Raw genomic sequence first — 54,233 nt, 5'->3', positions numbered from 1 at the left:
CTCATCCGCAAATAAAGTTCCTTGCCCCTGAAAAAGGGGCACCACTTTATTTGCTCCTTGCGGTGCTTGGGGGTGTTTGATTGCCGATTTCCAATTCACGCTCCCAAAAAAAGGAAAACAAGAACATCCGTTTCCAAAAAAAAAATAAATAAAAAGAAAGTAAAGGTCTGCTACGGTTTCAAATAGTAAAGTTCAAGCCCTACGGGTTTTTGAAAAAATCTCCACCTTCACTTCTCCGATTCACCATCCGACTTCAAAGTACGTTTCGACTCTACAAAACCACTTAGGTAGTATTTTTTCAAAAAAACTTGACTTCATTTGAAACCTTCACAGAAAGGATGACTTTCTTTTTTTTCTTTTTTCTTTTAAAATAGATTTATGGAATGAAGTAGAAAATAAAATTGTAAAAAATAGAATCCATTTAATTAAATTAGTAATCTATAAACCTAAAAAAAATAAAATGGGAAAATTTGTAATTAATAAAAGAACTAATGGTGAATTTCAGTTTAATTTAAAAGCTAATAATGGTCAAACAATTCTTAGCAGTGAAGGTTATTCAACAAAAAGTAATTGCGAAAATGGCATCGAATCTGTAAAACGCAATTCTCAAGACGATACTAAGTTTGAACGAAAAACTTCTACAAATGGAAAACAGTATTTCAATCTTAAAGCTACAAATGGACAAATTATAGGAACTAGTGAAATGTATGAAAGTATAGTAGCACGTGATAATGGAATTGCATCGGTAAAAAGTAATGCTCCAGATGCTACCATTGAAGATACGACTAATTAAAGTATTATTTAAAAAAACAAAAAAGCCTGATCTCACGATCAGGCTTTAGTATTGCTTCGGAAAAGGTTACCAATCAAAACCGAAACTATTTTTTGGATTTTATCATCCTTTTTAAAAGGAGCGACACGATAAAACTGACGGTGGCTCCTATGACTGCTAAGATAATGGTTTTTAAAATATCTTCAGATAAAATATTGGGCATAATACTCAAAAAAGTCCCTGAAACAGTCCCAATCGGAAGGCTGTTATTCGTTTCCATCACGGGCTAAGTTTTCGTTGTCTTTTTGCAATTGCTTTAAAATCGCATCGTCCGTTTCAGCCTCTTGATCAACTGTAATTTGGCTAATCGCCGAAATCACTCCACCTGCAACCACCAAATAACCCGCTGCACTTACGACAACTGCAGGCAATGCCACTGGCGCGGCTACAATCGTACCACTGATGGCCAATAAAGCCAATCCAATACTTCGTAAGACTTTAAAAAACTTCGGTGTAGGCGCTTTTGCTCTTTCTACTAAATTCATAATATTGCTTATTTATTCAATCCTTTACATCCTCATTAGAATGCTAAAGATTAAGATTCAACAATTAGTTCAACACGCTCACTACTGTCAAGAGCTTTGTAAACCCTGTCTTTTAATTTCGTAAACGCGATTCTAGACATCAATCCCAATCCTGGACCAGATAGTTTTGTGACCGGAGCGATACAACCATTTAATTCTCTCATAGCATTATTGGCGGGATGGAACAAAATATAGCTTCTATTTTGTACATCCATAATTTCCAAATGCCATTTGAATTTTTGACTGTAACGCTTTCTAATAAAATACTTCCCTTCCGGAATACAGGAAACTCGCTTTTCATTATTCTTCCAAGGCAATTCAATAGTATTACAAATTAATTTACCCTCACATTCGAGTTTCCCATTAGTTCCTTCAGGGAAATAAGTTCTAGTTAAAAACAAAACCATTTTTTAACCTTCTTTGTTAGATTAAGCTTGCGGAAGTCCATTAGACACCACCATCAACTTTAATAAGTGACAGCGGGTTATAAGAACCATTTTTCAACGAATACATGCTACCGTTTACTTCTTGATAGAACTCAAGACCTAAAGCCAAAAATAAAGGTTTAGTACTGTTAGGAGTAACGGTGTTTACTTGGTTAATCACAGCAGTAGCCGTAGCGTCCCAAGGTAAAATTGCAGTTTCGGAATGTTCCTCAACAAAAGTTTCGTTTTCAAAATCTACTTCAACACCTGCCGAAATGATTTTAAAGTGAGTAGTTCCTCTAGGAGCAGCAATCATATTCGATGGAATAAATGAAGGAATATCTACAGACACTTCACCTGTTACTCTGTCGATAGCTCCAGTATAAGGAGCATACAAACTAGTTCCTAATTTTCCACGAATATTGAATTCGAATCCAGCCAGTAATTCTGCCTCACCATCAATGACATTTCTTAATCCACGTTCATTAGTAGCATCAGCCTGAATCACCTTAACCATGGATTGCGTCAAACGACTCACCATACGACTATCAGCCGAATTCAAAAGCAACACACGTAAAGCCGTTCTTAAAACCTTACCCGCCTTCCCAGCTCTTCCAAACTCAGAACCATTTTCACGCGTTCTTTGAAAAGCTGGATCGTTTTTGATTCTATCAGCATCGATGCCCCCTTTCTCACGAGCTAAATGCCCATCTTTCGTTTTGTAAAAGGTAATATCCCCGATAGTACCTTTCAATTTAATTATGCCTTTTTGTCTTGCCATAAATCCTAAAATTTAGATTATTACTTACTCTAAATCATCATCCTGTTGCAACATTTCTGAATTGATTTCAAAGCAAATTTTAGGAGAATTAAGCACAAAAAAAAGGTTGCTCTGTCCCATGTGTCACTTTGTGACACAAATGGCAGAATACAACTTAGATGACTTCCTTTGTACGAAAAGAATTATTCGCTAAATTTATCTATATAAACCCAAAAGGGTATTTCAAGTATAGTATAGCCCAATCAAAGCCATAGATAGAGTATGAGAACTGAGACAAAAAGATTGTGTATTTATCCAAAGGATATACAGCGTATTACAGGTAAAAGTTATCGCCAAAGTATTAGATTGCTTCAAAAGATTAGAAAAGACCTTAATAAGCAAGAAAATGAATTTGTAAGTATTGTTGAGTTTTGCACATACACAAGCTTAATTCATGAACAGGTTATGCCTTTAATAATTGACTAAAAATAGCCTTAACTTATCCGTTTTTTGAACTAGTATTTAATGAGAATTTTGTATTTTAGTACTGTAAAATTTGTCACAATAAAGCATGCTTTTTTGAGGTTCAAAATCGAGACCCTAGAATTTTATTAGATAAAATCCCTTGTAAACAAAGGGATTTCTAACAGAGTACAAATCCCATCCTCTCTGCTGATTTAAATTCCAAAAGGTATCAAAACCTCGAAAACTATAGTGTTTTCGAGGTTTTTTGTTTTCGATAACTTAATTTTTGAAAAATATAGTCAAAAACTTCAGAAATGATTATGATTGTTTTGGAGAATTTTGATTAGTCGATACGAATAACTACTACTAAACAATATTGCGGTTAACTATTTTGCTTCCGAAATCGAAAAAGCCTACGGCAATCGAGTACGCTCTAGGTTAAGACAAATGTTTAACCTTATTGCCTTCGATTCAAATGCAAAGGACAAACGATGAAGTTGAACATTCATGAACTCGAAAAAAAGCGAATATAAAACAATGAATAAATGTTCAACCTTTTTGTCTTTTATTCTAAATATTTCCTGTTTAATTCTGTTAAGGTACTTATAATTGAATTTTGTAGAGGTATTATTTAAATTTATTTGTAATTAAATACTTTAAAATGACAAAGTATAACAATTATATGAGGGTTCAATTATCATTTATTGTTGCTGTGTAATAAAATTAAAGTTTTTGGTAACAAATACGAAGATGTTAGTAACGATATTATATGCAATTGCTCTAAAATTGAAAGTTAAGAAAATCTTAAATTAATAAGTTTGGGTTATTAATTAAACCAATAAAATTTAAGAAATTATGAAAAAAAAATTACTAATGCTTATGTTGGTTAGTGTTCCAACATTATTTTTTGCGCAAAGAACAAAGGTTGCATTTTTAAGTAATGCAGTTACTATTAATGCTATTACTGAACCTGATACAAAAGCGGCAGGTTTGTATGTCGAGTCGTTTTATGGTACTGACTTTAAATATCTCAATGCGGCAACAATGGTAAGTTCTGATTTAAATGATGTTGCTGTAGTGTTTTTTTATTATGACAATACAGGTAGCTATGATTTGCCTGGAGGAAATTTGAGCCCCACTGTAATTTCAAATTTAACAACATTTGTTCAATCAGGTGGGAGTATGCTTTTGGCTGGGTTTGGGACAAGAATTATAGATGACCTTGGAAGAATTCCTTATGAACCAGGTATTGCTGGGAATGGCGCAGGAGGGAGTAATCCTGATTATTGGGGAATTAATAATGTAGAAGGAATGCCTAATGGAAACATGTCAACTCATGCAGTGTATGCAGGAGTTACCACTACCAATCAATCTAATAATGCGGGTGGAACTTATGGATATAATTTTGTACCTCTAATTAATAATGGATACAAAGAAGACCATAATTCGATGTGGGATTTAGGTGCAATTCCTGGATTGACACAACCACACGCAAGTGTTGCAAGGGGTGCAGAATTCCAAACATTAACAAACTCAGTTATTTTAGGGTCATGGCAACATGTAACAGATATGTGCTGTGTTTCTGCTATCGAATTTTTGCCTACAGGAACTTATACTGGTCGAATAATAGCATATGGGCCTGCAGCATACGAATGGGAAATGAATGATTCTCGAACAAACACATTTAATAACAATGTGAAGCTAATTACAACTAATGCATTAACGTATTTAAAAAATTATTCTGTAACTCTTGATACTGAGAGTTTCGAAAACCTAAATCAGGTCTCTCTTTCTCCTAATCCAACTGCTGATTTTGTAATGGTAAATTCAACTAATGGAATTCAGAAAATTTCGATATATAATGCAAATGGTCAAAATGTAAAAGCAGTTTTAGACGAAAATAGGCTAGATGTTAGAAATTTATCAAGTGGAATCTATATTGTTACACTTACTGATAACAATAATGTTGTATATCAATTGAAATTTATAAAGCAATAATTGAAAATTAAGAGAACTACTCCATTTTAAATACTAAATAAAGAGGGGGGAGCCTTAAATAAGGCTCTCCTTTTATTTAATTGTTTTTGAGGTCTTAGTTGGGATTTTTTAGTTGTTTATTTTATGCCAAATACCACATTAACTAAAAACGACTCGAAGGGTGTAGTTCTTAAAAATGTATTACACTCTAAGGGTTGATTACAACTATAAAACATCTTCGCTAGTTTTTAAATTTCAATGTTTACAATTTAGTTTTAAAATATAAATCCTCAAATATTAATAATAAATCAGAGCTTATGCCCTAGCTTTTATTTATTATGATTAACCTACAAAATAAAAAAATAAAATATGAAAAAATATATATTTAAAAATAGAATACAAATGTGTATAATGCTTTTGCCATTATATGTGTTGGCCATTCATCAAGAAAAAATAAATCCTAATGATACTCTGAACACTTTAAAAAGTTCTTCTGTCTTGAAATTAAATGGTAAAACAAGTAAAACTACAACAACAACTTTAATTAATACAGGAGAAGTACTTTATATTAAGTATGATGAAACGACAGGAACAAATACAACCACAAACCAAGTAAATTCTCAAGTTTTATCTATTTCAAATACTTTTAATAAACCAGATAGAATAAAAGGAGTTGATGGAAATGCATTAAGAACTGATGGTTTTTCTACTTGGATTGATACACCATTTTCTGCATCATTTAGTAGTGAGATGACAGTGCAAACATGGATAGCCATTGAAAGTTGGCCTCAAGATAATGAAACTATATCTTTGACACCTTCTTCAATTATACATCAAGCTAATGGTTTTAATATTGGTATTGATAGCTATGGAAGATGGTGGTTCGAATTAGGAGGACAAAAAGCAACCGCTTCGGGATTATTTCCAATGTATAAATGGGTTTTAGTCACTGGAGTGATAAGTTCGAATACGATGAAACTTTATCTCAATGGTATAGAAGTTGGTTCAACTGCATTTTCAGGCAGTATTAACAGTACAGGGAATTTACGAATTGGGAAGGCTAAATCGGTTGTGACGCAAGGGATTTTTCAGTTAAATCATATGAATGCTTCGTACGATGAAACGAAAATTTATACGAGTGCGTTAACACCTACGGATATTTTAAACGAATACAATTCTAAAGTGGGTGTTTTGCCTGTAGGTTTGGAAACAGTTGTGGTTCCTGAAACACGATTTGCAACGGATAAACATAGACCTATTTTTCATGGAATGCCACCAGCAAACTGGACAAATGAACCACATGGAATGGTTAAATTTAATAACAAATATCATATTTTCTATCAACGTACTCCAAATGGACCTTTTAAAACACAAATGCATTGGGGACATATGATAAGTGATGATATGGTGTTTTGGAAACACGATCAAGATGCACTTTGGCCTACTTTTGATGATAATTATGACAGAAAAGGAATTTGGTCTGGTGATGTAGTGGTTGAGGGTTCAACAGCTCATGCTTTTTATACTTCTGTCAATTATTCAGGTGATTATGATCCAGGAATTGGTCATGCGTCTAGTTCGGATGCAAATTTGACTAATTGGACAAAGCTTGGAGGGCTAATAAAGAAATCAACGGTAGGAGTTGATGATTTTAGAGACCCCTATTTATGGAAAGAAGGTAACGATTGGCATATGATAATTGGAGCAAGTATTGGTGGAAGAGGTGGATTAGCTCATTTTACATCTAGCGACTTAAACAATTGGGGTAAAATTGGAAATATTCAAAGTGGTTTAAACGCTTCAGGACAAATATGGGAAATGCCAGTTATGGAATCAATTGGTAATGGGAAACATGTATTAATTGTAAATGGTATAGGTGGTGTTAACCCTGTGAGAGCTCAATATTGGATTGGTACATGGAACGGAACTAATTTTACACCAACACAAGCTCAGGCTAAAAATTTAGATATTATTCATGGGCATTTATCCCCTGCGGTTGCAAGAAATTCAAACGGAAATCCAGTAGGAATTGGTATTGTTGACGAAAGAATTTCATCTGAAGGACAATTAGAAAAAGGATGGTGTCATACCTATAGTTTGCCACGTGAGTGGTATTTGATGGCAGATGGTAAAACCTTAGGGCAAAGACCAGAACCTGCAGCACTTGGATTACGTGAAATAGGAACTCAAACTGTATTTAATAGAACGGTTAATGGTACAGCGTTGTTTAAAGCTACTACATCAAACTCGTATGAATTAACAACAACAATTAGTGGTAATGCCACTAAAGTAGGAGTTAATGTATGTGTTGGTGGTGGTCAATCTGCCAAAATATATTATCAAAATGGAAAAATATTCATTGAGAAAAATGGAGTAGGAGGTTTTGAGAACAACACCTATTCAGGAGATTATGATGTAGCAGCATTTGGAGTGCCAAATAAAATTCAAGTATTTGTTGATCATTCTGTAATTGATGTTTTCATAAATGACGCTTGTACCTTTTCAAATCGATTATATCCTAATGATTCGGCTATTGGTATTGAGTTTGTTTCTGAAGGTGGAACATCAACATTTGATGGAGAATATTGGGAATTGAAAAAATCAGTGGGTTATGAGGCTTTTGCGCCTGCAATTCCAGTTACAAGTTTAACAATGAATGATGATGGAAAAATTGATGAAGGAAAAGAATCTGGGGAGGAAATTACAGTAAAAGTGAATAATAATACTTTCGCAGCTACCCTTACACCAAGTAATTGGACGGTTACAAATTTACCTAGTGGCGTTACGTATTCGCTGTTAAGAGTAAATGATACTACTGTAAAACTTGTTTTAGGAGGAGCAGGGAGTTATGATAACGATATTACTAATTTGAAAGTTTCAATTTCAAAAGATGAATTTACAAATAGCGAAACAGTGTTAACTGATTCAGTTTCTGTAAATTCAGGCGTAACATTCATTGCTTATAAATCGCCTGTGTTGAATCTTAATTTTGAGACTGGAGATTTAACAGGTTGGAATGTGATTTCAGGAGTTAATAATGTTGATTTTAAAATTGTAGAAGGGACTACATTCTGGGGAGGTAATTATTATAATGAAGGAACATTTCATTTTAATTCTTTTCTAGGAACTGAATTTGGAGGTCATGGTGATGCAGCTATTTCTAAAATAAGAAGTAATCCGTTCATTCTTGGAGGAGATGGAAAAATCAAATTATTAGTTTCAGGCGGAGGTTCCAATGGGGACTTGAATAATAATTATGTAGCCTTAATTCGAAAATCAGATAATCAATTAATAACGAAAGTAACTGGTCCAGGTGGAGAAACTAGCTGGCCAAATAGACCTGATTGGATTTTTCCTTCGGATCCTAATAAAAAATATTTGTCTTCTTATATAGAAAGAGAAATGATAGGTACTCCAGGTGTGGAATATTATATTGAAGTCGTAGATAGCAATACAGGTCCTTGGGGATTTACAGGAGTAGATGATATAAGAATTCCATTGCCAGATAATAATCTGTCTGTTATAGATAAATCTAAAGAAAATGATTTAGGTATAAAATTGTTTCCTATACCTACACATGATTACCTATATATTGAAACCGAAACCCCTTATTTATTGCAATTATTTTCGATTTCGGGTCTAAAAATATTTGAGAAACAAATGAAAAACAGATATGAAAAGATTGATGTGAGTAATTTTTTCTCTGGGATTTATTTTCTAAAATTCTCAAATAAAATCAATTCAGAGGTTAGAAAAGTTGTTATTAAATAATTACTTTTTTAAATTACAAATTGGCTATTTCTATTTTATAGAGATAGCCATTTTTGGGTTATTTACAAATAGTAAAACTTGAATTATTCGTTTAGCAAGTTTTAGGTTATTAAGTTGCAACAATTTTATTTTAAACTGCTTTTCAATATATTTACATTAGATTCATTTTTTAAGTTATTCAGCAATTTAATAAAGCTAATCGTTATTTTTTATATTCACTTGTTTTTTTAATAGAAATCACTATGCTAAGAAAACTTAGTTATATCATTCTAATTAGTTGTCTGCTTTTATTTTCTTCATGTAATTCTAATGATAAAGAATTACGTACTATTTCAATTGGATTTTCACAAAGTATAGGTGAAGATGATAGTTGGAGAAAATCTATGGATAATACAATGAAGGTTGAGGCGTCACTTCATCCAGAAGTAGATTTAACTATTTACAATGCCAATTCTAACACAAAAAAACAAATTGCGGATATTGAAAAAATGATTAAAAACCAAATGGATGTTATTATTGTAGCTCCGTATGGTTCTGATTCTATAGTGCCAGTAATCGAAAAGGCAAGTAGAAACGGGATTCCTGTAATTATAGTTGACAGAAAGGTTAATACGTCTAATTATAGTACCTATTTGGGGGCGGATAATATTGAAGTAGGTCGAATTGCAGGAAAATATATTGTATCTAGATCTAATGCAAAAGCAAACATCGTTGAGATTAAAGCCACAACAGAGATTTCTCCAAGTATAGAAAGAAGTTTAGGATTTAAGCAAATTGTGAGCCAATTTCCAAATATTAAAACCAAAAGTATCACAGCATTGGATTTAGAATCAATTAATAATGATTTTATTAAGGTTCTGGATAGTATGCCAAAAATAGACTATGTTTTTGCTTTTAATGATATTATTGCTTTACAAGCATGGGAGGTAGCAAAACGAAAAGGAAGGGAGAAAAACATCAAATTCATTGGGATAGACGGACTGAATGATTCCAATGGAGGAATACAAGCTGTTAAAGATGGGAAATTAACTGCAACCATTTTATACCCTACAGGGGGTAGTGAGGCTATTAGACTTGCAATTAAGCTTGCGAATAATGAAATAATACCTAAGAATAATATTCTCAATACTATTTTGATTGATTCATTAAATGCTGATATAATGAGTAATCAGTTTGATAAAGTAACGCAACAACAAGCAAGTATTGAATCACAGCAAAATGTTATTAAGGAACAAGAAGAAAAGTACATTACTTTATATAATTTAATAAAACTTCTAAGTCTTTTTTTAGTAATTATTTTTTGTTTGGCAGTTTTTAGTGTTTATTCTATTATAACTATTAGAAATAAAAAAAGACTTTTAGAAATTACTAATTATAAAATCACAAGTCAAAAAAATGAGATTGAAAAATTTGTTGAAAAACTCAAAGAAAGCAACGAATCTAAAATTAACTTTTTTACGGGTATATCTCATGAATTTAAAACTCCTTTGACATTGATTTTAAGTTCAGTAGAATCTTTGCATGATGAATTTAAGGATAAAAGTAATAATGTTAAGAAAGATTTGGACATTATGTATAATAATTCGATGAGATTACTTCGATTAATTAATCAACTATTGGATTTTAGAAAAGTAGAGGACAAAAAATTCACCCTTAAATTATCTAAAAATAATTTGTGGAAATTCTCCTTAAACATGTTTAAAGAGTTTAAAAGAGAAGCTAAAAAGAGAAATATTAGTTATACTATTGAAACAGAAAATGAAGAAATTGAAGTATATTTTGATATTAATTTAATGGATAAAGTGTACTACAATTTATTGTCAAATTGTTTTAAGTTCACACCTGACGGTGGAAAAATAGAAATTAAAATTATTCAAAATAGTAAAAAAGGGTATGTCCAAATTAGTTTTAAAGATTCTGGAATTGGTATTCCTGAAAATGAAATTGTAAAAATTTTTACTCCTTTTTTTCAAGGGTCTAATAATTATAGAAACGGTTCGGGAATTGGTTTGAATTTATCTAAAAATTTTATTGATTTACATCAAGGCATAATAGAAGTAAAATCTGTTAATGGTACAGAATTTTCGGTTTATTTAAAATTGGGAGAAGATCATCTGGATAAAGCAGAGATAATCAATGACAATTATTCTTTTTTAACTGATGGGAATGAATATGAATATTTAGAAAATGAATTTTCACCAAATAATGAGTCATTAATTGTAGAGAACAAACAATCAATTTTAGTTGTTGAAGATAATATTGATTTGTTAGACTTTATGTATTCCAAATTAAATACTGAATATATTGTTATAAGATGTAATGGAGAGAAAGCTATTGAAAAAGCCCTTGAGGTAATGCCTGACATTGTAGTTTGTGACTTAAACCTCCCCGAGAAAAACGGTTTTGAAATTTGTGATGTTTTAAAAAAGAATATGATAACATCTCATATTCCTGTGATTATTTTAACAGCTATGGATGATAATAATACTTATTTAAAATCCTTAGAAGTGGGAGCCGATTTGTTTTTGACTAAACCATTTAACTTAAAGGTGTTAAAGCAATCTATAAAAGGTTTATTGTTCAATAGAGAAAAATTACGATATTATTACACTAAGAATATTGACAAAATAGAAAGCGATAGTCTTAGTTTGATTGAGAAAGAATTTTTGAATAAAATTAATGCAATTTTAGAGGATAATATTGATAACTCATCATTTTCTGTTGAAGAGCTAGCAAACAATTTAAATATTTCAAGAGTACAGTTATATAGAAAAGTAAAGGGAGTTTTAGGTATTGGTGTTGGTGATTATGTCAATAATTTTAGATTAGATAAAGCTCAAATTTTACTAACAACAACATCTCTAAATATTTCTGAAATTGCCTATTCATGTGGGTTTGCATCTCCTAATTATTTCTCCACTAGTTTTAAAGCTAAATTTGGAATTTCTCCTAAAGACTATAGAAATAATTAATTTTCTTTTTTGATAATGTAACATTTTTATAGGTATTGCACTTTTATAGTATGTTTTTCTTGGCTTGATAAGACTGATAATGAGCTAGTTTACTTGTTTTATGGGTGTTGGTCTTTTTTTGAAACTAATTTTAAATCCTGTAACAATACTGAATTAGTTTTTTGTAATACTCGAGTAATTTTATATCAAATTAATGTGAAAATGAAAAAGTATACTTCAATTATGATGATAGTACTATTCATTTTTGGATGTAAATCTAAAAATGACCCGAGTACTGATCCGAATCCGAATCCGAACCCGAATCAAAATCAAACAACAGAGCTATTGTTGTTCAATTTTAACGAGTCTTCAGGACAAACAAGTGCTGAATCTAAAACGAGTGCAAGTTTTAATATAAATGGCCCATCTGGAAGTGCTGAAAGAATTAGTGGTGTAGAAGGAAATGCATTGCGGGTAAATGGTTTTTATGGTTGGGCATCGGGTAGTGCTAGTATAACATATCCTTCTTCAAGTGTTTGCGTTTCAGGTTGGGTTGCTCCTTCCTCTTTTCCTGTTCAACGTAAAGATTTAGATCCAATTACTGAAAACACTAATGCTTCTATATTTACTAATGTGAATACTTCTACAAACGCTGGTGTTGCACTTGGTATTGACCAGTACGGAAGAGTTATTGGACAATTTAAAGTAGGAACTGAAGTGGTTAAAATAGTTTCAGAAGAGCAGGTTAAGTTAAAAAAATGGAGTTTTATTGCTTTGAATATTAATGCTATTCAAGGAACAGCTGCTTTGTTTTTAGATGGAGTCCAGATTACAAACGTTTCATTTGCAGTAGGAACGCTTCTGTGGGATAATAATGCAACAATTTTTATAGGTAAAGAATCAAAAACCAAAACTATAGCTGGTTTTGATACTAATGGATTAAATGGAGCGATAGACAAAGTCTCTTTATGGAGTAAGAGTTTGACTAATACTGAAATTTTAGCAGAATTCAACAAAGTAAATCCGTCTATTCCAAATCTCAAAATACCGGTCGAACAACGATTCGCTAATGATATCCATAGACCTAAATACCATTTAATGCCATCTGCATCTTGGACAAATGAGCCACATGGATTATTATATATTGATAATAAATATCATTTGTTTAGTCAAAGAAATTTTAATGGGCCTTATTTAGAACATATCAATTGGGGACATTATGTTAGTAACAACTTAGTAAGTTGGGATGAAAAAACACAAGTTTTATGGCCACAACCAGGCTTTGATGAAGTGGGTATATGGTCGGGTCATGTGGTTATAAAGGAAGGACAACCTTATATTTTTTACACAGGTGTAAATAAAGTCAGAGCAGCGATAGGTTTAGCAACTTCAACCGCTCCTTACGATACTTGGACAAAAAATGCAACTCCAATTATACCCAATGTACCCACCACAATTGCGAATGCTGATTTTAGGGATCCTTTTGTTTTTCAACATAATTTAGATTGGTATATGATGGTAGGAACGGGGCTTAGAACTGGTACAGCAAGAGGAGGATTGTTTTTATTTAAATCCACTTCATCAGACTTTAAACAATGGTCTGCGCAAGGAACGATGTTAGAGGGGAACCCAAATGTTGACGGAACAGGTGATTTTTGGGAAATGCCTGTATATTATAATTTTGGCTCTAAAGCTATTCTATTAATCAATAAATTACCTAATGCAAATGCTTTGTACTGGACAGGAAGTTTTAATGGAACACAGTTTGTTAGGGATAATGCAGTTCCTGAACGTTTGGATGTAATTAATCAATTGTTATCTCCTTCTATTCATCCAGATGCAAATGGTAACCTAACGGCAATTGGAATAATTCCTGACGGTGTAACTTCAGCTAAACATAAAGAGCAAGGTTGGGCACATGTTTTTAGTTTGCCCAGAGTTTGGACATTGGTAAATAACAAAATTAAGCAAGTTCCACATCCTAATTTATTGAGTTTAAGAGGTAGTCAGACAACTTTTACAAATGTTAGTTTTGGACAAAATAGTTCGAATGTATTAAATGGAGCTTCTGGTTCGCAATATGAAATTGTAGCTGATATTGATCCTGGAACGGCTACTAAAGTTGGTTTTTCACTTAATAAAAATGCAGGAACAGGTGAAAAAACACTGATTTATTATGATTTTTCATCAAGTAGTTTTGTTGTTGACCGTAGCTCATCCTCTATTCTTTCAGGTGTTCCACTTAGTAATCAATCTACTAATTATGTTTTACCTGCAGGAAATATCAAGTGGAGAATATTTGTAGATGCTTCGGTTATTGAAGTTTTTATAAATGACGAATTGGCTTTTGCAACTCGTTCTTTTCCTTCAACAACCAATAATTTAATCGATTTATATGCACAAGGGGGTATTGCTACCGCTACTGATTTGAAAATTTATAATATTCAAGGTGGTGGAGTAACTTCTACGGCTAAAGTTGAGCCCAACTCTTTAAAAGAAATTCTTCATCCTGTTGTTTTTCCCAATCCCTCCAAAAACGACTTTAATATCTTGTTTGATTCCATAACTGAATCAAGTTTTATTAATGCTTATGTTTTTGATATTAATGGTTTTCCCATAAAAAGAATTCAAACTCAATTAAGTTTAGATAATCCAATTATAAAATGGGACGGTATAATGGATAATGGTAATCAGGCAATGACTGGAGTTTATATTATAAAAGGATTTGTGAATAAAGAATTATTTGATGCAAAAATTATAGTAAACTAAAGCATACTAAAGATGACATAAGAAATATTAGTCTTTTTTTAAAATGGATTATAGATGCCAATTTGAGAGGTATCTATAATCCATTTTTTTATGATTCTTGTTATAGGATGAAATTTTAAAACCAACAATAATAAACCCAAAATCAGCATTAAGATTTTATTGATTTTTTCACGCGACATTTCTGCCGATTTTTTGTTACAAAACAATTAAAAAACCTGTGTAAATCTCTTTAATCTGTGTTATTAATCAGGCAAGAGTTTATAAATATTAGGGGGTGTTATAATCAAGACCTCTATCAAAAAAAAACTTGCAGGAATCATGAAGTCTATAAATTGATTGATTTTTAATGAGCCAATAATCATGTTTTGGTAACAAATAAGCAGTATAGTCGATAATTCAAATCTCATCTAGGTCAAAATTACTATTCTAGTTTATTTTAAGACAATTATTCAATAGAAATAAAGATAATAGGTTCTTTATATACCAATGTTTTGTTTAAAAAATAATAAAGTACATATTTAATTATTTCAATTTTTATGAATATTATTTTTTTTCTAAATAGGCTTGTTTCAATAATAGAGTTTTATGTTACATTTTTGAAATTTTAATTATATAACTTTAAAGGAAATACTTGTAATCGCTTGTAAACAAAGGGATTTTAAAGATGTAACCAATTTGGAGATAATAGATACATTACGAAAATGTTGTCCAAATGTTAAATGATAAATTTGGATATAATTAAAAACACACAATCTGATGAATAATAAAATAGTAAGATGGTCAGTCATTGCTTCTTTTGCAGGTTTCCTTTTTGGTTTTGATACCGTAGTAATTTCAGGAGCAGATAAAGCATTACAATTATTATGGAACTCGAGTGATATTTTTCATGGTTCAGTAGTTATGGCGATGGCACTTTGGGGAACCGTTATAGGTGCAATATTTGGTGGAATACCAACAAATAAAATAGGTAGAAAAAAGACTTTACTAATTATAGGTGTTTTATTTTCTTTATCAGCTGCGGGAACAGCACTTTCTAACGATCCTTATGTGTTTGCATTTTTTAGGTTTATAGGAGGGTTAGGAATTGGAGCTTCAACCATAGCTGCACCAGCGTATATTTCTGAAATTGCTCCTGCAAAGGATAGAGGTAGATTAGTTGGTTTGTATCAGTTTAATATTGTTTTAGGAATTCTTTCTGCCTTTTTGTCTAATTATCTTTTGAGTGATGTTGGGGAGAATGCTTGGAGATGGATGTTAGGAGTTCAGGTTTTTCCGTCTATAATTTATTCTTTAATGGCATTTAGTTTGCCTGAAAGTCCAAGATGGCTCTATTCTAAAAATAGAATAGATGAAGCAAAAAGTATTTTTGAAAAAATTGGTTCAAAAGAAGATGTCAAATCTATTTTAGATGATTTATTAAAAAATAGCACTAGTACTCCTCTAAATGAGAACATCTTTATGAAAAAATACCGTTTCCAACTTATTTTAGTATTCTTGATTGCAGCTTTTAACCAATTATCTGGAATTAACGCTTTTTTATATTATGCTCCAAGAATATTTGAAGAGGCTGGTTTAGGAGCAAAGACAGCTTTGTTAAGTAGTATTGGAATTGGTTTTATCAATTTAATTTTCACATTAATTGGAGTGTATTTAATAGACCGATTAGGAAGACGTAAATTGATGATTTTCGGTTCTATTGGTTATATTTTTTCTCTTTCATTAGTTGCAGCGTCGTTTTACTTAAGCTGGACTGGATTGGCGGTACCGATTTTTCTGTTTGTGTTTATTGCAGCACATGCAATTGGACAAGGGGCTGTAATTTGGGTATTTATTTCTGAAATTTTCCCAAATCATTTACGCGCTTCAGGGCAATCTTTTGGTAGTTCGGTTCATTGGGTTTTAGCGGCTATTATTCCATCGTTAGTACCAATATTCTTTACTCTTTATGGCGTAGGAAATGTATTTGCTTTTTTTGCTTTAATGATGGTTTTCCAGTTACTATTTGTCATGTTCATGATGCCAGAAACTAAAGGAATCTCTTTAGAAGAGGTTAGCATGGGATTAACTAACGAAGAGGAAACAAGTAGGATTATTAATCAATAAGTAGTATGGGCAATATATCAAAAATCGGTTTTTTAAAAGGGGTATTATTTATTGTGATAATAATTACAATGAATAGTTGTAGTTCATCAATGACAGGTATTGATAAAGGGATATCTAACGAAGAATTATATAGACCTAATTTTCATTTCACTCCTAAGTCTGGATGGATGAATGACCCCAATGGGATGTTTTTTTATAAAGGATTATATCATCTATATTTTCAATATTACCCTGATGATACGGTTTGGGGGCCAATGCACTGGGGACATGCAACAAGCAAGGATATGATTACTTGGAATGAAGAAAAAATTGCGTTATATCCTGATGAAATGGGATATATTTTTTCAGGTAGTGCAGTTGTTGATGTGAATAATACTTCTGGTTTTGGAAGTTTAAACAACCCTCCTATTGTAGCGATGTTTACCTACCATGATCCTGTCAAAGAAAAAACAGGGGCAATAGATTATCAATCGCAGGCAATCGCATATTCGTTAGATGAGGGAATGACATGGACTAAATACAAGAATAATCCAGTGATTAAAAACCCTAATATCAAAGATTTTAGAGATCCAAAAATGACTTGGGATGCTATCCATAATCAGTGGATAATGGTTTTAGCTGCGGATGTGGAAACAAAAATATATCGCTCTTCAAATTTAATTGATTGGGAATTGGCTTCTGCTTTTGGTAAGAATTTGGGTGTGCATGGAGCACCTTGGGAATGCCCTGATTTTTTCCCTATTAAAGTAGAAGGTTCAAACGAAACCAAATGGGTGCTTTTACAAAGTATTAATCCTGGAGGGCCAAATGGCGGATCGGCTACTCAATATTTTGTTGGTGATTTTGATGGTAAAACATTTTCAATAGAGGAAACATTTAATCAGGATTTAAATAAATATGGAGCTTTATGGGTGGATTACGGTAAGGATAATTATGCAGGAGTTACCTGGTCCAATATTCCTGATGCTGATGGTCGTAAATTGTTTATAGGTTGGATGTCTAATTGGGAATATGCTAATAAAGTACCTACAAAAAATTGGAGAAGTGCTACCACCATTGCTAGAGAAATAAAACTTATTAATACCAATGGTCATTATCGAATTGTTTCAGCACCAGTTAAGGAATTGGATAAATACGTTTCCAAAACCATTAAAAAAGACACTATCAAAATTGATAAAACAACCGTGATAATTGATGAAACTTCAGCAGATATGTCAAGATTAGATATTCGGTTTACCATGAATGGATTGAAGAAAGAAAATTATGATTTTATCCTTTCAAATAAAGAGAAAAATGCTATCCACTTTGGAATTAATAAAAAAGATAAGTTTTTCTATATAGATAGAAAAAATGCAGGTCAAACTTCATTTTCTAATGATTTTGCAAAGAAAATATCTGTAGCACCTATAACAGCAGATTTTGATTCAATAGATGTGAGAGTATTAATTGATAAAACATCAATAGAAGTATTTTACGATAACGGAAAAACCGTAATGACCGAAATATTTTTTTCAGATAAACCAATGGATTCTTTTTCGATAGTTAAAGCAAATTCTGATTTTGAACTTAAAAATGTGTCAATAAACCAATTAAAATCTAAATGATTTAATGACAACGAGAACTGATAAATTAAAAACAATTAATCTAACTAACAACCAAATATTAAATTTATGAAAATCAAGTATTTTAAAAATAAGAAAAACATTTTTTCAATCTGTTTGTTTTTCTTAGTGTTTTTTGCTTCAGGGCAACAAACACTGATTAATGGAACCGTATTGGACGATGGAGGGCAACCTTTACCAGGAGCTAGTATCCTTATTCAAGGAACAACGACTGGAACAACTACAGATTTTGATGGTAAATTTCAAATAAAATCGAGTCAAGGTGATGTTTTAGTGGTAACTTATATTGGTTATGAGGATTATAATCTCAAAATAACCTCTCAAAAAACATATAAAATTAAATTAAAATCAACTACGAACACTCTTGGTGAAGTAATTGTAGTAGGATATACTAAAGAGAAAAAATCAGATTTGGCTGGAGCTATTTCGGTGGTTAAAGTATCAGAAGTTGCTCAAGAGTCAAGTCCTAATATTTTGACTGCCTTACAAGGACGTGTGGCTGGTTTACAAGTAAATTCAGGAGGAACGCCAGGAGGAAATGATTCACAAATTACAATCAGAGGTTTAACGACCGTAAATAGTGGTTCAGCTCCACTTTGGGTAATTGATGGCGTACAAACGACAAATCCTTCTTCTTTAAATGCAGAAGAGATTGAATCTATTCAAGTGTTGAAAGATGGTGCTTCAACAGCCATTTACGGAACATCCGCTGCTAATGGAGTTATTGTAGTAACCACTAAAAAAGGTAAAAAAGGTGTTTCTGAATTTAGTTTTCAATCCGAAGTAACTGTAAATAGGCTTAGAGATAAAATAAATGTTCTCAATTCTCAACAATGGGCAGATGTAGAATACAAAGCTCAATTAGGTGCTGGAATTGCATCACCAACTCATCCTTTCTTAATTAATAATGGTAGTGGATTTACAATCCCGCAATATCTAGATCAAGGACAATTACAAACAGCAGCAAACACAAATTGGGTTGATGTGATAACGAATGACTCTTTTTCTACTAATACCGATTTTGGTTATAGAAAAGGAACTGAAAACTTCAGTTTATATACACAGTTAAGTTATTCTGAAGACAATGGTATTCAGCGTTATACAAATTATGATCGTTTTAATGCAAGATTGAATGCTTCTTATAAATTTTTAAAAGATAGAGTAACAATTGGAGAGAATTTCTTGTATTCTAAATATAATGAAGTAAAAGCTAACGAATTTGAAAATGCAATACTTCAAAATCCAATGCTTCCAGTTTATTCTAATTTGGGTGATTATGCGACTATTATTACGGGAGGATTACAAGATAAGCCTAATTCACTAGCAAATTTATGGAGTAATAGAAAGAACAAACAAATGAGTCAAAGGATTTTAGGGAATGTGTATGCGGATGTTAAAATCACTAATGACTTAATATTCAATACAACCTTAAATTTTGATTACGGTACTTTTAAATTTAAAACGGCTACTGAGGCCTTCAATACTAATGGGGTGATTCCATCAGTTTTTAATAACATTATAACTGATGATATAGATAATGATTATTTGGCTACCATTTTTACCAACTCTTTAAAATACGATAAGAGTTTCGGTAAGCATCGCTTTGCTGTTTTTGCAGGGATTGAAAATACAGCGAGAGAAGATAACTCTCTTAATAATCAAATTAATGGTGTGAATATTTCGAATCCTTCTGGATATGTTGTCAACGATAATGCACAATTTAAAACATTAGTTGGAAAAGTAGAAGCTTTCAAAATTTCTCAATTTGGTTCATTAAAGTATGTTTATGATGACCGTTATATTGTTTCAGGAAGCGTAAGAAGAGACGGCTCTTCTAGATTTGGTTCGAATAACAAGTATGCTATTTTCCCAGCAGCTTCTATAGCCTGGAATGCAAGTAATGAAAACTTTTTGAAAGACAATAAAGCTGTTTCTAATTTTAAGGTAAGAGCTTCATGGGGAGTTAATGGTAATGACCAAATTGGGGATTACTCTTTTTTATCCAGTTTTGTTGATAAATCAGTTGGAAATGTAGTGGAGTTTTCAGACTATAATATTGATGGGAGTGGTATTGGTGCAGCTGGAGGAGTCTTGCAATTAAGACAAGCTAATCCTAATCTAAAATGGGAATCAACAGAACAATACAATGTAGGTTTTGATTTAGGTTTTTTTAATAACCGTTTGTCTTTACAATCTGATTTCTTTATCAAAACAACAAATGATTTGATTTTAAGACCAATTGCTTTGTCAATCAATGGAGAAAGTCAGCCTCCATTAATTAATGCAGGTTCTGTAAGCAACAAAGGTATTGAGGCGGTATTGAGTTACAAAAGCAATTCTACTAGAGAATTTAAATACGGAGCCGATTTCAATTTTTCTACTTATAAAAATAATGTAGAAAGTTTAGATACAGATTCTAACTTCTTGTTAAATGGGGTCTCTATCACCCAAAAAGGATCACCAATTGCTTCCTTTTATGGATTAATTGCTGACGGTATTTTTAGAACTCCAGAAGAAGTTGCTGTACATGCTGATCAGCCGGGAAAAGACTTGGGTAGAATTCGTTACAGAGATGTTAATCTTGATGGTAAAATTGACCAAAATGATAGAACAATCATAGGTAACCCACATCCAGATTTTATTTACGGCATCAACTTATATTCTTCTTATAAAGGGTTTGATTTTAACTTGTATTTTGACGGAAAACAAGGAAATGACTTGTATAACGCTCAACGTGCAATAGGAGACTTTGATTATTTTAGTTTCAATCACGGAACGAATACTTTGGATGCATGGACTCCTAGTAATGCTAATTCAAATATTCCAGCTTTATCTACTTTAAATAGTAATAATGAATTGCAAGCCTCTAGTTATTTTGTTGAAGATGGTTCTTATGTAAGATTGAAAACGATAACAGTTGGGTACAATTTCAATACTGATTTTTCAAAAAAGATAGGAATGAATAAGTTACGATTCTATTTGGTAGGACAAAATTTATTTTCAATAACCTCATTTACGGGCTTTGATTATGAAGTTTCTGGATTAAGTGCTGGAGGAATAGGTGTGGCTGGTTATGGAATCCCTCATAAAAAATCAATAACCTTTGGAATTAATGCAAATTTTTAAAATAGTAAACATGAAAACGAAATTTAAAATAATATTTACTGTATTGATTAGCATGCAATTGCTTTCATGTGTAGATGATAGTGATTTAGATGTAAAAGAAAATAATGTTTTATCAGCTGAAAACATTAATCCTGAACAATTAGTAATTGCGGCTTATAGTGCCCTTGATTACAGATATAACACTGGAGAATTTAGAGACCTTTGGCCTTTCGACCATGCACCATCTAATTGGGCAACAAGTGATATACGTTGTGGAGATGCTTATAAAGGTGGTGGTGGTACTGGTGATAATCCAGGCGGCGGAATGCACCAGTTAGAAACACACGATTTATTCCCTTCTAGTGAAAATGCTTATAATGTATGGAGAGCTATTTATTTTGGAATTAAAAGGGTGGATTCAGCTTTAAGAACTATAACCGCTACTGATGAGGCTTCATTTCCTAATAAAAATATTAGAATTGGAGAATTAAAAGTACTAAGAGCTCATTTTTATTTTGAAGCGATTAAAAACTTTGGCTCTATTGTTTGGTACGATGAAAATACACCTATTGATCAAATTAATAAAATCCCGAATTCTTTTGATGCTAGTTTTATGTGGTCAAAAGTAGAGGGAGATTTAAATGCTGCTATAGCTCTTTTGCCAGATACTCAAGAGGATTTAGGGAGAGTAAATAAAGTGGTGGCTTATGCTTTTTTATGTAAAGCACAAGTTTTTCAGAAAAAATGGCCTGAAGCCGTTATTAGTGCTAATTATGTTATTGGCAAACAATATGGCTTAGTAACCGATATAGAAAAATTATACTCCATACCAGGTTATGCAAATCGTGAAAATATTTTTGCTGTACAATATTCAATTAATGATGGGTCTCAATATGGAAATTTAAATTTTGGAAACTTATTGAATGCTCCTGATAGTCCTGGAGATGATGTTAATAATCCGTATCTAAATGGGGATGACTTTGATAAGCCTTCTCAGAATTTAGTTAATGCTTATAAAGTAGGTCCTGATGGTTTACCATTATTTGATACTTTTAATAATTCAAATGTGACTTCAACAGATTTAGTTGACCCAAGACTAGATCATGCAATAGGTAGAACAGGTATTACTTGGAAGGATTGGACGGCAAGACCTCAACAATTAGATTGGAATAGAGATCCAGCTACCTATGGAAATTTTCTAGTAAAGAAAAATGTCATCTCTCCAAAATCAAGTGGGTTAGCTTCTAATCCAACAGGCTTTCCATGGGCTTTAGGTAATTTAGACTTTCCTATTATTAAATATAGTGATTTACTATTATGGAAGGCAGAAGCTTTAATAGAATCGGGTTCTGATATTTCAGGCGGAATAGCTCTTATAAACGAAATTAGAAATAGAGCAAAACTTTCACCTTATGTAAAGGATTTTAATAATCCTAATGTAAATGCAGCTAATTATTTAATCAATCTTTATCCGTTGAATTTGTCTCAAGATGTTGCCAGAAAAGCACTTAGGATGGAAAGAAGATTAGAGTTGGCTAATGAAGGTCATGGTTTTTATGATTTAGTGCGTTGGGGAATTGCTGAACAATATGTTAGTAATTATATCCAAGTTGAAAAAACACGTCGATCCTATTTACAATCAGCTTCTTTACAGGCACATGAACAATATTTACCAATACCACAAATCGAAATCGATGCAAGTTCTAATGTGTACAAACAAAGAATTGGATACTAACTATAAAACTAACTAAAAATTAAAAATATGAAAACAATTCAAAATCACCTGTCTATTTTTAAAATAGCAATAGCATTTATGATGCTTGTGTTCGCAGTTATTTCTTGTGAAAAAGATGATAATTTCTCAGATAGTGTTCCCGATTATACGGAATCTATAATACAATCTTTTAAGGTAGGTACTAAGTATGCTGAGATAAACCATACTATTGGTACCATTACAATGACCTTGCCTTCTGGAACAGATTTAAAAAATGTTCCTGTTGAAATAAGACTTCCAGAATCAGCTACGGTAACACCTGCTTCGGGAACAACTATTGATTTTAGTAATGGACCTGTAACCTTCGAAGTGGTTTCAACAAATGGAGCTCATAGAACTTATACCGCTAATATTGGAGCTTATGGTAATCCCAAAATGCTTTCATTCTCCATTGGTGATAAGATGGGAGTGATTGACGAAGTAAATAAAACTATTAAAGTTGAGATTGGTAGCCAAGATGGTGATTTGAGTAATTTAGCTCCTACATTCGAAATTGCTGAAGGAACAACTGTTGATTTTGCTTCTGGTGTAGCAAGAAATTTCACTTCAGCGAAGGTTTATACCATATTATCAAATAATGGTTATACCGCAAAACAATATACGGTTACAGTTACTCAAATTCAAGCACCTCGTATTGATGCATTCACAATTAATGGTGTAACTGGAATTATTGACAACAGTTCTAATTCGATTCTTGTAATATTACCTTCAGGAACTAATAAGTCAAGTTTATCTCCTGTGATTACTTTGCCAGCGGAGCAAACAGTCACTCCGTCTTCAGGAACAACTCAAAATTTCTTAAATGGAGCGGTAACTTTTACAGTGAAAAATAAAGAAAATTTAACAAAAGCATATAGTGTAACTGTAGAAACAATTACTCCTACAAAGTATGCTTTCCTAGGTCTTGAAAATGATATTAATTCATTGATCGATGATGATGCAAAAGCTGCTGCAACTTGGATGCAGGCAACTTATGGAGCAAATTTTAAATATATCAAAATTGCAGATGTTTCAGCTCAAAATATTGCAGATGTAAAAGTAGCAATGTTGTATTATTTAACTCCAAAAGAAAATCAAGGGTTCTCAGCTACAGCTACAAATGTTTCTACCATGTTGCCAGTAGGTTTAAGAGCAGGTGGTTCACAAGCACAGGTACTTAAGTCGTGGGCTAAAGCAGGAGGTGATATGCTTATTGCTGGTGACCCTAGTCCATTTATCTTTTCATTAGGAAGAGTTCCTGCTAATTTTGGTGCAGCACGAGCTCCAGGGAATTATGTGTTCTCTGAATTTGGCTGTGCTACCGAAACAGGATGTTACGATACAGGTAAACCATCAGATGATATTTGGGGATTAGGAATGAGAGATACTAACAATTCTGGAAACAGACGTACACATGCTATTTTTAATGGATTGACTTTTGAAGGAGGCCTAGGAAATGAGTATTTGCCATTGCAAAATAGTGCAAATAGAGAAGTACGTTTAATCTGGTGGCAACATTTTGATGGTATTTTGAATCCAAGTTGTTGTGGTTCTGATGCAGCAACGAAATTCGAAAAAACCTTGACGGCTGTCAAATTTGGAACTCTGAGACATATTGGTGATGCTTTTGGTTATGGAGCAGTAGAATTCAAAAGAACAGATTTAACGAATGATGCTTCTTTCGATACTCAAATCCCAACGGATTTCAAAGGACATATTTTTACAATTTCAAATACAATTGTAGGGTACGAATGGAATTCTAATGGAACTACTAATGATTATCAAAATAATATTAAAACGTTCACAAAGAACATCATTGATTATCTATATAGTATAAACAATGACTAGTTAATTAAAAGAAAATAATATGAAAAATATATTTATAAATAAATTATATCTAAAGTATGTATTGTTGCTAGTAATAGCAACAATAACATACTCATGCGAAGAGCGTCTAAATCATGATGATGACTTACCAAACACACTAAATATAATTGAGTCAATTAAAATTGGACAAACGAGTGCAACAATAGATAATTTATCAGGTGTTGTTGATTTTGTACTGCCATCTGATGTTAATTTGTCATCCGTTGTTTTAGAAATAAGAAGTCCTCAAGGGGTAGAAATTTCTCCAGCAAATGGGACTATGGTCGATTTAACAACACCTCTGGAAATCACTGCGAAATCAGGTGGAAAAACAAGGAAATATATCGTAAACGCACGTTTGTTGCCAAGTCAAATAGCATTTGTTAATGAAGCATTGACCATGGATGCAATTAGTGATGATGATGTAAAAGCAGCTGCACAATGGACAAAAGATACTTATGGTGATAAGTTTGTTTATATTCCATTTTCTAATTTGACAATAGAAGCATTGAAGTCTGTAAACGTAGTATTCTTTTTCTATGACAATACAGGAAGTTCAAATTTACCTCAAGCAAGTTTAGATAAAAAGAATGTATTAATTCAATATGTTGTTGAAGGCGGAAAAATGCTTTTGGGAGGTATGGCAACTAGTTATGCTGAAGTAGTTGGAAGAGATAAAAGTGGGTTATTGACGATTAAAAGTAGTAGCGCTGGAGGAATCAATAATGATGTATGGTCTATTGATGGCGGTGTTAATTTTCAAATTGATCAAAGAAGTAGTCCAATATACAATTTTACGACTATAATTTCATCCGATGTAAATGGATACTTCCCAGTTATCAATGGAGGATTCAAAGAAGATCACAATACCATGTGGGATTTAGGGCCTTTATTAGCTCCAGGACATCAATTAGGACAATTTGCAGAGTTTCAACGATTATATGGAGCTAAGGTTTTAGCAACTTGGAGTGGTGTTACAGATGAAGCAGTTGCTGGAATTGTTGAATTTACTCCAACTTCTGTTTATGCAGGGACTATCATCGGAATTGGATTTGGAGGAATGGAATGGGCAATGAATGATGGAAGAACAAATGTGTATGCTTTTAATATAAAAGGGATTTACAGAAATGCAATAGATTATTTAGGTACAAAATAGTTAATTTGGTTATTTGGTAATTGTGCCATTAAAAGGGAGGGATTCCTCCCTTTTTTTACTTTAAAGTTATGAAAAATAAGAAAGAATTAAAAGCAGTTTGCTTTGGGGAAGTATTATGGGATGTTTTTCCAACTCATAAAAAAATTGGCGGAGCTCCTTTGAATGTTGCACTTCGTATGAATTCATTTGGGATTCAAACAACGATGATAAGTCGCGTAGGATTAGATGAAAATGGTTCCGATATCAAAGAGTTTATCGAGAGTCATCAAAGTACTACACAATATATTCAAGAAGGAGCCGATTACAAGACAGGAGTGGTTAATGTTATGATTAACGAAAAAGGTAACGCTTCTTATGATATTTTATACCCTTCAGCTTGGGATAAAATTCAACTGACTGATGAAATGAAACAGTTAGTTTCAGCAGCTGATGCATTTGTTTTTGGCAGTTTAATTTGTAGAGACGAACTATCCAGAACAACTTTGTTGGCTTTGTTAGAAGTAGCAAAATATAAAGTGTTAGATGCTAATCTTCGCGCGCCTTATTATACTACTGAGGTACTAATTGAGCTAATGTCAAAAGCTGATTTTATTAAGCTGAATGATGAAGAACTAAGAGAAATAAGTCGTGAGTTGAATTCCCCATATAATTCTTTCGAACAAAACATTAAGTTTATTGCTAAGAAAACAAAGGCAAAACACATATGTGTAACCAAAGGAGAATTTGGAGCGGTGCTGTATTATGATGGGAAGTTCTTTTATAATAGCGGTTACTTTATAAAAGTAGTTGATACCGTAGGGGCTGGGGATTCTTTTTTAGCGTCATTAACAATGAAATTACTAAAAGGGAAATCACCTCAAAAAGCATTAAATTATGCATGTGCAGTAGGCGCTTTAGTTGCAGGTCAGGAAGGAGCTAATCCTAAGATAAGTGACACAGAGATTAGAAAGTTTATGATGATTGAAGAAAAGACTAAAAGTGACTAATAATATTTATTCTGCTAATCCTAAATTTGGATAGTTTGTTCGACTGTTTTACAAATATACAAGTGAGTAATCTGTAGAAATTGAATTCAATCTGAAAAAAAGTAAGACAAAACCCCTAAAAAACGTATGTTTTTAGGGGTTTTTTTATCTTCATTTCTTATTATAAATAATTTAAAAAATTGATTTTGAAAAAAAATAAATCAAAAGTTGGATCATGAATGGAAAAAACTATTCTAAATGTTGCTCGAAGGATGTATTTTATCAAAAAACAAACGATAAACAACGATGGGAATCAGGCAATAAACCTGATGAGAAATAGTTATATTTGTCTTTATTAATCTGATTTTTTAAAATGCGTCAACTTCTTTGTATTATAGCTGTAGTCTCCTTTTTTAATGTAGTAGCACAAGAAGAATTAAAAAGTCTGCCGGCTCCTATGGTAGCGGTAGATTCTTTGTATAGAGAAGATCAGTTTTATTTTGGGTTTACTTTTAACAACCTCAAGAACAAACCTGCTGATTTGACCCAAAACAAATTTTCAACTGGATTTTCAGCTGGATTTTTAAGAGACATGCCCGTAAATAAAAAAAGAAACGTTGCTCTTGCTACTGGAATAGGGTTTACCTATAATAATTTTATTCAAAATTTGGATATTGAACAAAACGGTCAGGAGATTAGTTATGCACTTTTTGCCTCCACCTCGGATTATAGTAAGAATCGATTTTCTCAATTATTGGTTGATGTTCCCTTAGAATTTCGTTGGCGAACTTCTACTTATGAATCCTATAAATTTTGGCGTATTTATGGCGGTGTCAAGTTCAGTTATCTGATATATGACCGTTACATCTCCGAAAGTGCTGATGGAAGAACCATTATTACTCGTAATAAAGATTTTGAAACCTTGCAGTACGGAATTTATGCCGCAACGGGTTACAATACCTTCAATGTGTATGTGTATTACGGGTTGAATGGGATTTTTAAATCAGCCAAAGTCAACAATCAAAACATTGATATGAATGCATTTAATGTAGGGGTTATTTTTTATATTTTATAGCCACAAATACATTAACATCATTTGAGGAATACTTCCTAAAAGAAAACCAATGGTTAATTCTTTTGGTGTATGAGCTCTCATTTCTAATCGGGACGAAGCTACTGCTGCATTCATAAAAAGTAAAAAGGTAATCCAAACAGTGTTTTGGGTTTGGAAATGCCTACTTAAACCAAAAACAAACATTGTCAAAGCGCTTATTCCCATCATGTGAAGACTGACTTTAGTTTTTGCGAATAACAATAATAATGCAATTAGCGTACTAAGTAAGGCGCCCAGAAAGAAAAAATGAAATTCAGGATACTGCTCAATGGTAATCCCTTTTTTTACTAAAAGAATAATTAAAAAACACTGAATGACTAAGGGCATTTTGCGTTCCCCTATTTTAGGCGCCATAGCTGAACTGATTTTTCCAATAGATCGTAATAAATAAAAAACCAATAAAGGAATCAAAATTGTTACCACTACAACTTGAAGGAAAATTATTGTTTTTTCTTTGGTTACAGCATACGAATGATTGGCAAAAACATAAAAAAAAGTAGCGTATAATGGGATGAATAAAGGGTGGAAAATATAAGAAAAGGAGATGAGGAATTTTTTCAAAATAATGGTATAGAGGTTAGTTAAACAAATATAATAAAATTGTCAGGCTTTATGTAACGCTCGAAAAGGTTTTAACCCTAGGCTAGAAAATAGTACGACTCATAGGTACAAATGACTAAGAAATGTTATTTTTGAGGAAGATTATAATATCCATGAGTATTCCATTAAAAAATTGTGTTTCCGTTTTGTCGGCAAAATGCCACGGTGATTGTTCATCGGGTCATATTGAACATGTTTCCATAGACAGTCGTTCCTCTCATAACGGAGCGACTACGTTGTTTTTTGCCTTGATTGGGCCCAATAATAATGGGCATCAATATATTGCAGAACTAATCGAAGAAGGGGTTGCTGCCTTTGTGGTGTCGTATATTCCCGAAGGATTAGAGGATAAAGCTACTTACTTGGTGGTAGATAATACGTTGGTGGCCTTACAGAAATTTGCTATTTATTACCGCAGTTTATTCGATTTTCCTGTTATCGGGATTACGGGTAGTAATGGCAAAACCATTGTCAAAGAATGGCTCAATTTTTTGTTGAGTCCTGATTTTAATATTATCCGAAGTCCAAAAAGTTTTAATTCGCAAGTAGGAGTTCCCTTGTCGGTTATAGCAATAAATGAAAAACACAACTTAGGGATTTTTGAAGCTGGTATTTCTACCGTTGCCGAGATGGAAAAGTTGGAACCTATCGTAAAGCCTACTATAGGAGTTTTAACCAATATTGGGACTTCACACGATGAAGGTTTTGCCAATACAACACAAAAAATTACCGAAAAATTAAAACTTTTTTCTCATGTGGAAGTTTTGGTTTATCAAAAAGACGAGCGAGTAACTCCTGTTATTCCAGTGGGGATAACTACCTTTAGTTGGAGTTTTACAGATAAAACTGCTGATGTCTTTGTCTCACACACCAAAAACGCAAATCATAAAACCACCATTTCCTACCAATACAAAAACCATTCACACTCAATTGAAATTCCCTTTGAGGATAGAGCCTCTATTGAAAATGCTATTTCATGTTTGTTGGTCTTGTTGTATTTAAATTATGACAACGAAACTATTGCTTCCCGGATGAGCATGTTGTATCCAGTGCAAATGCGATTGGAAGTGAAAAACGGAATCAATAATTGCAATCTGATTGATGACAGTTATAGTTCTGATTTTCAGTCTTTGAAAATTGCCTTGGATTTTTTAGAAAGCCAAAACAAGTTCCAGAAGAAAACCTTAATCCTTTCCGATATTTTTCAGAGTGGGCTTTCGGATGAAGAGTTATACGGTCGCGTAGCCAAATTAGTGGTGGCCAATAATATTCAGCGAGTAATAGGTATTGGAGAAACGATTGTCAAATTTAAAACCCTTTTTACCAATTGTATAGCTTATCCTCATACCGCTGATTTCTTAGCTGATTTTGAAAATTTAGAATTTTCCAATGAAACGATTCTGGTCAAAGGTGCACGTTCTTTTGAATTTGAAGAAATAGTGGCGGTCTTAGAGCAAAAAAAGCATGAAACGGTACTGGAAATCAACCTCAATGCACTAAGTTATAATCTGAATTTCTTTAAAGCCAAATTACAACCTCAGGTCAAAATCATGGTAATGGTCAAAGCATTTGGGTACGGTAATGGCGGATTAGAAATTGCTAGTTTATTGGAGCATCACCAGGTGGATTATTTAGGGGTGGCATTTGCTGACGAAGGAATTTCATTAAAAAATGATGGAATTCGTTTGCCTATAATGGTTCTAAATCCTGAAAGCACAAGTTTTTCATCGATTATTCAGTATCAATTAGAACCTGAAATTTATACGCTCAGAGGCTTGCATAATTTTTTAAAAATAGCAGAACATAAAAACTTACAACATTTTCCTTTTCATATCAAAATAGATACGGGTATGCATCGTTTGGGGTTTGAACGAAATCAGTTGCCTGAACTGATTCAAACCTTAAAAGGGAATACTCGTGTTCAGGTAAAAAGTATTTTGTCTCATATGGCTACCAGTGATGATGGGGCGCATTATGCATTTGCCAAACAACAGATTCAACTTTTTGATGAATTGTCTTCGCAAATTATGACCGAATTGCAAATTAACCCGATACGACATATTTTGAACACCTCGGGGATTAGTAATTTTCCTGAAGCCCAGTTCAATATGGTGCGTTTAGGGATTGGATTGTATGGCGTTTCCAATGATGCAGAAGAACAAAAATTTTTGGAGAATGTAGGAACACTCAAATCGGTTATTTCTCAAATACGTACTATTCCTGCTGGAGATAGTGTCGGCTACGGTAGGCGTTTTATGGCACAAAAAGAGACTAAGGTGGCCACCATACCCATTGGTTATGCTGATGGAATATCGAGAGCTTGGGGCAATGGAGTAGGTTATGTGACTATTAAAAATAAAAAAGCCACCATTTTAGGAAGTGTGTGTATGGATATGTTGATGGTAGATGTAACCGAAATTGATTGTGTAGAGGGTGACGATGTTATTATTTTTGGAGAAAGTCCTACGGTAGTCGAAATGGCGCTGGCCTTAAAAACGATTCCTTATGAGATATTGACAAGCATTTCACAACGAGTGAAGCGTGTTTTCTACAGGTAAGACGGATTTTTTGAGATGAAAATAGCATTGATGCAAAAAAATAATTATTTTAGTGTTTACGTTTAACAAAAAAAGGATAACTATGGGATTTTTTAGTGATTTTAAAGCCTCTCTAATGAAAGGTGATGTATTAAGTTTAGCAACTGCTGTGGTAATTGGTGGTGCTTTTGGTAAGATTGTCAGTTCAGCGGTTGATGATGTCATCATGCCTATCGTGGGGTTGCTAACAGGAGGTATTGATTTTACTACGAAATTTATTTCGTTGGATGGGAATAGTTATCCTGATTTAGCCGCAGCCAAAGCAGCTGGGGCAGCCGTAATTACGTATGGTAATTTAGTGCAAGCAACGATTAATTTTGTAATTATTTCGTTCTTTATTTTTGTGGTGCTTAGAGCTGCTGAAAGAGCTAAGAAGAAAGAAGAAGTTGTTGCTCCAGCACCACCTGCAGGACCAACACAAGAAGAATTATTAATCCAAATTAGAGATTTATTGAAGAAATAATTTCCGCTACATTATATATTCTGTAACCAACTTGAATGCAATTCAGGTATAAACCGTCTTGTAACTGAGGCGGTTTTTCTTTTTGGAAACTTTTTAATAATTACAAAATGTTATATATTTAACAGTTTGTTATTTTTTGTTAGTCTCCTTGTTTTGAAATAGATATTACTTACTTTTGCAGTTCAAAAAAATAAAAATTTAATTATAATTAAAAATATACAATGAGAATAGCAGTAGTAGGAGCTACCGGAATGGTGGGCGAGATCATGTTAAAAGTTTTAGCTGAAAGAAATTTTCCAGTAACAGAATTGATTCCTGTGGCTTCAGAGAAATCTGTGGGTAAAGAAATTGAATTCAAAGGAGCAAAATACAAAGTGGTTGGTTTACAAACAGCTGTTGATATGAAGGCGGATATCGCTTTGTTCTCAGCAGGTGGAGGAACGTCATTAGAGTGGGCTCCTAAATTTGCTGAAGCAGGAACTACGGTTATCGACAATTCTTCAGCTTGGAGAATGGACCCTACTAAAAAATTAGTGGTTCCTGAAATCAACGCATCTGAATTGACTGCAGCAGATAAAATCATTGCTAACCCAAATTGCTCTACTATCCAAATGGTATTGGCTTTGGCTCCATTGCATAAAAAATACAATATCAAACGTGTGATTGTTTCTACTTACCAGTCGATTACAGGAACAGGAGTAAAAGCAGTACAACAGTTCGAAAATGAAGTAGCTGGTGTAAAAGGGGATATGGTGTACAAATACGAAATCAACCGCAACTGTATTCCTCAGTGTGATGTTTTTGAAGATAACGGATACACTAAAGAAGAGATGAAATTGGTAAAAGAAACCAAAAAAATCTTAGGTGATGATAGCGTAAAAGTAACGGCTACTGCTGTACGTGTACCAGTTGTTGGTGGACACAGTGAGGCTGTAAATATTGAGTTTTCAAATGATTTTGATGTAAATGAAGTACGTACTATTTTAAGTCAAACTGACGGTGTGGTAGTACAAGATAACTTGGATACCTTCACTTACCCAATGCCAAAATACGCTGAAGGTAAAAACGAAGTTTTCGTAGGACGTATTCGTCGTGACGAAAGCCAAGACAATACTTTAAACATGTGGATTGTAGCGGATAACTTGAGAAAAGGAGCGGCTACAAACACGATTCAAATCGCTGAGTATTTAATCGCAGCTAAATTAGTGTAAGCTATTTTAAACATAGTTTTTAAAACAGATATACCTTATAAGTTTTAGAAAACAGAAATTTTGAACCATTAAGGGATTAAGAAAAGTTAAGTGCAGTGCTTAATAAACTTAATTTCTTAATGGTTTTTTATTTTTTGTAAAAACTTATATGACTTATATGTTTAATCAATTTTCCCTCAAAGCATATCTTAATTGTTCTTAACCCGTTGGGTGAAATTAAGTTAATGGTTAATTTTATACCTATTGTCACATTAAGCTTGTCGAAATGTATCCTATATGAGGTCTTCGACCCTTCGATTAGCTCAGAGCAGGCTCAACTCAGACTGACATGTTAGGTATAAATAACGTTAGATTTAAATTAGAATTGCCATTTTTAAATGAATCTGATTAATTTCACCCAACGGGTTGTTCTTATATGTCTTATATGGTTTAAAAAAAATAGATGTTAACCCCAACAAGGTGAAAATTCTTTTTTGTTTTCCTACCTTTGCACCGCATGAAAAAGAAATCCATCATCATCGCTTTTTCTCTTGGATTGACCGTGTTGTTGTCAATACTGGTGCAATCATTTCATGCCTATGTGCATCATTCCGAGCAGGAAGTACAAGCATATTGTCATCATGAAAATGACGGTAATAAAGGCCAATTTACCCACCATCATTACAAGGCTGAACCCTGTAAAGTGTGTCATTTTTCCTTCGGCCAGTATGTAGTGACTGCGATTGCGCACTATCATTTTTACATTGACTATACCTTAATTCCATTTTTTTCGATACTTATCGAAAAAGTAATTTCTTTCCCAGGGAGTTTGTATTCCCTTCGTGGTCCCCCTATTTACAGTATTTTTTAAAAACTACCCATGTTGCACTCAGATGTTAAGTTCTACTTCATTTCTGTGTTCGGCTGTTGATGCTGTTTCGGAAAAATTTCCGATTAGCAAGTATTTTTATTATAAACGAAAAGGCTTGTAGGCCTTTCTAATGTACTGTAAAAAATGAAAAAATATATGGTGGTCCTGTTTTTAGGGCTAAGTGCTTTTTTGCAAGCTCAACAACGATTGTCTGGTACGGTAACCAACAATCAAAAACAACCTCTTGCGGGTGTTTCAGTGTACATATCCGAATTACACAAAGGAACAACTACTAATGAAAACGGATTGTTTTCCTTTTCAAATTTACCAAAAGGCGATATAAAAATACGTTTTGTTCTAGTAGGTTTTGGCACCCAAAACAAAACGGTGAAACTTGTCAATAATGAAGAAAATATTCAGGTGGTCATGGACGAAGCCTTATTCGAAATGGATGAGGTGATTGTGTCCACTGCTTTTAATAAGATGCAGTCTCAAAACGTAATGAAAGTTTCCCACGAAAGTATTCAGTCCTTACAAACAAAAGGAACGGCAACTTTAATCGAAGGCTTGGCTACCATTCCTGGAGTTTCGCAAGTATCCACGGGAACGGGTATTGGAAAGCCAGTTATTCGAGGCTTGAGTGGCAATCGTGTGTTAGTGTATTCTCAAGGTGTTCGCATCGAAAATCAGCAATTTGGGGACGAACACGGATTGGGTCTCAATGATGCTGGGGTAGAAAGTGTGGAGGTTATCAAAGGGCCAGCTTCATTGTTGTACGGTTCAGATGCACTGGGAGGGGTATTGTATTTTAACCCTGAAAAATTTGCTGATGCACATGCATTCAAAACTAATTTCAGCCAAAAACTATTCTCGAATACTTTAGGTTCAAGTACTTCGCTGGGTATCAATACCGCGACGGAAAATTGGAAATTTTTAGCCAGAGGGAGTTATGCCACGCATTCGGATTACAGCATTCCTGACGGAGATCGTGTGACCAATACACGCTTTAATGAAACTGATTTTAAAACGGGAATTGGGTACAGCAATTCAAATTTCTCTACTGTGTTGAGGTACAATTTTAACCGTCTTGATTTAGGATTACCTGAGGAAATAGGGGAGCAAACGAAAACAAAAACTACGGATTATCCGCGCCAAGGTGTCGATAATCATTTGTTGAGTTTGAACTCAGTGGTTTATTTAGGGAATTCCAAACTAGATGTTGATTTGGGTTACATTGGCAATGACCGAAATGAATTTGAAGACAGTCCAGAAGCTATTTTACAAATGAAATTGAAGACGTTTAATTACAATGCCAAATACCATTTGCCTAAAATCGGGAATATGGAATCGATTTTTGGGATTCAAGGAATGTATCAAACCAATGCTAATTTTGGAGAAGAACTCCTGATTCCAGATGCTAAGACTAATGATTTTGGGGTGTTTGGAACGGCTAATTACCAATGGAAGTCAAATGTGATTCAGGGAGGTTTGCGTTTTGACAACCGAAAAATTACGACAGAAGAACATGGGGAAGAAGGGGAAGAAGGCTATTTTAAAGCTATCGATCAATCTTTTGATAGTTTCAATGCTTCTTTGGGCTACAAAACAGATGTAACATCCAATTTGATTTTGAGATTAAATTTGGCCTCAGGTTTTAGAGCGCCAAATTTGGCCGAATTGACTTCTAATGGAGTGCATGAAGGGACAAATCGGTACGAAATAGGGAATGCCAATTTGAAAAATGAGCAAAACGTTCAAACCGATTTGAACTTAGAATACAAAAATACCCATTTTGAATTTTTTGTCAACGGTTTCTACAATCATATCAATAATTACATTTTTACAGCGCCAACTGGTGCGGTACAAGAAGACAATGCGGTGTTTGAATACGTTCAGGAAGATGCTAAATTATATGGTGGAGAGATTGGGATTCACTTGCATCCACACCCTTTGGACTGGTTGCATTTGGAGTCTAGTTTTGAAACAGTAACAGGAAAAAAACAATCTCAAGGAACTGGAGATGATTATTTGCCTTTGATTCCAGCGAACAATTGGAATAATACCATTCGAACCGAATTTAAAATTGGCGATTGGTTGCGTGAAGGATTTGCTGCATTGAGTTGGAACGCGACGTTTACTCAAAATAACGTAAGTGGTTTTGAAACCCGAACAGGTGGGTATAGTTTAGTGAATTTTGGTTTCGGTGGAAAAATCACGTTGGGTAAAACGGTATTCAACCTTAATTTGAACGGAAATAATCTTCTCAATAAAACCTATATCGCCCATCTTTCTCGTTTAAAAACCGATGGAATTGCTAATATGGGAAGAAACATCGTTCTGGGGCTAAACTTTGAGTTGTAATTTATTTGAAATATAAAAGTCATTTGAGTTTTTTGTTTTTTAAACACTATAAGAAATACAAGGGCATTTAAGTTTTGGGTTTATTTTTAAAACATATAAATAATAGCAACCCGTTGGGTGAAATGAATTTAATAGTTCATTAAACCTACTTGTCACATTGAGCTTATCGAAATGTAACCTATTATGAGGTATTCGACCCTTTGATAAGCTCAGGGCAGGCTCAGATTAGACGGATATGTTAAGTATAAATAACTTTAGATTTAAATTCGAATTGCCATTTTTAAATGAATCTGATTAATTTCATCCAACGGATTTAAGAAATGTAAGTACATATAAGCTTTGACTTATTTTAAAAAATAAGTTATATGAGTTTTTGAACCATTAAGGGATTAAGGAAAGTTAAGTGTAAAAACTTAATAAACTTGATTTCTCAATGGTTTTTTATTTAAAAATTAAAAAAATCTGCGCTTATCTGCCTAATCTGCGTGCTTATTATTTTACTGCAAAGGCACACGGTTTTTTAGCCAAATATAAAATCTGTTTTTTATCTGTTTAGGTATTAGTCAATCCGTTTTATCAATGTACTATTTTCCACTAAGCAATTATTTTTTTTATTTCTCTAATTTCTAAAATCCGTGTTCCAAAAAAAAGAATTGCACCATTCGTAAATGAATAAAGATTCTGTTTTTCTTATTTTTGTTTAGCCTACAATCCAACTCATGAAAAAAATTATTCTATTAATGACAACAATCACTACTTTGGGACAAAACAACTTCCAATACCCAAAAACCCAAAAAGGAACCGTAATCGACACCTATTTTGATACTTCAGTCCCAGACCCTTACCGTTGGCTCGAAGACGACCGTTCGCCTGAAACTACTGCCTGGGTAAAAGCGCAAAACGAACTCATTTTGGACTATTTGCAAAAAATCCCGTTTCGAGATAAAATTAAAACCCGCATGGAGGCTTTGTGGAATTATGAAAAAGAAAGTGCGCCTTTCAAAGAAGGTGATTTTGTGTACTATTTTAGAAATAATGGACTCCAAAATCAATCGGTCTTATGGCGAAAAAAAGAGAATGGACAAGAAGAAATTTTCCTAGACCCCAATACTTTTTCTACAGACGGTTCCACTTCTTTGGGGGAAATTAGTTTTTCCAAAGACGGTTCACTGCTTGCCTATTCCATTTCGGAGGGAGGAAGCGACTGGCGCAAAGTGATAATTATCAATGCCATTACCAAACAATCAATAGACGAAACCTTGATTGATGTGAAGTTTAGTGGGCTTTCATGGGTAGGCAACAAGGGGTTTTATTATTCCAGTTATGAAAAACCAAACGGAAGCGAATTATCGGCCAAAACCGACCAACATAAACTGTATTTTCATGCTATTGGAACAAAACAAAAAGAAGATAAGGTCATCTTTGGCGAAAGCCAAAAACGCCGCTATGTAGGAGGTAATGTGACCGAAGACGACCACTATTTGGTAATCACAGCAGCGAATGCTACTTACGGAAACGAACTCTATATTCTGGATTTGACACAAAAAGACAGCGCGATTATAACGCTCGTTGGTAATTTTGAAAATGATGTGAATGTCATCGATAATCAAGGCGATACGCTATTTTTAGAAACCGATTGGCAAGCGCCCAATAAACGTATTCTAAGTGTCTCAATGAAAAATCCAAGTCGGAAAAACTGGAAAGTGGTTATCCCAGAAACCGAAAATGTATTGAACATTGGCACAGGAGGGGGATATTTTTTTGCACACTATATGAAAGATGCGGTTTCAGTAGTAGAACAGTACAACACCCAAGGAACGAAAATACGAACAATAGCCTTACCTGATTTAGGTACTGCCTCTGGGTTTTCGGCTAAGAAAAAAGAAAAAGAGCTGTATTACACCTTTACCAATTATACAACAGCACCTACGATTTATAAATTGGATGTTGAGATAGGCAATTCGAAGCTGTACAGAAAATCAAAGGCTAAATTCAAATCCGAGGACTACGAAACCCATCAGGTGTTTTATACCTCCAAGGACGGAACCAAAATCCCGATGATGATAACCCATAAAAAAGGAATGGCACTCAACGGGAAAAACCCGACTATTCTATACGGCTATGGTGGTTTCAATATCAGTTTGACGCCTAATTTTAGCATCCCTAATGCGGTTTGGATGGAAAACGGAGGCGTTTATGCCGTCGCTAATTTGAGAGGAGGAGGCGAGTACGGCAAAAAATGGCATGAAGCCGGAACCCAACTCCAAAAACAAAACGTCTTTGATGATTTTATTGCTGCTGCCCAGTATTTGATAGACCAAAAATACACGACTTCGGACTATTTAGCGATAAAAGGCGGTTCCAATGGAGGCTTGTTAGTAGGTGCGGTAATGACCCAACGACCCAATCTTGCAAAGGTAGCTTTACCAGCCGTGGGAGTGCTCGACATGTTGCGCTACCATACGTTTACAGCAGGTGCAGGCTGGGCCTACGATTATGGTACCGCCCAAGACAGCAAAACCATGTTTGAGTACCTCAAAGGCTATTCGCCTGTACACAACGTCCAGAATGGCGTGGCCTATCCAGCGACTTTAATAACCACAGGCGACCACGATGACAGAGTCGTTCCGGCTCACAGTTTTAAATTTGCCGCCACCCTACAAGAAAAAAATACAGGACCTAACCCCATGTTCATCCGCATTGATGTCAAAGCAGGCCACGGAGCAGGAAAATCACTAAAAGCGACCATCGAGGAAAATGTCGATGTGCAAGCGTTTACTCTCTATAACATGGGAATCACACCGTCAAATTAACCAAATACGAATAAGAATGTATCCTGAATTTATTTCAGGAGCATAACCACTCATTTCACAACCCCGTCTCGTCCTGCTGTCCGCTGTATCCACGCCAAAAAAAGGCGTGGGATGCCGCTCCCATCAGGGCTATCGAGAAAATCCCTTTTTCATAATAATTATCAAACCGTTAATCGTTGAGATTGCTTTCAGCCAGTTCGGCTAAAGCCTCAAGTGACGGTTTTTTTTGTGTTTAAATCTCACGCTTTAAAGGTAGGGTAATACTTATTATTCCAATATGGAATACTGGTATTAATGTAAGAATATTGTATTGTGGAATATTGAAAATAAATTCTATGAATGAAAAAAAAATTAATAAGCATATTTCACATAAGCTAGTAAAAGCTCGTGAAGAAATGGGTTATACACAAATAAAAGTGCAACAAGATAAAATTATCAATCAAAGCAATTTGTCTAAGATTGAAAATGGTGTTAAGAGCATCAGCGCAGCAAAACTTTTTGTTTTAGCAAACTATTATAAAAAACCAATAGAGTACTTTTTTGAGAATGAAAAATAAAGAATTAAATTTTATTGATTTGTTTGCAGGTGCATCTGGTATGTCTGAGGGGTTTATTAAAGAAGGCTTCAATCCCATATGTCATATAGAAATGAATCCGGAAGCATGTATGACAATAAAGACAAGATCAGCTTATCATTATTTAAAAGGAAAAGGTAGTCTTGAAAGTTATTATAAATACATTAAAGGAGAGATTCCGCAGAGTGAATTATACAAAGAAATTCCAGATTGGATTCTTAGTTCTGTTTTAAATGTTGAAATTAATGATGATACTATTTCTGAACTTTTTAAAACAATTAAAAAATCAGGAAAAAAGATTGATGTAATAATTGGCGGTCCTCCATGTCAAGCATATTCACTTCTTGGAAGACATCAAGAGAATATTGAAAATGATCCTAGGAATAAATTATATATTCAATATGGGAGGTTTTTAAAGGAATTCAAGCCAAAAGCGTTTGTGTTCGAAAATGTACCCGGATTGTTGAGTGCAAATAAAGGTCAACATTTTAAAAATCTTAAGGCTTATTTCAGACGTATTGGTTATGAAGTATATCATGAAACTTTGAGTGCGGATGATTTTGGTGTATTACAAGCTCGAAAAAGAATCATTATTGTAGGTTGGAAAAAAGAAAAAGATTTTGGGTTTCCAGAATTTCAAAAAATTTTAAAGAAGTACACAGTAAATGATGCGTTTGAAGATTTACCAATGTTAAAGCCTGGTGAAGGTTCAAAAATCGCAAAATATACTGAGAAAAAAAATGAATATTTGGAGAAATTTGAATTACGAAATGGTGTCGATTTTGTGACTCAGCATATTTCGAGACCTCATAATTTAAGAGATTTAGAAATATATAAAACTGCAATTGATAAATGGAATAAAGGGAAAGAAAGATTAAAATATCCAGATTTGCCAGACCACCTCAAAACACATAAAAATGAAACATCTTTTACTGACCGCTACAAAGTAGTTGACGGTAATGGGGTTTCACATACAGTTGTAGCGCACATTGCAAAGGATGGGCATTATTATATACATCCAGATGAAAAACAATGTCGCTCTATTTCGGTAAGAGAAGCTGCAAGACTACAATCATTTCCTGATGATTTTTTCTTTGAAGGTTCACGCTCAGCTGCGTTTAAGCAAATTGGAAATGCTGTACCACCTTTAATGGCAAGTTCAATTGCTAAAAAGATTAAAGAAATGATATAGCATTTTTTCTTGAATTACATTATTAATAAATACCACAATTAAAATGATAATTAATCAACGGGGATGTGAAGTAAAGTTACATCTGTATTAACTATGTGAGTATGCATGAATTCAAGGCTGAAAATGCCAAACCTAATCCAAAATCTACAATTAACTCTTATCGTAGTTTTGGATACAATCTTTCAACAGCAATTGCCGATATAATCGATAATAGTATTTCAGCAAAAGCAGATATTATTATGGTTGATTATATATGGAAAGGGAAGAACTCAGTCATTTCAATTCTAGATAATGGCGAAGGAATGAATTTAGAGGACTTAATTATTGCCATGACTCCAGGTAGTAAAGATCCAGAAGCATTACGTGATGAAAAGGATCTGGGAAGATTTGGAATGGGTTTAAAAACAGCTTCCTTTTCTCAATGTAAACGACTAACTGTTGTCACAAAAAAAAGAGGGTTTTCTACAATAAAGCGTTGCTGGGATATAGATTTTATAAACCAAGAAGAAGAATGGACTTTGCTAGACTATGTTTCAGATCAATCTTATATTGATAAAGTAAATAGTCTAAATAATGGGAGCTTAATTATTTGGGAATCTTTAGATAGAATTGTAGGTGATTCCGAAATTGAAAATGAAGCAGTTAATAAAGCTTTTTATCAAGAGATGGCAAATGTTAGAGATCATTTGAGTTTAGTTTTTCATCGTTTTATTGAAAGTAAAAAAATCAAACTTTTTATAAATACTTATGAGATTGATCCATGGAATCCATTTCTTTTAAATCTTACTCCTAAGCCTGAAATGGGGCAATTAGAGGTACTTATAAATAATGTAGAAGTGACTTACTTTATTTTACCTCACATGTCGAAAATTAGCAATGAAGATTATGAAAAATCAGGTGGACCATTAGGATGGTATCAACAACAAGGTTTTTATATCTATCGGGGAGATAGATTGCTTGTTTCGGGTGACTGGTTAGGTATCGAAAAAAAGAGAGAATATTCAAAATTAGCTAGAATTGCAATCAACTTTCCTAATGCTAACGATTTTGATTGGAATCTTGATATAAAAAAATCAACTGCCACACCACCAATAGAGATAAGGAAAGAATTAGCTAGAATTGCTAAAATGGCAGTTATGAAATCGGCTAAAATATATAATTGGAGAGGGCAAAAAACGGTTTCCTCTGATTTTAACAGGCAGTCTTTTGAGAGTTTGTGGAAAGATGAAACAAACAGAGAAGGGATAAAAAAATATAAAATAAATAAGAAGCATCCAATTATAAAACAATTGCTTGATTCTGAAAAAGAAAACAAACTTTTTTCAAAAGCTTTAAAACTTATTGAAGAAAATATTCCGTTAGAACTAATTTTATACAATCAAAATGAGGATCCATCTTTTCATGAGCTAGAAAACATTCCTGAAATTCCTAGTGATGATTTAATTCAGTTAGCAGTAGAGTTATATAAAATTTATACCATCCAAGGGGTGCCAGAAAATTTAGCAAAACAGCAAATAATGAATTCTACACCATTCAATCTTTTTCCATTAATTAATGACTATCTAATATGAACGATTTAAATCAAACTGCTAAATTGGTCTGTTATGCATTTCTAAATATGTTATCTAAAGAAGAAATGACTGATGACGTTATTCTTAAAATAATAAAAGAAAAAATTGTTTCTGCACCAGAGTTTAATGCTGTTGATTTAAAAGAATTATTTGAAGTAATTAGATCTGAATGTGGTATTGGAAAAGGAGAAATAACAGTAATGTCTGATGATATTGATCCTTGGTTGAGTGAAGAAAAAAGCAATATAAATTTTGAATTATGGAATAGATATAAAATGTTTATGTCTCAAAATGATCCATCATTTCCCGTGAATGATTTAGATGATTTTACAGATAAAATTTTAGATAAATGTGTAAATCCAAAAGATAAAAAATCTTGGGATAGACGAGGAATGGTTGTCGGACACGTTCAATCTGGGAAAACATCCAATTACGTTGGACTAATAAACAAAGCAACAGACGCAGGTTATAAAGTAATTATTGTTATTGCTGGAACAATAAGTTCATTAAGAAGGCAAACTCAAGAAAGAATTGATGCAGGATTTATCGGAAGAAGTAGTTCTGCTTTTATCCTAGAAAATGAAAACAGACTTATAGGTGTTGGAAAATTAAAAGTAGAAACTGATATATATTCTCTTACTTCTTCATATTATAAAAGTGGAGATGAAGGTGATTTTAGCCAATCTGTTGCTAATCGCTTAAATATTCCTATTGGGAAAAATCCTGTTGTTTTTGTTATAAAAAAAAATAAAAGTATCCTTGAAAATTTAATCGATTGGTTTTCAAAAAATGAAAACATTCAAACCATAAATGGTACACCGAAATTGTTTGATGTTCCTGCTTTGATAATTGATGATGAAGCGGATGCAGCTTCGGTAAACACAGCAAAAGACATCAATGACGTTAAGACAATTAATAAATTGATTAGAACTTTACTTAATATTTTTAATCAAAATACATTTATTGGTTACACAGCAACTCCTTATGCCAACTTATTTATTTCACAAGATCACAATGAAGATTTAACGACAATTGTAAAAAATAAAGAATATAAAATTGGTGAAGATTTATTCCCGAGAGATTTTATAATCAACATAAAAGCTCCTACTAATTATGTTGGTGCGGCAAAAATATTTGGTTTTGAAAATCCAAATGGAACAGAAAATGAACCGTTAGACATTTTTCGAGCAATTGATGATTTCGATCCTCCTTTTTTTAAAACAATTAATAAATTTAACAAAGAAGACTTACCAGAATATTTGCCTAAAAGTTTAGAGAAAGCTATAAAATCATTCATTCTGACTTGTGCAATCAGAAGAGTTCGAGGTCACGAAAAGAAACATAATTCTATGTTGATTCATGTTGCTTTATTGGTAAAATGGATAGATAGAGTTGCTTATTTAGTTAATGATAAAATCCGAGAATATAAAAATGCAATCGATGGTAATGATGAATCTTTATTGATTGATTTGGAGCATTTGTATGAATCCGATTTTTTACCAACAACAGGAAATGTTTTAGAAAATTTAGATTATACAGACATACGAATCAAAGCTCATTCTTGGGAAGTAGTAAAAAAAGAATTGAAAAAGGCGGCTTCTAAAATTCAAGTCCGTTCTGTACATGGAACTCGTTCTACCACCAATTTAGAGTATCACAATATTGAAGAAATTGATTATAGTAGATACGATAATGGTTTATCTGTTATTGCAGTAGGAGGAAGCAGATTATCGAGAGGAATTACTTTGGAAGGATTATCTATAAGTTATTATTTAAGAACTACAAAAATGTATGATTCACTGATGCAAATGGGGCGTTGGTTTGGTTACCGTCCGGGTTATGTTGATTTATGTAGACTTTATACAACAGAACAAATTTTTGAATGGTTCAATCATATCACAATGGCAACAGAAGAAATGCGTGATGATTTTGATGAAATGACAGCAGCTTTGCAAAAACCAAAGGATTTCAAGCTCAAAGTAAGAAATCATCATGGGTTATTAACAATAACAAGTTTAGCTAAATTAAATTTTTCTGAAAAAATTGAAATTTCCTTTTCTGGTACAAATCCGCAAACCTATCAATTATTGAAAACGAAATCAGCAATTGAAAATAATTTTAATGCTTTAAAATCATTAATTTCATCATGTGGTTTTCCACATAAAGAAAATAGAATCGAAACAAATAAAGGAAACATAAGATATTTATTTTATCCTAAACAAAACATTGATGCAATTTGTGATTTTATTGATGCATATAAAATTGAACAGCCAAGTATAAAAAATTCAACTTTAAGCGATTATATAAAAAAACAAGAAAAAAACGGAAAGATAAATGAATGGAGTATTTGTATTGTTTCAAACACTGATCAAAAAGTATTTATTAATCGTTATGAAGAAAACCCAGACAATTCTAGAATACCTAGAGATGATTTAAAAAGTTATAATTTGGTTTATAATGAAGAATCAATAACTCTTGGGTGCAGCATTCGTAATCAACCAAAAAACACAAGAGGAAGCGAATTCTATTTGATTGCTAAAAATCAAATTGATGACTTAAAGGATAGACAAGTAGATTTATTAATAAAAAGCAATACTTCTAGTAAAGAAATTAAAAAACAAAGAGCAAAAGAAAAGAAAGGTTTATTATTAATTTACGCCTTAGATGAACGTGGAACACCAAATGTAAAAAATGATAAACCAATCATTGGATATAGCCTTCATTTTCCTATAATTGAGAATGAACAAAAAGTATCATATACTGCCACAATAAATAACGGTTTTGAAGATGAAATTCAAGAAGATGATGATTTAATTAACGAAGATGAATAATCATGGTTAGAATTAAATCTATATGGGAAAGTCATGTTCCTACTGACGAAATTATTATAAAGACACGTCTTGAACATGTAAAACCTTTCATATGTTTTGCCGCAACAAATCATTTGACTGGAAATCATTTGTACATATTCGAAGCGTCAAAAAATGCTAAAATCCCTGAATTTAAGAATTTTAAATTTAAAGGATTATTTATTGAAATATTTGAATTTGAAGAATCAAAAGAATTACATATTTATCTTTTAGACAATCAGCTTAAAGAAATTTTTAGCTTGTTTATAGAAAATATTGTTGAGGAAATTTCTAAAAGTGTTACAGAAAATGAAGCGTTAATTGAAACTTCTAATGTTATTTTAAAATGGAAAAAACTTTTTGATAAGATAAATTTTCAAGGTCTCACTGTTGAAAAACAAAAGGGATTAATTGGAGAATTGCTGTTTTTTAATTCATTATTAGATGAAGAATATTCGATTGATAAGCTATTAGAAAGTTGGACAGGTCCAGATTTTAACGATAAAGACTTTCGTTTTGGTTCATTTGGTATTGAAGTAAAGTTGACTTCATCAAAAGTTCCAAAAGTTAAAATTTCAAGCGAAAGGCAATTAGATAATGAAAATTTAACTAAACTATATTTAGTATTATATGTAGTTGAAGAAGTTAAAGATAAAGGGTTTTCATTAAATTCTATCATTGAACAAATCAGAACGAAGATTAATAACAATCAAAACGCCTTAAAGTTTTTCAACGAAAGACTTTTATTGGTTGGTTATTTTGTTGAAGATTTTGAAAATTACAATCGTCAATATGCTTTTAGAAAAAGAAATTTTTATGAAGTTTCTAATGATTTTCCAAAACTAGTAACCTCAGATTTGCCAATTGGTTTATTTGATACAAAATACAACATTGAATTATCAGCTATAGAACAATTTTTAGTTAATAATGAATCAATTCTTGAATTAATAAAATAATGGAAAGAGGATTAAAAAATTATATTGAAGCTATTCAGTCAGATGTAGCAGCATTGGTATATTCAGATGGTGAAGGAGCAAGTTTTGAAGATAAATTTACAGAATATTGTATTGAGATACTTGATAGTATTGGTAAGTCAGAAGGTGCTAGGGTATTGTCTTATATTAATCCAGATTCTCAAGGAAGAATTGATTGGAAAATAAATGGATATTGTCTAAAAGATGAGTTTAAAGATGATTCCAATAAAGTTTATTTTGAAACCTTAGATTTATTCATAACCTATTATAATCATAATTCATATGATTATAATATTCAAAAAATTGATTTTGATAAAAGTATTAACCAAATTAAAAAATTTATAAATGCGGCTCTCAAAGGTCATATAGACTATGTAGATCCAGCTCAAACAGAACTAAATCAACTTTTAAAAATTATAGTTAAACAAAAAACAAACTTCGACAGAATAAATATTTTTTTCTTGATAAACGGTAATTCAAATTATGAATTAGAAAAAGTTTCAATAAAAGGATATGAAGATTTAGATGTATTTATCCATGTTTGGGATATTCCAAGGTTTTATAAATTAAGTGAATCATCAAGTAATAGAGAGCCAATAGAAATTGATTTTAAAACCTTAATTTCTAATGGTCAACATGGAATTCAATGTTTAAAAATGCCTGACATCAATGAGTTGTATGAATGCTATTTAGCAATTCTTCCTGGCGAAGTTCTAGCAAAACTGTACAAAGAATATTCAAATGAATTATTAGAAAGTAATGTTAGGGCATTCTTAGGTCAAACAGGTAAATTCAACAAAGGTATTAGAGATACAATAAGAGAAAAACCTCAAATGTTTTTACCATATAATAATGGTATAACTGCGACCGCTGAAAATGTAGAGACAATAATAAATGAAAATCAGCTTTACTTAACTAAACTATTAGATTTTCAGATTGTAAATGGAGGTCAAACAACAGCATCATTATTCCATACTCAAAAGAAGTTTAAAGATACCGATTTAAGTAATGTTTTTGTTCAAATGAAATTAACTGTTATTAAAGATGTAGAACAAAAAAACATTGAAGTTCCAAATATTGCTAGGTATGCAAATAGTCAAAACAAAGTATCCGAATTAGATTTATCTTCTAACAACCCCTATTTTGTTCAAATTGAATCGTTATCTAGAAAAAAATATGTTATTGATCCAGACAATAGAAATAAATCAACTTTGTGGTATTTTGAGCGTGTTAATGGTCAATATAAGGAGTCTTTGAACAAATTAGCCACTCCAGTTCAACAAAGAAAATTCAAAGAACAAAACCCGACCAATCAGAAATTTGTTAAATCTGAAATAGCTAAATATATAAATCTTTGGGAATTAGAGCCTCATTATGTTTCACAAGGAGCACAGAAAAATTTTATTCATTACACAAAAAAAATTAATGAATTAGTAAAGAAAAACAAATTTCCTGGAGAGAATTTTTATAAAAAGTTAATAGCTAATGCAATTCTTTTTAAAACGGTTGATAAACTTTTTGGTAGAAAAAATATTGATGCAATTGGAGATACCAATTTAAAATCGTTCACAGTTGCTTATACAGTATCTTATTTTCACTTTTTAACCGAAAATAGGCTTGATTTGTGGAAAATTTATGAAGAGCAAAGAATAGACACAAGACTAAGTAATGAACTGCAAAAATTAATAGTTTTTGTTTATCAGCATATGGTTAGTTCTTCAAATAACTCACTTATCTCCGAATATGCAAAAAGAGAATCAAGTTGGAAGTTATTAAAGGAAGAAAGTTATAAAATCGATTTTACACAATATTCTGATTGCTTCATAACAAGCGATTTAGTTTTAGCAAGAGAAATTGAAACAGAAGAAGTTGGTAACAAATCGGAAAATAATTTGATGAGTATCAATACTATTTTAAGCTTTGGGAATAAATTTTGGGATGGTGTTTCTAAATGGTCTATTAACATTGAGGAATTAAAAGATTTTACAACTGATACTTGGGAAATAGCTAATAAAATAAAAAAAGCAAAAAATCTTAATAGCAGAGATATTTCAATTGGAAAAAAAATTCTTTCACACATCGAAGAAAATAATGTAAACATTGATATAATTAAATCATTATCGAACGAAATTGAAGTTGCTGTTGTCGATGTTAAAGCAATATATGATAGATTAAAGTTAATTTCAAAAAGTGATTGGTCTAAAATATTTGATCTCGGTGAACAAACTAAAATATTTGACAACCTTGAACTTTTAAATTTAAAATCAGTACAAAAATCTATTTCAAAAAATGAAATTATAAAAGAAGTTAATATAATAAACGCACTAAAATCATTAAAGAAATTAAAGAAATATGGATTGGAATTTTAATTCTATAATATCTATAATATTAATCCATCCCCAACCATTCCTCACTACCACTTTTATAATCACCATAACGCAACTAGTCTTGGAATACGGGCTTGTCAGCTGATGGCTTGTTGAGGGAATTACAACCTCGATTACGGATTGTTTTTGCCATAAAAAAGCCCCAAATAGTGATCCACTACTTGGGGCTACTGTATTGATTCGAAATTTTTAAGGTCTAATTTCGTTGTTTTGAATCAAATCAAGATACAAGTTGATTTTGTCTTTTAATTCTTTTCTAGCGCTGATAAAGTCTAGGAAACCGTGTTCTAATAAAAACTCAGCGGTTTGAAATCCTTCTGGTAAGTCTTTACCTGTGGTGTCTCTTACCACACGTGGGCCCGCAAAACCAATTAAGGCGCCTGGCTCAGCGATATTGATATCTCCTAACATGGCGTAAGAAGCAGTAGTTCCACCAGTGGTTGGGTCTGTACATAAAGAAATGTAAGGCAATTTAGCATCGGCTAATTGTGCTAATTTAACAGATGTTTTGGCCAATTGCATTAACGAATAGGCGGCTTCCATCATACGCGCTCCTCCTGATTTTGAAATCATCAAGAAAGGCAAACGGTGTTTGATTGCATAATCAATTCCTCGAGCAATTTTTTCCCCTACAACAGCTCCCATAGAGCCACCAATAAAGGCAAAATCCATACAACAGATGACCAAATCTTTTCCTTTTGATTTTCCTACACCTGTGCGTACAGCATCTTTAAGTTTGGTTTTTTCAGTAACTTGTTTTAGACGGTCAGAATACTTCTTTGTGTCCACAAAATTTAAGGTGTCCTTTGAAGTTAAGTCTTTGTCCAATTCAATAAACTCATTATTGTCAAACAAGATTTCAAAATAAGTGGCACTACCTATTCTCACATGGAAACCATCTTCTGGACTTACAAATAAATTGCGTTCTAGTTCGTCTGCATCAATGATTTTTCCAGTAGGAGATTTGTACCATAGCCCTTTTGGAACATCCATTTTGTCTTGGGTAGCAGTAGTGATTCCTTTTTCTTGTCGTTTAAACCAAGCCATAATTTCGAATTTTGAATTTTGATAATTAGGATTTTGGAATTAGGAGTTAAAAATCTTCAATTCCAAAATCCTTAATCCTAAATTTATAAAGTATTTACGTTGTTTAAGTCAGCAAATGCTTGTTCTAATCTTGTGTTGAATGTTACTTCACTCTCACGTACCCATTTTCTTGGGTCGTAGTATTTTTTGTTAGGCACATCGTCACCCTCTGGGTTACCAATTTGAGTTCTCAAATACTCAATATTTTTGGTCATATAATCACGAATACCTTCTGTGTAAGCAAATTGCAAGTCAGTATCAATGTTCATTTTGATAACACCATATCCAATTGCTTCTCTGATTTCTTCAATTGTAGAACCTGAACCACCGTGGAAAACAAAATCAATTGGGTTTGCCTCTGTGTTGTATTTCGCTTGAATGTATTCTTGAGAATTTTTAAGGATTTTTGGTGTCAATTTTACGTTACCTGGTTTGTACACCCCGTGTACGTTTCCAAAAGCTGCTGCTACTGTAAATTTAGGACTTACTTTTGATAATTCCTCGTAAGCATAAGCTACTTCTTCTGGTTGTGTATATAATTTAGAGCTATCCACATCTGAATTGTCCACTCCGTCTTCTTCACCACCCGTGATTCCCAATTCAATTTCTAATGTCATCCCCATTTTGCTCATACGAGCTAGGTATTCTTTACAGATTTCGATGTTTTCTTCGATTGGCTCTTCTGATAAATCAATCATGTGTGAGCTAAATAAGGGTTTTCCTGTAGCAGCAAAATGTGCTTCAGAAGCATCCAATAACCCGTCAATCCAAGGCAATAATTTTTTTGCACAGTGGTCTGTATGTAAAATTACAGTAGCACCATACGCCTCAGCAAGTGTGTGGATGTGTTTTGCACCAGCAATTGCACCAGCAATTGCCGCTTTTTCACCTGCGTTTGATAATCCTTTACCTGCATTGAATTGTGCACCTCCGTTAGAGAATTGAATGATAACAGGAGCATTTAATTTTGCTGCTGTTTCAAGTACTCCGTTGATTGTGCTTGAACCAGTTACGTTTACTGCTGGAAGAGCAAATCCTTTTTCTTTTGCATAGTTGAAAATTTCTTGAACTTGATCTCCTGTAGCTACGCCTGGTTTAATGTTGTGTGCCATTTTAATTGTTTTTAGTTATTCCTAGTTTTTAGTTTTTAGTCAGCAAAAATAAGAATTAAATAGGATTAGAACGGGTAATTTATACCAAAATTTAATACCGACTTCGAAAAAGTAAGTTCTTTAAACCATTTTTCCCCTATTTCCTTAGCCGGATTATAGGTTTTAAATCCAAAATCAAAACGCACAATAAAGAAGTTTAAATCGTATCGTAGTCCAATTCCTGTTCCTAATGCCATGTCTTTTAAGTTATTCCAGTTTTTAAAAATGTATTTTTCGTCTTTTTCACGGTCTAAGACATTCCAAATGTTTCCTGCATCAGCAAATAATGCCCCTTTTAGGTCGCCTAAAATTTTGAATCGGAATTCGGCACTCAGCGCAATTTTCATGTTGGCCTCATTAAAATCATTTGTAGCACCACTGCTCCCTGGTCCTAAGCTATAAGGTTGCCAAGCTCTGTTGTCATTGGAACCTCCCGCAAAATAACTTCGGGAAAAAGGAATGTAGTCGGCATTGCCAAAAGGAATGGCGATTCCAAAGAAACTTCGCACTGCCAAAACCTTTTCCTTGGTTAAATCCCAATGCTTGATGTAGTCAAATTCGGTTTTTATGTATTCAGAATATTCAAGGTTGAAGATTTCATAATTGCCATTGGAATTATAAGGAAGTTTGGCCGCTCTTGAAATGACCGATAATAAAGAACCCGCCGATTCAATTTTAGTTTTAAACAAATAAAAGGTATTGTCCTGAAGGTCTGTTTTGGTTGTTTTTGAAAAGGTAAAACTGGTAGAAAGTACAAAGTCATTTTCAGTAAGTCGCACTCTTCTTTCTTCAATACTTTTCACGCTTTTGTAATCTTCGTCTGTTTCTGTGAGCGCAGTAGTTCCGGCTAAGACATCGGAGGTAAAGCCCGCTGTTCCTTCTTCAATCTTTAAATCGCCTGCCTCATTTACGTAGGCTGTATTGTTGTTGTAGGTTTTTGCAATGTTGTTCAATGCATTATAGGACGAACTATATACGTTGAAATAATTTTCGGTGTTTAAATTCCGAATAAACTGAGCGTTGAATAAATCAAAACGGGCCGTGTTGTTTCTTTTTGGAGTCCAATTATAGGTAAAAGCTCCAGTAAAATTTTCTTTGTCTAGTCCAATGTTTTTTTGTCTTGAAAATCCCGTTGCAATTAAGGTGGAAGGAATCATGCTTTTAGGAATGATTTTTTCAGTACCAAAAGGCAAAAAGATACGAGGGAAATTCAATTTTAAATCAAGACCATACTCGGATACATTGAAAAATTGATTGTTGGGGTTTGCTAAATCCTTAGAAGAACCTATGTTGCCTCTGGCAGAAATTTCTAATGTTTCGGCTCCTTTAAAAATGTTGCGTATCGATAATGAGGGACTAAAGGCGATTCCAATATCCTGAATGTTGGAGTGGGTGACATCAAATGAAGCGCCAAAACTGTATTTTTTTCTGGGAGTTAAATAAATTTTTGCAATCAAGGAGCTAAAGGTGGTGTCTCTTCGGTCAATTTCATACTGAATAATTGGGTAATTAAAGACTTTTAAGTTGCTCAAATAGCGAGTCGTTAATACCGTCTTGTAATCGGCAAAATAGCCACCTTTGTTGATAAAGATAGCATCTGTAATGGCGTAGGGCTTGTATTTTAATTTTTCGTGAGTGTAAATATTGAAGTTTTTATAACTCGTACTGTCTTTAATAGGTAAGTTGTTATTGTTTGCAGTATAATCTGGATAGATATTCACATCGCTGATTTTGAATCTTTTGAAAGGCTCGGTCTTGGTAGAGTCTTGGTCTTGATACGAATAGTTGTTGATGATAAGGTTTACATTGGCCTTATCGCCTTTTTGAATGGTATCAATGTCAAAATTGATGTAAGTGGGTTGGAAATGATATATTCCGTTGTTTCTAAAAAGTGTGGCAAGGCGGTTTTTTTCGTCTTCAAAATTTTCAGTTCTAAATTGTTTGCCTGATTTTAAAAAACTAAGATTTTTAGATGCATGATAAAGCGAATCCAATACGGGTGTCGAAATGCTAGCTTTTATGGTGTCCAAAACATAGGGATTGCCTGTGAAGATGTCGTAACGGATTTGACCTCTTTTTTGGGTTAAAGTGTCGAGTTGGTAATCGGCTTTTATTTTAAAAAAACCATTGTTGAAATAATAGGATTTGAGTCTCGCAACCGACTTTTGTGATTTGATGGTATCAATAATTACAGGAGGTTCCCCTGTTTTTTTTAAGAAATCATGAATGCCGTGGTACCAAAAAGAAGTGCCTAATCGGTTGACTTGTTTGGCTGAAAGCCATTTTGATTTGCGCTCGTATTTTTTAGGATTGGCAATGAATTTAGCTTGGTAAGTCGAGTCGGGATTTAGGTTGGCTAAATTGTATAAGTTCAATCGCAACCGATAGCCTAATAAGGTTCCATTGGGTTTTTGATAGAGCTGATTGGTTACATCTTCCTCGGTGGTACGTTTGCCATTTACTATAATTTTGTTTTTTGTAAGTAGGTGCTTCCCCTCCGGAACTCGTTTTTCGGCATTACAAGCGGCTATAATTATCCCAATTAGAATAATAAGTGATATTTTTGTTGAAATTTTTTTCAAGTGTCCTAAAATATTTAATTCAAAAGTACATATTTTTATGGTTAGTAAAAACCAAATAAAACTTATAACTAGTTTACAACAAAAAAAGTATAGAGCAGCCCATCAAATGTTTTTTGCCGAAGGCGCAAAAGGAGTTCAAGAATTGCTTAGCTCTAATTTTGAATTGGTTCACTTGTACACGACCCGAAATGATTTTGACGGGATTCACTCTTCCAAAAAAACACTAATACAAGAAGTCGATTTGAAGAAAATTTCGGCTTTGGTCACTCCTAATAGCTGTTTGGCTGTGTTCAAAATTCCTCAAGAAAAAGACATCGATGATACTGGTTTGGTTCTGGCTTTGGATGCCGTGAGAGATCCTGGTAATATGGGGACAATCTTGCGTTTGTGTGATTGGTTTGGCGTGAAACAATTGTTGTGTTCATATGAAACAGTTGACATTTATAATCCAAAGGTGGTTCAAGCTACAATGGGGTCAATAGGAAGGGTAAATGTGAATTATATTGACTTAGAAAAGTATTTGTTACAAACGCCAAAAGCTGTTTTTGGAACGTTTATGGATGGGGATACTATTTATAAAGAACCATTGCCTGCGGATGGAATTGTAGTGATGGGAAATGAAGCGAACGGAATTTCGAAGGCCATTGAAAAAGCTGTAACCCAAAGACTAACTATACCTCGTTTTGGGGACTTACAGATGACTGAAAGTTTAAATGTGGCAACAGCTACAGCCATCGTGTTGAGTGAATTTAGAAGGGCGGGGCTTTAATGGAACGTAAAGTTAATTAAAATGGCTCTGTTTTTCATCGAATC

35 protein-coding genes and 1 pseudogene (1 of these 36 running past the window's edge) are annotated in these 54,233 nt (G+C 33.1%); 27 read left to right on the top strand and 9 right to left on the bottom strand.

Annotated features, from left to right (window positions below; genetic code table 11):
- The first annotated feature begins 460 nt into the window (after positions 1 to 460).
- Positions 461 to 793 (top strand): YegP family protein, encoded by a 333-nt coding sequence (locus K5R64_RS10145; protein ID WP_220763197.1) that lies wholly within the window; start codon positions 461 to 463, stop codon positions 791 to 793.
- Positions 794 to 878: 85 nt separating this feature from the next.
- On the opposite strand, the gene K5R64_RS10140 is transcribed toward K5R64_RS10145, so the two are convergent.
- The 4 genes from K5R64_RS10140 to K5R64_RS10125 are packed head-to-tail and all read right to left on the bottom strand — an operon-like array spanning position 879 to position 2,562.
- Positions 879 to 1,052 carry a hypothetical protein gene (locus tag K5R64_RS10140; protein ID WP_220763195.1) on the bottom strand — a complete coding sequence of 58 codons (174 nt, stop codon included), beginning with the start codon at positions 1,050 to 1,052 and terminating at the stop codon, positions 879 to 881.
- Positions 1,039 to 1,317, bottom strand: a complete 279-nt coding sequence (locus K5R64_RS10135; RefSeq protein WP_220763193.1) for a hypothetical protein — start codon at positions 1,315 to 1,317, stop codon at positions 1,039 to 1,041. Before K5R64_RS10135 ends, K5R64_RS10140 begins: the two co-directional genes overlap by 14 nt.
- A 50-nt stretch (positions 1,318 to 1,367) precedes the next feature.
- Positions 1,368 to 1,763, bottom strand: coding sequence for a DUF5675 family protein (locus K5R64_RS10130; RefSeq protein ID WP_220763192.1), 396 nt, complete (start codon positions 1,761 to 1,763; stop codon positions 1,368 to 1,370).
- 40 nt (positions 1,764 to 1,803) lie between these two features.
- Positions 1,804 to 2,562, bottom strand: coding sequence for a hypothetical protein (locus tag K5R64_RS10125; RefSeq protein ID WP_220763190.1), 759 nt, complete (start codon positions 2,560 to 2,562; stop codon positions 1,804 to 1,806).
- An 828-nt stretch (positions 2,563 to 3,390) separates the two neighbouring features.
- On the opposite strand from K5R64_RS10125, the pseudogene K5R64_RS17205 reads away from it, so the two are divergent.
- The 13 genes and pseudogenes from K5R64_RS17205 to K5R64_RS10065 form a co-directional block, all read left to right on the top strand.
- Positions 3,391 to 3,501: pseudogene (locus K5R64_RS17205) on the top strand (ATPase); the annotation flags it as partial.
- A 360-nt stretch (positions 3,502 to 3,861) separates the two neighbouring features.
- A complete protein-coding gene (locus tag K5R64_RS10120; protein WP_220763188.1) occupies positions 3,862 to 5,004 on the top strand; it encodes a DUF4960 domain-containing protein in 1,143 nt (380 codons plus the stop codon).
- A 348-nt stretch (positions 5,005 to 5,352) separates the two neighbouring features.
- A complete protein-coding gene (locus tag K5R64_RS10115) occupies positions 5,353 to 8,754 on the top strand; it encodes a LamG-like jellyroll fold domain-containing protein (protein ID WP_220763186.1) in 3,402 nt (1,133 codons plus the stop codon).
- A gap of 242 nt (positions 8,755 to 8,996) precedes the next feature.
- Positions 8,997 to 11,726 (top strand): substrate-binding domain-containing protein, encoded by a 2,730-nt coding sequence (locus K5R64_RS10110; RefSeq protein WP_220763184.1) that lies wholly within the window; start codon positions 8,997 to 8,999, stop codon positions 11,724 to 11,726.
- A gap of 201 nt (positions 11,727 to 11,927) precedes the next feature.
- Complete coding sequence (locus K5R64_RS10105; RefSeq protein WP_220763182.1) at positions 11,928 to 14,474, top strand: GH32 C-terminal domain-containing protein; 2,547 nt, start codon at positions 11,928 to 11,930, stop codon at positions 14,472 to 14,474.
- A gap of 756 nt (positions 14,475 to 15,230) precedes the next feature.
- Positions 15,231 to 16,577 carry a sugar porter family MFS transporter gene (locus K5R64_RS10100; RefSeq protein WP_220763180.1) on the top strand — a complete coding sequence of 449 codons (1,347 nt, stop codon included), beginning with the start codon at positions 15,231 to 15,233 and terminating at the stop codon, positions 16,575 to 16,577.
- 68 nt (positions 16,578 to 16,645) lie between these two features.
- The gene (locus K5R64_RS10095; protein ID WP_255580343.1) at positions 16,646 to 18,181 is read left to right on the top strand and encodes a glycoside hydrolase family 32 protein; all 1,536 of its coding nucleotides are present in this window, start codon (positions 16,646 to 16,648) and stop codon (positions 18,179 to 18,181) included.
- A gap of 66 nt (positions 18,182 to 18,247) precedes the next feature.
- The gene (locus K5R64_RS10090) at positions 18,248 to 21,325 is read left to right on the top strand and encodes a TonB-dependent receptor (RefSeq protein ID WP_220763176.1); all 3,078 of its coding nucleotides are present in this window, start codon (positions 18,248 to 18,250) and stop codon (positions 21,323 to 21,325) included.
- Between the two features lie 10 nt (positions 21,326 to 21,335).
- Positions 21,336 to 23,039, top strand: coding sequence for a RagB/SusD family nutrient uptake outer membrane protein (locus K5R64_RS10085; RefSeq protein WP_220763174.1), 1,704 nt, complete (start codon positions 21,336 to 21,338; stop codon positions 23,037 to 23,039).
- Positions 23,040 to 23,066: 27 nt separating this feature from the next.
- A complete protein-coding gene (locus tag K5R64_RS10080; protein ID WP_220763173.1) occupies positions 23,067 to 24,905 on the top strand; it encodes a hypothetical protein in 1,839 nt (612 codons plus the stop codon).
- A 19-nt stretch (positions 24,906 to 24,924) separates the two neighbouring features.
- Positions 24,925 to 26,079: a DUF4960 domain-containing protein gene (locus tag K5R64_RS10075; protein ID WP_220763172.1), complete on the top strand. Its 1,155-nt coding sequence runs from the start codon at positions 24,925 to 24,927 to the stop codon at positions 26,077 to 26,079.
- Between the two features lie 68 nt (positions 26,080 to 26,147).
- Positions 26,148 to 27,065 (top strand): carbohydrate kinase family protein, encoded by a 918-nt coding sequence (locus K5R64_RS10070; RefSeq protein ID WP_220763171.1) that lies wholly within the window; start codon positions 26,148 to 26,150, stop codon positions 27,063 to 27,065.
- Positions 27,066 to 27,417: 352 nt separating this feature from the next.
- On the top strand, positions 27,418 to 28,119 hold the full coding sequence (locus K5R64_RS10065) for a porin family protein (RefSeq protein WP_220763170.1): 702 nt from the start codon (positions 27,418 to 27,420) through the stop codon (positions 28,117 to 28,119).
- Here K5R64_RS10065 and K5R64_RS10060 read toward each other — a convergent pair.
- Positions 28,114 to 28,719: a hypothetical protein gene (locus K5R64_RS10060; RefSeq protein ID WP_220763169.1), complete on the bottom strand. Its 606-nt coding sequence runs from the start codon at positions 28,717 to 28,719 to the stop codon at positions 28,114 to 28,116. The two genes, K5R64_RS10065 and K5R64_RS10060, sit on opposite strands and share 6 nt — an antisense overlap.
- 152 nt (positions 28,720 to 28,871) lie before the next feature.
- Between K5R64_RS10060 and K5R64_RS10055 the strand changes: the two genes are divergently transcribed.
- The 12 genes from K5R64_RS10055 (at position 28,872) to K5R64_RS10000 (ending at position 48,583) form a co-directional block, all read left to right on the top strand.
- The gene (locus tag K5R64_RS10055; protein ID WP_220763168.1) at positions 28,872 to 31,316 is read left to right on the top strand and encodes a bifunctional UDP-N-acetylmuramoyl-tripeptide:D-alanyl-D-alanine ligase/alanine racemase; all 2,445 of its coding nucleotides are present in this window, start codon (positions 28,872 to 28,874) and stop codon (positions 31,314 to 31,316) included.
- A gap of 82 nt (positions 31,317 to 31,398) precedes the next feature.
- Positions 31,399 to 31,818 (top strand): large conductance mechanosensitive channel protein MscL, encoded by a 420-nt coding sequence (gene mscL, locus K5R64_RS10050; protein ID WP_220763165.1) that lies wholly within the window; start codon positions 31,399 to 31,401, stop codon positions 31,816 to 31,818.
- 221 nt (positions 31,819 to 32,039) lie between these two features.
- Positions 32,040 to 33,029 (top strand): aspartate-semialdehyde dehydrogenase, encoded by a 990-nt coding sequence (locus K5R64_RS10045; protein WP_220763163.1) that lies wholly within the window; start codon positions 32,040 to 32,042, stop codon positions 33,027 to 33,029.
- A 496-nt stretch (positions 33,030 to 33,525) separates the two neighbouring features.
- On the top strand, positions 33,526 to 33,879 hold the full coding sequence (locus K5R64_RS10040) for a hypothetical protein (RefSeq protein ID WP_220763161.1): 354 nt from the start codon (positions 33,526 to 33,528) through the stop codon (positions 33,877 to 33,879).
- A gap of 144 nt (positions 33,880 to 34,023) precedes the next feature.
- Complete coding sequence (locus K5R64_RS10035) at positions 34,024 to 36,240, top strand: TonB-dependent receptor (RefSeq protein ID WP_220763159.1); 2,217 nt, start codon at positions 34,024 to 34,026, stop codon at positions 36,238 to 36,240.
- A gap of 719 nt (positions 36,241 to 36,959) precedes the next feature.
- Positions 36,960 to 39,053, top strand: a complete 2,094-nt coding sequence (locus K5R64_RS10030) for a prolyl oligopeptidase family protein (RefSeq protein ID WP_220763157.1) — start codon at positions 36,960 to 36,962, stop codon at positions 39,051 to 39,053.
- A gap of 335 nt (positions 39,054 to 39,388) precedes the next feature.
- Complete coding sequence (locus K5R64_RS10025) at positions 39,389 to 39,610, top strand: helix-turn-helix domain-containing protein (protein ID WP_220763154.1); 222 nt, start codon at positions 39,389 to 39,391, stop codon at positions 39,608 to 39,610.
- On the top strand, positions 39,600 to 40,820 hold the full coding sequence (locus tag K5R64_RS10020; RefSeq protein WP_220763152.1) for a DNA cytosine methyltransferase: 1,221 nt from the start codon (positions 39,600 to 39,602) through the stop codon (positions 40,818 to 40,820). The genes K5R64_RS10025 and K5R64_RS10020 overlap by 11 nt, the downstream gene beginning before the upstream one ends.
- Positions 40,821 to 40,921: 101 nt before the next feature.
- Complete coding sequence (locus K5R64_RS10015; RefSeq protein ID WP_220763150.1) at positions 40,922 to 42,391, top strand: ATP-binding protein; 1,470 nt, start codon at positions 40,922 to 40,924, stop codon at positions 42,389 to 42,391.
- Positions 42,388 to 45,222 (top strand): Z1 domain-containing protein, encoded by a 2,835-nt coding sequence (locus tag K5R64_RS10010; protein WP_220763148.1) that lies wholly within the window; start codon positions 42,388 to 42,390, stop codon positions 45,220 to 45,222. Before K5R64_RS10015 ends, K5R64_RS10010 begins: the two co-directional genes overlap by 4 nt.
- Before the next feature lie 2 nt (positions 45,223 to 45,224).
- The gene (locus tag K5R64_RS10005) at positions 45,225 to 46,196 is read left to right on the top strand and encodes a PD-(D/E)XK motif protein (RefSeq protein WP_220763146.1); all 972 of its coding nucleotides are present in this window, start codon (positions 45,225 to 45,227) and stop codon (positions 46,194 to 46,196) included.
- The gene (locus tag K5R64_RS10000) at positions 46,196 to 48,583 is read left to right on the top strand and encodes an AIPR family protein (protein ID WP_220763145.1); all 2,388 of its coding nucleotides are present in this window, start codon (positions 46,196 to 46,198) and stop codon (positions 48,581 to 48,583) included. Before K5R64_RS10005 ends, K5R64_RS10000 begins: the two co-directional genes overlap by 1 nt.
- Before the next feature lie 207 nt (positions 48,584 to 48,790).
- On the opposite strand, the gene accD is transcribed toward K5R64_RS10000, so the two are convergent.
- From accD to K5R64_RS09985, 3 genes are all read right to left on the bottom strand, one after another.
- On the bottom strand, positions 48,791 to 49,648 hold the full coding sequence (gene accD, locus K5R64_RS09995) for an acetyl-CoA carboxylase, carboxyltransferase subunit beta (RefSeq protein ID WP_220763144.1): 858 nt from the start codon (positions 49,646 to 49,648) through the stop codon (positions 48,791 to 48,793).
- 83 nt (positions 49,649 to 49,731) lie between these two features.
- Positions 49,732 to 50,799, bottom strand: coding sequence for a class II fructose-bisphosphate aldolase (gene fbaA, locus K5R64_RS09990; protein ID WP_220763143.1), 1,068 nt, complete (start codon positions 50,797 to 50,799; stop codon positions 49,732 to 49,734).
- A 65-nt stretch (positions 50,800 to 50,864) separates the two neighbouring features.
- Positions 50,865 to 53,420: a BamA/TamA family outer membrane protein gene (locus K5R64_RS09985; protein WP_220763142.1), complete on the bottom strand. Its 2,556-nt coding sequence runs from the start codon at positions 53,418 to 53,420 to the stop codon at positions 50,865 to 50,867.
- Positions 53,421 to 53,457: 37 nt separating this feature from the next.
- Here K5R64_RS09985 and K5R64_RS09980 point away from each other — a divergent pair, with 37 nt between their 5' ends.
- Entirely contained in the window at positions 53,458 to 54,189 is a 732-nt protein-coding gene (locus K5R64_RS09980; protein ID WP_220763141.1) for an RNA methyltransferase, read from the top strand.
- On the opposite strand, the gene K5R64_RS09975 is transcribed toward K5R64_RS09980, so the two are convergent.
- A protein-coding gene (locus K5R64_RS09975; protein ID WP_220763140.1) for a porin family protein crosses the window boundary here: on the bottom strand, positions 54,186 to 54,233 show its end. The gene runs 663 nt beyond the window's last position; 48 of the gene's 711 nt are visible here — the last part of the coding sequence; its start codon lies beyond the right edge, outside the window — the gene reads right to left on this strand; the stop codon is at positions 54,186 to 54,188. The genes K5R64_RS09980 and K5R64_RS09975 overlap by 4 nt on opposite strands.

This window comes from Flavobacterium sp. UMI-01 (assembly GCF_019656315.1).
Taxonomy (GTDB): domain Bacteria; phylum Bacteroidota; class Bacteroidia; order Flavobacteriales; family Flavobacteriaceae; genus Flavobacterium.
The sequence above is the reverse complement of the archived record's forward strand: the minus strand, read 5'-3'. Positions and strand labels throughout refer to the sequence as shown.

Excerpts from the sequence above, each read along its gene's own strand:
- K5R64_RS10030 (WP_220763157.1), top strand. The coding sequence starts at position 36,960 with ATGAAAAAAATTATTCTATTAATGACAACAATCACTACTTTGGGACAA.
- K5R64_RS09980 (WP_220763141.1), top strand. The coding sequence starts at position 53,458 with ATGGTTAGTAAAAACCAAATAAAACTTATAACTAGTTTACAACAAAAA.
- K5R64_RS10005 (WP_220763146.1), top strand. The coding sequence starts at position 45,225 with ATGGTTAGAATTAAATCTATATGGGAAAGTCATGTTCCTACTGACGAA.
- K5R64_RS10135 (WP_220763193.1), bottom strand. The coding sequence starts at position 1,317 with ATGAATTTAGTAGAAAGAGCAAAAGCGCCTACACCGAAGTTTTTTAAA.
- K5R64_RS10025 (WP_220763154.1), top strand. The coding sequence starts at position 39,389 with ATGAATGAAAAAAAAATTAATAAGCATATTTCACATAAGCTAGTAAAA.
- K5R64_RS10010 (WP_220763148.1), top strand. The coding sequence starts at position 42,388 with ATGAACGATTTAAATCAAACTGCTAAATTGGTCTGTTATGCATTTCTA.
- K5R64_RS10055 (WP_220763168.1), top strand. The coding sequence starts at position 28,872 with ATGAGTATTCCATTAAAAAATTGTGTTTCCGTTTTGTCGGCAAAATGC.
- K5R64_RS10125 (WP_220763190.1), bottom strand. The coding sequence starts at position 2,562 with ATGGCAAGACAAAAAGGCATAATTAAATTGAAAGGTACTATCGGGGAT.
- K5R64_RS10015 (WP_220763150.1), top strand. The coding sequence starts at position 40,922 with ATGCATGAATTCAAGGCTGAAAATGCCAAACCTAATCCAAAATCTACA.
- K5R64_RS10130 (WP_220763192.1), bottom strand. The coding sequence starts at position 1,763 with ATGGTTTTGTTTTTAACTAGAACTTATTTCCCTGAAGGAACTAATGGG.
- K5R64_RS10070 (WP_220763171.1), top strand. The coding sequence starts at position 26,148 with ATGAAAAATAAGAAAGAATTAAAAGCAGTTTGCTTTGGGGAAGTATTA.
- K5R64_RS10115 (WP_220763186.1), top strand. The coding sequence starts at position 5,353 with ATGAAAAAATATATATTTAAAAATAGAATACAAATGTGTATAATGCTT.
- K5R64_RS10065 (WP_220763170.1), top strand. The coding sequence starts at position 27,418 with ATGCGTCAACTTCTTTGTATTATAGCTGTAGTCTCCTTTTTTAATGTA.
- K5R64_RS10095 (WP_255580343.1), top strand. The coding sequence starts at position 16,646 with ATGAATAGTTGTAGTTCATCAATGACAGGTATTGATAAAGGGATATCT.
- K5R64_RS10105 (WP_220763182.1), top strand. The coding sequence starts at position 11,928 with ATGAAAAAGTATACTTCAATTATGATGATAGTACTATTCATTTTTGGA.
- mscL (WP_220763165.1), top strand. The coding sequence starts at position 31,399 with ATGGGATTTTTTAGTGATTTTAAAGCCTCTCTAATGAAAGGTGATGTA.
- K5R64_RS10140 (WP_220763195.1), bottom strand. The coding sequence starts at position 1,052 with ATGGAAACGAATAACAGCCTTCCGATTGGGACTGTTTCAGGGACTTTT.
- K5R64_RS10075 (WP_220763172.1), top strand. The coding sequence starts at position 24,925 with ATGAAAAATATATTTATAAATAAATTATATCTAAAGTATGTATTGTTG.
- K5R64_RS10110 (WP_220763184.1), top strand. The coding sequence starts at position 8,997 with ATGCTAAGAAAACTTAGTTATATCATTCTAATTAGTTGTCTGCTTTTA.
- K5R64_RS10000 (WP_220763145.1), top strand. The coding sequence starts at position 46,196 with ATGGAAAGAGGATTAAAAAATTATATTGAAGCTATTCAGTCAGATGTA.
- K5R64_RS10045 (WP_220763163.1), top strand. The coding sequence starts at position 32,040 with ATGAGAATAGCAGTAGTAGGAGCTACCGGAATGGTGGGCGAGATCATG.
- fbaA (WP_220763143.1), bottom strand. The coding sequence starts at position 50,799 with ATGGCACACAACATTAAACCAGGCGTAGCTACAGGAGATCAAGTTCAA.
- K5R64_RS10145 (WP_220763197.1), top strand. The coding sequence starts at position 461 with ATGGGAAAATTTGTAATTAATAAAAGAACTAATGGTGAATTTCAGTTT.
- K5R64_RS10040 (WP_220763161.1), top strand. The coding sequence starts at position 33,526 with ATGAAAAAGAAATCCATCATCATCGCTTTTTCTCTTGGATTGACCGTG.
- K5R64_RS10020 (WP_220763152.1), top strand. The coding sequence starts at position 39,600 with ATGAAAAATAAAGAATTAAATTTTATTGATTTGTTTGCAGGTGCATCT.
- accD (WP_220763144.1), bottom strand. The coding sequence starts at position 49,648 with ATGGCTTGGTTTAAACGACAAGAAAAAGGAATCACTACTGCTACCCAA.
- K5R64_RS10035 (WP_220763159.1), top strand. The coding sequence starts at position 34,024 with ATGAAAAAATATATGGTGGTCCTGTTTTTAGGGCTAAGTGCTTTTTTG.
- K5R64_RS10100 (WP_220763180.1), top strand. The coding sequence starts at position 15,231 with ATGAATAATAAAATAGTAAGATGGTCAGTCATTGCTTCTTTTGCAGGT.
- K5R64_RS10090 (WP_220763176.1), top strand. The coding sequence starts at position 18,248 with ATGAAAATCAAGTATTTTAAAAATAAGAAAAACATTTTTTCAATCTGT.
- K5R64_RS10080 (WP_220763173.1), top strand. The coding sequence starts at position 23,067 with ATGAAAACAATTCAAAATCACCTGTCTATTTTTAAAATAGCAATAGCA.
- K5R64_RS10120 (WP_220763188.1), top strand. The coding sequence starts at position 3,862 with ATGAAAAAAAAATTACTAATGCTTATGTTGGTTAGTGTTCCAACATTA.
- K5R64_RS10085 (WP_220763174.1), top strand. The coding sequence starts at position 21,336 with ATGAAAACGAAATTTAAAATAATATTTACTGTATTGATTAGCATGCAA.